The sequence below is a fragment of the Microcoleus sp. K1-B1 genome, assembly GCF_036704705.1.
Taxonomy (GTDB): Bacteria; Cyanobacteriota; Cyanobacteriia; order Cyanobacteriales; family Microcoleaceae; genus Microcoleus.
Genome location: NZ_JAUBSH010000044.1, coordinates 1 through 57,671, shown reverse-complemented (window position 1 = coordinate 57,671; position 57,671 = coordinate 1). Strand labels below are relative to the sequence as shown.

General features: G+C 46.1%; 51 protein-coding genes and 1 pseudogene (1 of these 52 running past the window's edge). 24 read left to right on the top strand and 28 right to left on the bottom strand.

Annotated features, from left to right (window positions below; all coding sequences use genetic code 11):
- Positions 1–91, top strand: part of the annotated coding region (locus QUA83_RS17380) for a hypothetical protein (RefSeq protein ID WP_333294678.1) (this coding region is incomplete at its 5' end). Its footprint begins 208 nt before the window's first position; 91 of its 299 annotated nt are in view.
- A 282-nt stretch (positions 92–373) separates the two neighbouring features.
- On the opposite strand, the gene QUA83_RS17375 is transcribed toward QUA83_RS17380, so the two are convergent.
- Both QUA83_RS17375 and QUA83_RS17370 read right to left on the bottom strand, forming a co-directional pair.
- Positions 374–2,356, bottom strand: a complete 1,983-nt coding sequence (locus QUA83_RS17375; protein WP_333294676.1) for a calcium-binding protein — start codon at positions 2,354–2,356, stop codon at positions 374–376.
- Between the two features lie 463 nt (positions 2,357–2,819).
- Positions 2,820–3,953 (bottom strand): cob(I)yrinic acid a,c-diamide adenosyltransferase, encoded by a 1,134-nt coding sequence (locus QUA83_RS17370; RefSeq protein WP_333223467.1) that lies wholly within the window; start codon positions 3,951–3,953, stop codon positions 2,820–2,822.
- A 227-nt stretch (positions 3,954–4,180) separates the two neighbouring features.
- On the opposite strand from QUA83_RS17370, the gene fraC reads away from it, so the two are divergent.
- The 5 genes from fraC (at position 4,181) to larE (ending at position 8,581) form a co-directional block, all read left to right on the top strand.
- On the top strand, positions 4,181–4,699 hold the full coding sequence (gene fraC / locus QUA83_RS17365; RefSeq protein ID WP_333294672.1) for a filament integrity protein FraC: 519 nt from the start codon (positions 4,181–4,183) through the stop codon (positions 4,697–4,699).
- 5 nt (positions 4,700–4,704) lie between these two features.
- Entirely contained in the window at positions 4,705–5,703 is a 999-nt protein-coding gene (locus QUA83_RS17360; RefSeq protein WP_333227342.1) for a DUF5357 family protein, read from the top strand.
- 199 nt (positions 5,704–5,902) lie between these two features.
- On the top strand, positions 5,903–6,676 hold the full coding sequence (locus QUA83_RS17355) for an ABC transporter permease (protein ID WP_333294670.1): 774 nt from the start codon (positions 5,903–5,905) through the stop codon (positions 6,674–6,676).
- Between the two features lie 162 nt (positions 6,677–6,838).
- On the top strand, positions 6,839–7,618 hold the full coding sequence (locus tag QUA83_RS17350; protein WP_333294668.1) for a Uma2 family endonuclease: 780 nt from the start codon (positions 6,839–6,841) through the stop codon (positions 7,616–7,618).
- 135 nt (positions 7,619–7,753) lie between these two features.
- The gene (gene larE / locus QUA83_RS17345; protein WP_333294667.1) at positions 7,754–8,581 is read left to right on the top strand and encodes an ATP-dependent sacrificial sulfur transferase LarE; all 828 of its coding nucleotides are present in this window, start codon (positions 7,754–7,756) and stop codon (positions 8,579–8,581) included.
- Between the two features lie 465 nt (positions 8,582–9,046).
- On the opposite strand, the gene QUA83_RS17340 is transcribed toward larE, so the two are convergent.
- Positions 9,047–10,684 (bottom strand): ATP-binding protein, encoded by a 1,638-nt coding sequence (locus tag QUA83_RS17340; protein ID WP_333294664.1) that lies wholly within the window; start codon positions 10,682–10,684, stop codon positions 9,047–9,049.
- A 191-nt stretch (positions 10,685–10,875) separates the two neighbouring features.
- Positions 10,876–12,738 carry a polysaccharide biosynthesis/export family protein gene (locus tag QUA83_RS17335; protein WP_333294662.1) on the bottom strand — a complete coding sequence of 621 codons (1,863 nt, stop codon included), beginning with the start codon at positions 12,736–12,738 and terminating at the stop codon, positions 10,876–10,878.
- 333 nt (positions 12,739–13,071) lie between these two features.
- Here QUA83_RS17335 and QUA83_RS17330 point away from each other — a divergent pair, with 333 nt between their 5' ends.
- A complete protein-coding gene (locus QUA83_RS17330) occupies positions 13,072–13,767 on the top strand; it encodes a class I SAM-dependent methyltransferase (RefSeq protein ID WP_333247637.1) in 696 nt (231 codons plus the stop codon).
- A 16-nt stretch (positions 13,768–13,783) separates the two neighbouring features.
- On the opposite strand, the gene QUA83_RS17325 is transcribed toward QUA83_RS17330, so the two are convergent.
- The 3 genes from QUA83_RS17325 to QUA83_RS17315 are packed head-to-tail and all read right to left on the bottom strand — an operon-like array spanning position 13,784 to position 14,808.
- Positions 13,784–14,137: a DUF4864 domain-containing protein gene (locus QUA83_RS17325; protein ID WP_333294661.1), complete on the bottom strand. Its 354-nt coding sequence runs from the start codon at positions 14,135–14,137 to the stop codon at positions 13,784–13,786.
- Between the two features lie 38 nt (positions 14,138–14,175).
- Positions 14,176–14,544, bottom strand: a complete 369-nt coding sequence (locus QUA83_RS17320; protein WP_333294659.1) for a hypothetical protein — start codon at positions 14,542–14,544, stop codon at positions 14,176–14,178.
- A 39-nt stretch (positions 14,545–14,583) separates the two neighbouring features.
- Positions 14,584–14,808, bottom strand: a complete 225-nt coding sequence (locus QUA83_RS17315) for a BrnT family toxin (RefSeq protein ID WP_333294658.1) — start codon at positions 14,806–14,808, stop codon at positions 14,584–14,586.
- Positions 14,809–14,871: 63 nt separating this feature from the next.
- Here QUA83_RS17315 and QUA83_RS17310 point away from each other — a divergent pair, with 63 nt between their 5' ends.
- The 4 genes and pseudogenes from QUA83_RS17310 to QUA83_RS17295 all read left to right on the top strand — a co-directional run.
- The gene (locus QUA83_RS17310) at positions 14,872–15,510 is read left to right on the top strand and encodes a histidine phosphatase family protein (RefSeq protein WP_333294655.1); all 639 of its coding nucleotides are present in this window, start codon (positions 14,872–14,874) and stop codon (positions 15,508–15,510) included.
- 145 nt (positions 15,511–15,655) lie between these two features.
- Positions 15,656–16,423, top strand: coding sequence for a YebC/PmpR family DNA-binding transcriptional regulator (locus QUA83_RS17305; RefSeq protein ID WP_333294653.1), 768 nt, complete (start codon positions 15,656–15,658; stop codon positions 16,421–16,423).
- A gap of 127 nt (positions 16,424–16,550) precedes the next feature.
- A complete protein-coding gene (locus QUA83_RS17300; protein ID WP_333294652.1) occupies positions 16,551–18,152 on the top strand; it encodes a hypothetical protein in 1,602 nt (533 codons plus the stop codon).
- Positions 18,153–18,392: 240 nt separating this feature from the next.
- Positions 18,393–18,587: pseudogene (locus tag QUA83_RS17295) on the top strand (YebC/PmpR family DNA-binding transcriptional regulator); the annotation flags it as partial.
- 9 nt (positions 18,588–18,596) lie between these two features.
- Here the strand turns inward: QUA83_RS17295 and QUA83_RS17290 are convergent.
- The 8 genes from QUA83_RS17290 to QUA83_RS17255 form a co-directional block, all read right to left on the bottom strand.
- On the bottom strand, positions 18,597–19,199 hold the full coding sequence (locus tag QUA83_RS17290; RefSeq protein WP_333294650.1) for a Uma2 family endonuclease: 603 nt from the start codon (positions 19,197–19,199) through the stop codon (positions 18,597–18,599).
- A gap of 281 nt (positions 19,200–19,480) precedes the next feature.
- Complete coding sequence (locus QUA83_RS17285; protein ID WP_333294649.1) at positions 19,481–21,355, bottom strand: adenylate/guanylate cyclase domain-containing protein; 1,875 nt, start codon at positions 21,353–21,355, stop codon at positions 19,481–19,483.
- A gap of 159 nt (positions 21,356–21,514) precedes the next feature.
- Positions 21,515–24,823, bottom strand: coding sequence for a PAS domain S-box protein (locus QUA83_RS17280; protein ID WP_333294647.1), 3,309 nt, complete (start codon positions 24,821–24,823; stop codon positions 21,515–21,517).
- 377 nt (positions 24,824–25,200) lie between these two features.
- Complete coding sequence (locus tag QUA83_RS17275) at positions 25,201–28,320, bottom strand: AAA family ATPase (RefSeq protein WP_333294646.1); 3,120 nt, start codon at positions 28,318–28,320, stop codon at positions 25,201–25,203.
- A gap of 64 nt (positions 28,321–28,384) precedes the next feature.
- Positions 28,385–28,726, bottom strand: a complete 342-nt coding sequence (locus QUA83_RS17270) for a type II toxin-antitoxin system PemK/MazF family toxin (protein ID WP_190657517.1) — start codon at positions 28,724–28,726, stop codon at positions 28,385–28,387.
- Positions 28,719–28,994, bottom strand: a complete 276-nt coding sequence (locus QUA83_RS17265; protein ID WP_333294645.1) for a hypothetical protein — start codon at positions 28,992–28,994, stop codon at positions 28,719–28,721. The genes QUA83_RS17270 and QUA83_RS17265 overlap by 8 nt, the downstream gene beginning before the upstream one ends.
- Before the next feature lie 104 nt (positions 28,995–29,098).
- Positions 29,099–29,284, bottom strand: coding sequence for a hypothetical protein (locus QUA83_RS17260; RefSeq protein WP_333294643.1), 186 nt, complete (start codon positions 29,282–29,284; stop codon positions 29,099–29,101).
- Between the two features lie 63 nt (positions 29,285–29,347).
- Positions 29,348–30,535 carry a transposase gene (locus QUA83_RS17255; protein WP_333294642.1) on the bottom strand — a complete coding sequence of 396 codons (1,188 nt, stop codon included), beginning with the start codon at positions 30,533–30,535 and terminating at the stop codon, positions 29,348–29,350.
- A 54-nt stretch (positions 30,536–30,589) separates the two neighbouring features.
- Here QUA83_RS17255 and QUA83_RS17250 point away from each other — a divergent pair, with 54 nt between their 5' ends.
- Positions 30,590–30,736 carry a plasmid mobilization protein gene (locus tag QUA83_RS17250; protein ID WP_333294640.1) on the top strand — a complete coding sequence of 49 codons (147 nt, stop codon included), beginning with the start codon at positions 30,590–30,592 and terminating at the stop codon, positions 30,734–30,736.
- A 250-nt stretch (positions 30,737–30,986) separates the two neighbouring features.
- Here the strand turns inward: QUA83_RS17250 and QUA83_RS17245 are convergent, their stop codons facing one another.
- From QUA83_RS17245 to QUA83_RS17235, 3 genes are all read right to left on the bottom strand, one after another.
- Positions 30,987–31,250 carry a hypothetical protein gene (locus QUA83_RS17245; protein WP_333294638.1) on the bottom strand — a complete coding sequence of 88 codons (264 nt, stop codon included), beginning with the start codon at positions 31,248–31,250 and terminating at the stop codon, positions 30,987–30,989.
- Positions 31,251–31,572: 322 nt separating this feature from the next.
- The gene (locus QUA83_RS17240) at positions 31,573–32,682 is read right to left on the bottom strand and encodes a hypothetical protein (protein WP_333294637.1); all 1,110 of its coding nucleotides are present in this window, start codon (positions 32,680–32,682) and stop codon (positions 31,573–31,575) included.
- A gap of 231 nt (positions 32,683–32,913) precedes the next feature.
- The gene (locus QUA83_RS17235; protein ID WP_333294636.1) at positions 32,914–33,192 is read right to left on the bottom strand and encodes a hypothetical protein; all 279 of its coding nucleotides are present in this window, start codon (positions 33,190–33,192) and stop codon (positions 32,914–32,916) included.
- 148 nt (positions 33,193–33,340) lie between these two features.
- Here QUA83_RS17235 and QUA83_RS17230 point away from each other — a divergent pair, with 148 nt between their 5' ends.
- The gene (locus QUA83_RS17230) at positions 33,341–33,880 is read left to right on the top strand and encodes a cyclic nucleotide-binding domain-containing protein (RefSeq protein ID WP_333294635.1); all 540 of its coding nucleotides are present in this window, start codon (positions 33,341–33,343) and stop codon (positions 33,878–33,880) included.
- A complete protein-coding gene (locus QUA83_RS17225) occupies positions 33,850–33,984 on the top strand; it encodes a hypothetical protein (protein WP_333294633.1) in 135 nt (44 codons plus the stop codon). The genes QUA83_RS17230 and QUA83_RS17225 overlap by 31 nt, the downstream gene beginning before the upstream one ends.
- On the opposite strand, the gene QUA83_RS17220 is transcribed toward QUA83_RS17225, so the two are convergent.
- From QUA83_RS17220 to QUA83_RS17210, 3 genes are all read right to left on the bottom strand, one after another.
- Positions 33,981–34,394, bottom strand: coding sequence for a hypothetical protein (locus QUA83_RS17220; protein WP_333294632.1), 414 nt, complete (start codon positions 34,392–34,394; stop codon positions 33,981–33,983). The two genes, QUA83_RS17225 and QUA83_RS17220, sit on opposite strands and share 4 nt — an antisense overlap.
- 215 nt (positions 34,395–34,609) lie before the next feature.
- On the bottom strand, positions 34,610–35,470 hold the full coding sequence (locus QUA83_RS17215) for an FAD-binding domain-containing protein (RefSeq protein WP_333294631.1): 861 nt from the start codon (positions 35,468–35,470) through the stop codon (positions 34,610–34,612).
- Positions 35,471–35,488: 18 nt separating this feature from the next.
- The gene (locus tag QUA83_RS17210; RefSeq protein ID WP_333294629.1) at positions 35,489–35,656 is read right to left on the bottom strand and encodes a hypothetical protein; all 168 of its coding nucleotides are present in this window, start codon (positions 35,654–35,656) and stop codon (positions 35,489–35,491) included.
- Positions 35,657–35,791: 135 nt separating this feature from the next.
- Here QUA83_RS17210 and ribD point away from each other — a divergent pair, with 135 nt between their 5' ends.
- Together ribD and QUA83_RS17200 are read left to right on the top strand one after the other, a co-directional pair.
- Positions 35,792–36,967 (top strand): bifunctional diaminohydroxyphosphoribosylaminopyrimidine deaminase/5-amino-6-(5-phosphoribosylamino)uracil reductase RibD, encoded by a 1,176-nt coding sequence (gene ribD, locus QUA83_RS17205; protein WP_333294628.1) that lies wholly within the window; start codon positions 35,792–35,794, stop codon positions 36,965–36,967.
- A 52-nt stretch (positions 36,968–37,019) separates the two neighbouring features.
- Positions 37,020–37,631: a hypothetical protein gene (locus QUA83_RS17200; RefSeq protein WP_333294627.1), complete on the top strand. Its 612-nt coding sequence runs from the start codon at positions 37,020–37,022 to the stop codon at positions 37,629–37,631.
- Between the two features lie 280 nt (positions 37,632–37,911).
- On the opposite strand, the gene QUA83_RS17195 is transcribed toward QUA83_RS17200, so the two are convergent.
- Entirely contained in the window at positions 37,912–38,826 is a 915-nt protein-coding gene (locus QUA83_RS17195; protein WP_333294625.1) for a PPC domain-containing protein, read from the bottom strand.
- A 93-nt stretch (positions 38,827–38,919) separates the two neighbouring features.
- Between QUA83_RS17195 and QUA83_RS17190 the strand changes: the two genes are divergently transcribed.
- The 6 genes from QUA83_RS17190 to QUA83_RS17165 all read left to right on the top strand — a co-directional run bounded on the left by QUA83_RS17190 (position 38,920) and on the right by QUA83_RS17165 (position 46,936).
- A complete protein-coding gene (locus tag QUA83_RS17190; protein ID WP_333294624.1) occupies positions 38,920–40,647 on the top strand; it encodes an NAD(P)/FAD-dependent oxidoreductase in 1,728 nt (575 codons plus the stop codon).
- Positions 40,648–41,270: 623 nt separating this feature from the next.
- Entirely contained in the window at positions 41,271–42,980 is a 1,710-nt protein-coding gene (locus QUA83_RS17185) for an ABC transporter ATP-binding protein/permease (RefSeq protein WP_333294622.1), read from the top strand.
- A gap of 525 nt (positions 42,981–43,505) precedes the next feature.
- Entirely contained in the window at positions 43,506–43,988 is a 483-nt protein-coding gene (locus QUA83_RS17180) for an FxLYD domain-containing protein (protein WP_333294620.1), read from the top strand.
- A 314-nt stretch (positions 43,989–44,302) separates the two neighbouring features.
- Entirely contained in the window at positions 44,303–46,030 is a 1,728-nt protein-coding gene (locus tag QUA83_RS17175; RefSeq protein WP_333294619.1) for an ABC transporter ATP-binding protein, read from the top strand.
- A 169-nt stretch (positions 46,031–46,199) separates the two neighbouring features.
- Positions 46,200–46,616 (top strand): XisH family protein, encoded by a 417-nt coding sequence (locus QUA83_RS17170; RefSeq protein WP_242717021.1) that lies wholly within the window; start codon positions 46,200–46,202, stop codon positions 46,614–46,616.
- Positions 46,604–46,936, top strand: coding sequence for a XisI protein (locus QUA83_RS17165; RefSeq protein ID WP_333294617.1), 333 nt, complete (start codon positions 46,604–46,606; stop codon positions 46,934–46,936). Before QUA83_RS17170 ends, QUA83_RS17165 begins: the two co-directional genes overlap by 13 nt.
- 28 nt (positions 46,937–46,964) lie before the next feature.
- On the opposite strand, the gene QUA83_RS17160 is transcribed toward QUA83_RS17165, so the two are convergent.
- The gene (locus QUA83_RS17160; RefSeq protein ID WP_333294616.1) at positions 46,965–47,183 is read right to left on the bottom strand and encodes a hypothetical protein; all 219 of its coding nucleotides are present in this window, start codon (positions 47,181–47,183) and stop codon (positions 46,965–46,967) included.
- Between the two features lie 19 nt (positions 47,184–47,202).
- On the bottom strand, positions 47,203–51,696 hold the full coding sequence (locus tag QUA83_RS17155) for a WD40 domain-containing protein (protein WP_333294614.1): 4,494 nt from the start codon (positions 51,694–51,696) through the stop codon (positions 47,203–47,205).
- A gap of 376 nt (positions 51,697–52,072) precedes the next feature.
- Between QUA83_RS17155 and QUA83_RS17150 the strand changes: the two genes are divergently transcribed.
- Positions 52,073–52,429 (top strand): hypothetical protein, encoded by a 357-nt coding sequence (locus QUA83_RS17150; protein ID WP_190740317.1) that lies wholly within the window; start codon positions 52,073–52,075, stop codon positions 52,427–52,429.
- 74 nt (positions 52,430–52,503) lie between these two features.
- Here QUA83_RS17150 and QUA83_RS17145 read toward each other — a convergent pair whose 3' ends face one another.
- The 4 genes from QUA83_RS17145 to QUA83_RS17130 all read right to left on the bottom strand — a co-directional run bounded on the left by QUA83_RS17145 (position 52,504) and on the right by QUA83_RS17130 (position 56,801).
- Positions 52,504–53,487 carry a YegS/Rv2252/BmrU family lipid kinase gene (locus tag QUA83_RS17145; RefSeq protein ID WP_333294613.1) on the bottom strand — a complete coding sequence of 328 codons (984 nt, stop codon included), beginning with the start codon at positions 53,485–53,487 and terminating at the stop codon, positions 52,504–52,506.
- A 388-nt stretch (positions 53,488–53,875) separates the two neighbouring features.
- On the bottom strand, positions 53,876–54,652 hold the full coding sequence (locus tag QUA83_RS17140) for a DUF3891 family protein (RefSeq protein WP_333294611.1): 777 nt from the start codon (positions 54,650–54,652) through the stop codon (positions 53,876–53,878).
- A gap of 103 nt (positions 54,653–54,755) precedes the next feature.
- A complete protein-coding gene (locus QUA83_RS17135; protein ID WP_333294610.1) occupies positions 54,756–56,354 on the bottom strand; it encodes a metallophosphoesterase in 1,599 nt (532 codons plus the stop codon).
- Positions 56,355–56,633: 279 nt separating this feature from the next.
- The gene (locus QUA83_RS17130) at positions 56,634–56,801 is read right to left on the bottom strand and encodes a hypothetical protein (protein ID WP_333294609.1); all 168 of its coding nucleotides are present in this window, start codon (positions 56,799–56,801) and stop codon (positions 56,634–56,636) included.
- 313 nt (positions 56,802–57,114) lie between these two features.
- Here QUA83_RS17130 and QUA83_RS17125 point away from each other — a divergent pair.
- Positions 57,115–57,671 (top strand): ISAs1 family transposase (locus tag QUA83_RS17125; RefSeq protein ID WP_445301786.1); only part of this gene is annotated, 557 nt, incomplete at its 3' end.

Here is a 57,671-nt window from a genome sequence, read left to right as displayed (position 1 = left end):
TCATATCAAATCTATTAGCATCAGAATTATTCCTATCTCTCTTCTCGACATCTGCGTGAATTCGCGTCAATCCCTTGTCCGGGGCGGTTAATACATTCTCTTTTTTTCACCGCAGATGAGGGCAGATAAACACAGATTAACGCAGATGAATTAGATCAATTCCGGTTGCACCATCCGTGATTGTTGACTGTTGACTGGATTTTACTATTCCGATGCTACCGGAATTGATATCAATCTAAAATCTAACATTGCCCCATGCTCATGCCAATAAAAAAGCTAGGGATGGATATCCCCAGCTCGAAACATAGCACAATTAGTTTTGAGAGTTGGTAGGGCGATGTTTCAGAATCCACCCCACCCACTTTTACCCAAATTAAATCAGGGTAATGTCAGTAAGCGTAATGCCCGGTCTGCCATTCAGAATTGCCAGCGTAACGCCTGGGTTAGAACCCGAAATACCGTCAGGGTCAAATCCTAGTCGTCCGTCTGCATTTTGATAAAAGACGAACGGCTCTGACGCGCCCGCCCCGGCTGGACCAAAAGTGCCATCGTAAGACCCACTCTCAAGCACCAAGAACGCCTTCGATGAAAGTTGATTCGTATTATCCCGTACCCTCAAGTTGGGGAAGCCGTTGGAGCCATTGATTTGGAAGATAAACTTGTCTTGACCGCTCGTAAAATCGCCGATTTGGTCTGGGTTAGTACCCAATGTGCCGTCAGCGCCGATGGTGACACCCTCGCCGAAGTTGTTGTAGTAGAAGCTGTCATTACCCGATCCGCCAATCAGGGTGTCAGCACCAGGGCCGCCGCCGAGAGAGTCGTTACCGTCGCCGCCGATCAAATAGTCGCGACCAAAGCCGCCCAGCAAGGTGTCGTTCCCGCCACCGGCATTTAAAGTATCGTCCCCGGCGAGGGAGTCGGTAGCATTGGATGAGTCGCCGAACAGGATGTCATCCCCGGTACCAGTAGTGACCACATCAGTGCCGTTGCCACCAATAATGAAGTTGCTACCTAAGTTATCAGTAATGACGTTTGGCGCTGTAAGACCGGTAAAGCTGACGCCGCTAGCGTAGGAGATGAAGTCGTTACCCGCAACGTTGCCAATCACGCGATCGCGCGCGGTGCCAAAGATGATGGTGTCACTTCCCTCGCCACCATTCATGAGGTTGGTGACGGTGAAGTTGCTGCCAGTAGTAGGAGTGGTGTAGCCAATTAACAGATCGTTGCCCAGCGCTCCTTCGAGAGTAATCAAAGCAGTACCAGTACCAGCAAAAATGGCCCTGGTAGCATCGATAGTATCGTTGCCATCTCCACCGGCTGCGTTAGTAAAGGTACCGCTCAGGCTGTCGTTGCCTTCGCCGCCGATCATTGTATCAGTCACAAAAGCTGCAACGATCGTGTCATTGCCAGTGCCGCCGTCGAGTAAGCTCTTACCGCCTGAACTCAACACTCCGGGTATCGTAGCCGTAGACGATGTAATGAAGTCATTGCCGGCACCTCCAAGAGCGGTATCCTGAGAGGCATAAACAGTTATGGTGTCGTTGTCGTCACCGCCGTCTAAGAAGTTTTTGCCGCTGTTAGCATCGCCGCCGTAACCCCCAGATAGAATATCGTTCCCCGCACCGCCAAGCAAGGTGGTTCTCTCAACGCCGACAGCGATGTTGACCGAGGAGCCAAAAAATGAGACGGTTTGGGTAGTGTTGGTAATGAATAAGATGTCGTCGTCTAGATCGCCGGACAGGTAGCTGCTGCTGGCCACACCTATTAGGGTGTCCTTTTCTTTACCGCCGAACAGAGTATCTTTTTGATTGATACCTACAACGTAGTCGTCGCCCAAGTCGCCCCGCAAGAAGTTGCTACCTGCATTGCCACCGGCGCTTGCGCCGACGGGAAGACCGAGGTTGTTGCCGCCGCCGGCGATGAAGAAGCCGAGGGAGTCATTGTCCTTGCCGCCGTAGAGCGAGTCTCTTCCGAGGCCGCCTCCGAGCATCGTATCGGTGCCCTCATTACCAAACATGAGGTTGCCATCTACTGTACCTTGGAGCAAGTCTTCTCCGGCACCGCCGTACAGGGTCGTATTCCGGCTTTGAGCGATTACGGTGTCACTGCCTGCATCGCCAAACATCAAAGCCCGCTCGCGCTGGGCTACTAAGGAATCTTCGTCCTCGCCGCCGTACAGAGTATCGTTGGGGCCGACGGAAGTCAGAGTATCGTTATCGCCTTGGCCAAATATTAAACTGCCGCCGAGGGTAGAAGTTGTAATTAAATCCGCCCCAGCTCCAGCGAAGATTGTATCCGGGCCCAGTCCCGGAGTGTTTAAATTAGTTTGATCGGAATTGTCAGTTAACGTTGTCATAAAGCTTCACTCCTCTACTTGTTGGTCATCGCTGGTGCGACTACAGACACTGCCTAGAACACCGAATGTTTGGATTCCGCTGTAGTTTAACCTGTTTGCCAGCCGCAAGTCTAGCCTACTGGCGTTAACCCTGTCTAGACTTTCTCCCTCGCGGATTTTTTGCTTGTAAGCTTTTATATTCAATGTCTTCACCCTTTAATAATCCTGGTGCACTGTCTCAGGTGCTCACGCTCTACAAGACGCGGCTCATATTCTTAATGTTCCATTCTGGATTGGCGGTCGGGGATCGCGTCCGGGGGAGGAAATTAAAGATTAAAAAAGGCTGATCTGGGTGATCCCGAAGACAAGGGAAATTGGGAGATTTGTTACTTGGTAACAAGGCTTTGTGGCAATTTCCGGTTTTCCAGGCAGGGCCGTCATTTAATAATTCTGACCCGGATTGAACCGAGTACCGCTCCGGGCTTTAAAAGTCTACGCCCCGCTTTAGTTCTACGCCCCGATCGCCGTAGTGTTTGTGACAGTATACCTCGGAGTGTACGCTTGCCAAGTCAAAGTAAGCGTGGGGTTTGTGGCAGCGCCCGGTGATAATAATTTCTGTATCCCGCGGCTTGCGTAGCAGGGCTTCGACGATCGGCTCTACCGGCAGCAGTTCTAAGTCTACTGTGGGATTGAGTTCGTCGAGAATAATCGTTTTATACCAGCCGCTGGCGATCGCACATTTGGCGATTTCCCAGCCGCGTTCTGCTTCTATGCAGTCTAGCTCTTGCTGTTGCCCCCGCCAAACTATAGCATCTCGGCCGCACCGCTGGTGATCTACTAGCTGTGGGTAGCTTTGCCGCAAAGCTGCGATCGCCGCATCTTCTGTATAACCGCTGCCACCTTTGAGCCATTGCACAATTAACACCCGGTGAGATTGGTCTTGACTGATACCCCTACCTATTGCCTGCAAAGCTTTGCCCAAAGCGCTCGTAGACTTGCCTTTGCCCGCTCCAGTGTATATTTCGATACCGGAAATATGATGCTCTGCGGCTGCTGGGTGATAGTGGGGCTTCATTTCTGAGTGTAAGTCGGCAATCTCCAGCAAAGCTTCGGGGGCCGCTCGGCCTGTGGCGATGACTTCTAAATATTCTGGTTTGTTTTTGAGGGTTTGGACTACTTCGTCAACTGGCAGCAAACCCAAGTCCAATACGGGGTTTAGTTCGTCTAGTACCACGACGGAATAGAGCTCGCTGGCGATCGCTCCTTTGGCGATATCCCAGCCTCGCTGAGCTTCTGCGCGATCGAAGCGGGTGATTGCTTCGGCCCCAAAATATTCGGCTCTGCCGGTTCGCACTTGGTCGATCAAGTGCGGAAATGCCCGTTGCAAGGCTTCTATTGCTCCGTCTTCGTCGTAGGAGCGGCCGGGGCCTTTGAGAAAGCGCAGCAACAAGACTCGTGTGGGCGAGTCAGAATTGATACCCAGCCCGATCGACCGCAACACTACTCCCAAAGCTGCCTGAGACTTGCCTTTACCAGCGCCGTCGTAGACGTGAATCTGACCCGCGGCGCGTTCCGAGCGGGATGAGGCTGTCCGAATACCAATGCCATTCCTTACCATAATCAGCAGTTGTTTGAGTCTGTAGCGGGGTGGGTATTCGATCGCGCGCCTTGAATGTTTAATTTTTCCATTCTTTTGGCGGATCTCAACAGATTATACGATAACTTATAACCCCCAATCTTTTAAGCAGCGATCTAACGCAATCAGGTGCTCAAACCTCCGGTTAAGATTATTCCGTTTGTGCTGTACAATTAAAATTTAACACGGACTGATATACCTAAAGGCTTATGATTGCGAGTGTTTTCCCATTTCGGACTGTTTTGGTGCAAATTTTAATTATGTTTTTGGCGATCGCGATCGAATCGTGGTTTTTGCAAAAACTACTTAAACTCGGCCCCAAAACCAGCATTGAATATACAGCCATCCTCAATTTATCTTGCACTTGCGTAGGCTGGTTAGTTTTCTTCGGCATTGAAAGCGTTCTTACCAAAGAATTGCGGGAACAGCTTATCGGTTATATTTTATTAGGACGTGGGGATAATGTTTACGCTCCAATAACTATGATAGCACTCTCAGTATTAGCAGTAACGTTTGTAGCTAAATGGCAGGGATTAGAATTCATAGACAACATGGTTTCCGGCAATAAAAAAGCTGCCAAACCTCAGTTTTTAGGACCACCAACCCTCACCCGCCGTCCTCCCAAAAAAACTTTTCAAGTAACTACCCAGTTTGGGGGAATTTTAATCGCCCACACTGTTAGCAATCTCGTTATTTTAACCGTGTTGTTTTTGCAAAGCGTCTATTGAAATTTATGATGAAGCAATTTTTTGATGTCACTCAGCAACTCACTAAGCTGACGAACAACATTTGGGAAACCAATAAAAAAATCCAAAAGGCGATGATTCCGCCTAAAGTTGTTCACTGGAAGACTCCTTTACTGCTCAGCATATTTTTAGCTTTGCTGACAGTGGCGGCAGTCACTGACTGGCGGACGAGAACTCTGCTTTTTGATATGAGCTGGTTATTATTTACACTTTCAATGGGTTTGCTGACAAGCCAGCAACCTTTTGTCATTAAAGGAGTAAGTCTGAGTCCGTGGGTGACAAGCATCTTAATTGGCTTGTGGTTACTGATAAGATTGCCGTCGGATAGGAAGGAAATAGCATGGATATCCGGCCCACTTATAGCAGTAGTAGTTCTGGCGACAATAGAGATTTGGAATAGCGAGTCAAAACGGGAAGGTATCAGGTCGTTGGTGCGCCCTCAGTTTTTGATGATTACTCTAGTTCACCTGCTGTTTTCCTGTTGGTTTGCTTTTCACTTTTTAATTCAAGGTTGGATACAACAGTATCCGAGTGTTTTATCTCAGGATTTAAGGCAAAGCGATTATGTGGTGACATTTCAACGGCCAACTATTAATCGCTCCCGAGGAGTTGTCATCCTCAATGCAATGGAGGGATACCTGCGAAATGAAGCCCGCACAAAACCGTGGGCGCAAGTAGAGCAAATGTTAATAGATATTGACAACGAGCGATTTTTTCTGCGAAATCAAGCGTTAAAAACAACTGGGGTAGTCGCAGAAGATGCGAGGTGGGATGTCAAAACTTCGATCGTCCAAGGAGAGTCTCGCTATCAGTTAGAGATGCAGGCAACTTGGCTGGGATTGGTTTTTAGACCGGAAATATATTCGTTTACCAAATCTTGCGAGGTGTTCGAGATAGCCAATAGGGCGACTGTAACCTGCGATGCCATCAAACGCTCTCAACCCGGACAGAAAAAAGATGGAACGGCGAGGGACAGTCAAGTTTGATTCTGTCTGTGTTAACTAATTGCGATGGGTATAGCGGGAAAGTGGGAGAGTCTGAAAGTGGGAGAGTCTGAGAGTCTGAGATGGAAAAAATCCTCTTTCTTCTTCCCTCTTCCTTCTTCCCTCTTCCTTCTTCCTTCTTCCTTCTTCCCTCTTCCTTACACTAAAGTATGGCGAAAGTTTTCAGCGGGTTAATAACTAGATGAATTTGAGAAGAATCTTGACAGTCGCGACCAATGTATTTTGGGAAGTAATTCGCGATCGCATCCTTTACTTAATTATTATTTTTGCTCTGTTGATGGGCGCCTCGGTCCGGTTGATACCGGAATTGGCGGCGACAACCGAAAAGAAAATTATTTTAGATGTCGGTTTGGCTGCTATGAGCCTCCTCGGTCTAATTGCCACAGTCTTTGTGGCTACCGGACTGGTCAACAAAGAAATAGAAAAGCGCACTGTTTACCTGTTAGTTGCCAAGCCGATAAGTCGGGCTGAGTTAATTGTGGGCAAGCACTTAGGGCTGTCGGCGGTACTGGGGGTGCTTGTAGCGGCAATGACTGTTATCTATCTAGCTATTCTGAGTTTGAGCCGCATTCCTTTCCCTTTGGAAAGCATTTTAATCGCTTCGCTGTTTATATGGTTTGAGCTGTGTCTGATGGCTGGTGTCGGGATTTTATTTGGGGTTTTTAGCAGTTCGCTGCTGGCAACTTTACTGACATTTGGCGTTTATTTAATGGGACATTCGACGCGGGATTTAGTGGCTTTGGGTAAGTTAACTAAAAATCCTGGCCTTGAACAATTGATGATGGGACTTTATCTGGTTTTGCCGGATTTAGCCAGATTTAATTTGAGAAACGATGCTGTTTACGGACAAGTTCCTTACTTGGCAGGTTTGATTACAGATGCTGGCTACGGTTTGCTGTATGTGGTGCTGCTGTTGTCAATTGCGATCGCCATATTTTCCCGTAGGGAATTTTAAAGCGCCCATTCCCCACTTTCAGGGTAATTGTTTGTAGTGAGGACTAAAGTCCTCCCTACAAACCAATTTTATTATCGACTTAGCGCGCTAAGATATAGACAAGGTTATCGATCGCCAATCTCGACTAAAACTCAAACTTTTATTGGTAAAATAAGGTGACTTATGACTACTATAATTCACAAACCGATATCGCAGCTCAAGATTACTTGGCCACTGCTACCCGATGATTTCATCCTACCAGACGACCCTGTAGACGATATAGACCATCCCTTGCTAGCTAACGGTTTGCGCCAGTCTGTAGTGGATTCCCCGGAACTAATGCAAGACGCACTAATAGTTTCTAATTTTGCTTTGTGCGCTGCTGTGGACGATCGCACTATTTGCAAAGCCCCAGACGGGATTTACGTGCAGCCAGTGCAACCTTGGCCTCACAACTATCCCCGCCGTAGTTACACGCCTCATACCGAAGGAACAGTGCCTTTTGTAGTGATAGAATTTCTATCAGCTAGTTACGGCGATGAATACTCTGTCGAACACACAGAAGAAATCGGTAAGTGTTTTTTTTACGAACAAGTAATCAAAGTTCCTCGCTATGTCATTTTTCGACCGCATACAGGCAGAATAGAAGTTTATGCCCTAGAATCCGAGCGTTATGACAGTCAAAATCCTGATGAAAACGGTCGTTATTTAATACCTGGATTAAATCTATTTTTGGGAGTGTGGCAGGGAACTCGCGAAGGTAGAACAGGATATTGGCTGCGCTGGTGGACGGCGGGCGGAGAACTGCTTTTGTGGCCGGAAGAAAGGGCAGAAAATGAACGCCAGCGAGCCGATCGCCAACAGCAAGACAAAGAGTTAGCAGAGACGCTGCTGGAACAGGAAAGACAGCGCAATCAAGAGCTTTTGGCTCGATTGGCAGCCCTCGGTATCGCTCCCGAATAGCATTAGAATTCCGATGGAAGTCGGAAGAAAGAAGAGGTTCGAGGGAAAAAGGGAACCAGATCGAAATATGCTTTCTTCATCCTTCTTTCGTTAGTTTACTTTCTTACTTATATGTTGGTAAAACAAGGTTAAATTATGTTAATAGAAAAACTCGAAGGATTAAAAAATATTTTCGCACAAATGGAACGGGCTTTGATTGCCTACTCCGGCGGAATTGACAGCACTTTGGTAGCAAAAATCGCTTTTGATGTATTGGGCGATCGCGCTTTGGCAGTGACGGCTGTTTCCCCGTCTTTACTGCCAGAAGATTTAGAAGATGCGCGGATTCAAGCAGCAGAAATTGGGATTGCCCACGAGGAAGTAGAAACTCAGGAAATGGCAAATCCCAATTACACTTCTAACCCGGTTAACCGCTGCTATTTCTGCAAAAGCGAACTGCACGATACTTTGAAACCCCTAGCACTAGCAAAGGGTTATCCTTATGTGGTGGATGGGGTTAATGCTGATGATTTAAAGGATTACCGTCCCGGAATTCAGGCTGCGAAGGAACGCGGCGCGCGATCGCCTTTAGCAGAAGTAGGCATGACTAAATTGGAAGTGCGGCAGTTGGCCAAAGAATTGGCTTTGCCTTGGTGGGACAAACCGGCTCAACCTTGTTTGAGTTCGCGCTTTCCTTACGGCGAAGAAATCACCGTTGGAAAGTTGCAAAGAGTGGGGCGCGCTGAACGCTATTTGCGGCAGTTGGGACTGAAAAATTTGCGAGTGCGATCGGATGGAGACACGGCGCGCATTGAGTTACCGGCAGAGGAGATTCAGGAGTTTGTGCTAAATACGGATTTGCCTGCATTGGTGGCGGTGTTTCAGGAGTTTGGTTTTGTGTACGCGACTTTGGATTTGGAGGGGTTTCGCAGCGGCAAATTAAATCAGGTTTTGCAGCCGCAGTTGTTGCAGGCAAAAGGTTGATTAATTTTCCCGAATACAAAAAAATTCTCATGATTGATGTAGTTTGGGACATGGACAAAGGAGAACCATGTCAATCGAACCTTTACCTTTATTGATGTAGCAACTTATACCTTTCAAGGCTCGAATTGTTAGGATTACAGGACTTACGCAAAAGTAACGTATTTCTGTCGCCCAGCGAACTCAGTGAAGCAATCTCAAACTCTTGCTACACCATCATAATGCGTAAGTCGTGATTAATTATCAACTTGGAATTTTGAATACTGTGGAGGGAAACTCCCACAGCAGGTTTAGTTTTGAATTTTCAGGGGAAACCATCCGATAGATTTTTGCAAGAGTTTCATGGTTCAAGTCCATCCTTGCTAAGGTTTTAGCCCTTCCCCTTCACCTCACCGTCGCGATCGCACTTCCCAAAACCCAACTCTCCATCTCTCTGGTCAAAACCTCACTCAAGTTGAACTCAAAACCCTAAGTTGGGCGAGATTTAACTTTTCGCCATGCAGCCGTAATACGCGATGTACCTGGCACAATTTCTATAAGCTCCTTTTTTCGCAATCGATTAAAAATATTTTTCATAACTTCACCTGAATCAATTCCAACGTGTTTTCGACCAATGCGATTAGTAATTTTTTCGTGTTCTTCAAGGTAATCCATGACTAATCGCTCATACTCCGAATACATTTCATAACTTGAGATCGCATTTTCTGAATCTTCATCAATAGTTCCAACTCTACGCCAAGCTGCATTGCTTTTTGCTCTTTTAGGAACAGCTTCAATAAGTCCGTTATCTCTTAATCTGTAAAAGGCCTGCTTGATAGTTGCTTCTGAACGAATTCCAGTTTCTTTTCTAGCAATTTTATTGGTTATTTCTTTGTGCTTCTCTAAATACGACATTATTTGTGCTTCTATTGAAGCAAGAGGTTCGTGTTTAATGTATACAATTACAGAATTCTCAGTCTCTTTTATGTCAGGGGGTTGTAGTCTTAACTTAGCCATTGCCTGAAAAGCAGTATTGAGACCTTCTCCTACATCTTTATTAGGTGGATTGGGAAATTTGTTGATTATACGAACAATAGCTCCATTCCTTGCATATTGTTCTTTCAGAATATTTTTGACTGTAACGTGACCTGGCAATTTTCCTGGATTTTCAATCTCAATTCTATTGTCGAAAATACGGATGTGAGTATCACAAGCTATACTGTAATCTCTATGCAGTAAAGCATTTGTGACAATTTCATGAATAGTTTCTTCGGGATATTGGATATTTTCTAATCCTTGATTCCCAATTTTAGGTATTTTTTCAATAATTTCTATTGTTGTAGTTACAGCTTTCTGAACTTGCTTATACAAACAACCTTCGATGGTTATTGGGGAAAAATCAAGAGTGTCTCTTGTTCCTTCTGAGTCTTTTGTTTTATATCTATAAATTTTAACGCCACAATACTTGGGAAAAACAGCTTGAGGTTCATCGGCAAATAATAAAATTCCGGCAATTATTGGTTTTTCTCTTTGAATTAATTGTTGCTTTTTCAGCCATAACTCAGCTTTGGTAGTTGGAACTACAGCGTTAATAAACTCTCTCATGACTTCGGAATCTGTGATTACTTCAAGCTCTACATCAATAGTTTTTCTTTCAAATGATTCTATACCTTTGTCGAGTTTTAATCTTTCTAAATCTGCTGGATCTGTAATAGACGAAGTTCGTGCGGAACGTCTTAAATGTGGAATACCGTCCGAAGCTACCACTACTCCTCGTGATTTAAGAATAGTCACTTGCAAAACTAGACCCGGATGGCATTCAGAGCTAAGAAAGGTATATGAATAACCATCCCCAAGTGGGAAAAGTTTCTCAAAAATTTGTAAATGCCCATTTGCGGATTCTTGATCGGCAAAACCTCTCCAATATCTTGTTTTTGTATTGCCTACAATCTTCTCATCAATTCCTATGTAAAGCTCTCCACCGTCCGCATTGGCAAATCCAGAAATAAAGTTAGATAATTTTGCTGGTTTTACCTCTATCGCCTTGAAGTCGAGAAAATGACTTTCTTCCTTTTGAAGTATCTGATTTAATTGCTCTGAAGTGATTGGAACTACTTCAATTGACATATAGTTTAGTTGCTTACAGCTTAATAAGTTTTAGGATGTTTGCCGTATATTTTGGATGTGCGATATAATAGCAAATCCGGGTTTAATACCCCCTTTATTTCTTAGTCCGCGTGGACTTCGTTTGACTGTATGCAGCGGTTTCAACCGCCGATTCATAAAGAGGGTGGCTAACTTTCAACGCCCGAGTCTTATCAAGGAGTAGTTGGCTGAATTTGCTGTGGCTGCATTTGCTGCTGCTGATTATCGAGCTGAATTTGCTGCTCCTGGATCTGAATTTGCCGATTCTCAAGATCTATTTGCCGCTGTCTGTCTTCAAGCTGCAGTCTTCGGTCTTCAAGTTGCAGCAGTCTGTCTTCAGCTTGCCGCTGTCTTTCTTCACGTTGTATCTCTCTCTCTAGCAGTCTGTCTTCACGTTGCTCTTGTCTGTCTTGACGTTGTTCGCGAAGCTGTCTAATCTGATTTCGCCGTTGGAAATCTCCTCCCAAAAATAAGTTTTCAAAAGCGTTGATAGTTGCTTGAAACCCCGTAAAAATGCCACCAACAGTGTTAACCGCAGTTGCTACTCCTGTTATTGGCTGCAAGAAACTGTTGATATTGTCTCCTACCCTAGCATAGCCCGATCGCGCTACCAGAATCACATCGTCGTTGCGGAGAGTGGGGTTATTATTAGGATTCAACCCTTGAGCAAAATCCACCTCGATCGTGCGGCGAGAAACAGTACCGTTGGGGTTCAATCGCAATAGTTCTACCTTGTCTTTTTTAGCCCGCAATTGATTGAAACTGCCTGCGGTGAGCAAAGCTTGGTGCAGGGATGTACTAGGCCGCACCTGCAAAGCCCCAGGCCTAATTACTTCTCCTACAATATTGATGCTAATCGCGTTCGGAGAAAAACTGCTATTTGCGACTTGAGAAACTTCAGCTAAGTCTACAGTAGCTGCTGTCGGGATAATTACGCTATCTCCTTCTTGCAGCAAAATATCTTGAGTTGCGTCACCTTTTTGCAGCAAATCCCACAGATTTACCATGATAGTTTGTTCATTGCCACCTCTGACTCGGCGGCGGATTTGGACGCGGCGAATGTCAGCTTCTGTAGTGATACCACCAGCAATCTTCAGTGCTCTAGTTATTGTTGGTAAGCCCACAACTGCTCCTTGCTGTTGGTCGATAGATACAAAACTCAATTCAGTTTGTTGGTTGCTCGATCGCACATCCGAAGCAAATACAGTATAAGGCCCCGGCCGGTTTACTTCCCCGACAATTACCACGCCAATTGGTTTAGTAATATCAGCGGAAAAATTAGCACTAGCTCTTTGACGAACTTCTTGAGTATTCAGGGCCCTTGCTGTCGGTACAAAAATTGTATCTCCATCTCGAATGGTGACATCTTGACGCAAATTTCCTGTCTCTAAAAAATCCTGCAAATCAACAGTAGTAACTTGCTCCGGCCCGCCTCTGCGGGGACGGCGAATTTGAACATTTCGCATATCTCCTGCTGATGTCACCCCTTGTGCAAGTTGCAGCATTTCCATCAAAGTTGGGAATTTTACTCCTCCTCCTTCTCTAGTGGGATTAATCTTGTAGGAACCCGGACGAGTAACTTCACCCGCCAGACCTATATTTAGGGGGCGAGCGACGATCACAGTCACGGTAACAACGGGAACATTGATGAAGGGTTCGTATCGCTGGGTAATCACATTAGCGGCTTGTTGCAGCGTCAACCCTTGAATTGAGACGCTGCGAATGATTGGTAAATTGAGCGTCCCGTCAACTAACACTTGATATTCTCTGCTGAATTCAGGGACGCCGAAGATATCTAAAGCAATGCGATCGCCCGGGCCTAAAGTATAAGCTGCTTCTGGTGTCAGCGCACCAGAATTGCCGATCGGCGGCAAACTCGAACCCGGAGGTGGGGGCGGTACTCTCGGTTGGCTTGGGTTCCTAGCGGGCGCAGGATTTCTGATGGCAGGCAACTGAGCTCTACTGGGGAGCGAACTCAATAGCATCAGGAGTGCTGACAAACTCAGACTTGTAGCGGTTTGAATGGTATGTTTCATCTTTCTTCCCTGGTTGCAGCCTGCCATTGAACAAGAGCAATTTAGCTAGTGGATTTTAGTTTATTTTCCCTGCTGTCCAGTGTAGCCTCGCTTTGCTGCAAAATCCACAGGTGCAAGCATAAAAATTGTGCGATCGCACTTAACTATTTTGCCCCTTGTTTGTAAAGAAAGTGTAAAGCCCGCCAACTGTTTTCAGGATTAGGATCTCGTTTGAGCAAAATTTTTCATACATAACTCGCGATACAAATCAACCCGCCACAGAAAGGGGATAGGAAAAAACCGCCCTGATTTGAGGTAAAATATTAAATAATTCTCTCTGCAGGACAAAGACAAGTGTCACTAAAATTGGATAAAGTAATTCCCTGGGGACGCTGCTTGGATGAATACATAGGAATGTTTAGCTTGACCTCAAGTGACCTCAAGCTAGCAATCCTTGATTGTGCAGGCGGCCCGGCGAGTTTCAATGCCGAAATGACTCGCCAAGGTAAAAAGGTAATTTCTTGCGATCCAGTTTATCAGTTTACTGCGGTGGAAATTGGCGATCGCATCAAAGAAACATATCAAACTGTGATTGACGGTGTTAAAGCCAATTTAGACGGCTACCTGTGGAATAATTTTGAATCGCCGTACCAGCTAGGCGAAGTGCGAATGAAGGCGATGCAGGAATTTTTAGAAGATTTTCCATCAGGCTTGCAGCAAGGCCGCTACCTGAATGCTGAACTCCCTGTTTTGCCTTTCGAGAACGGTCAATTCGATTTAGCTTTGTGCAGCCATTTCTTATTTGCTTATTCTCACCTGCTTTCGGAAGAATTTCATCGGTCAGCAATTACAGAAATGTGTCGGGTTGCGAAGGAAGTCCGAGTCTTCCCTCTATTGCAGAGTTTTAGCGGGGAGGAATCCGATCACTTAAATCCGATTCTCACAGACTTGAAAAAGAGAAGTTTTAGTGTAGAAATTCAAGAGACTCCTTATGAGTTTCAAAAAGGCGGGAATAAGATGCTGCGAGTTAGCAAAAAAAACTCAGCCTAAAAGTAGGCATAACTTATTAGGCTGTTATGGAAACCAAATAACAGCCATTGATTCGCCAACTATTATCAAACTGTTTTTCCATGAGATAAATGGCTCGGATTGGGATGCCTTCCGAGTCCAGCAACAGCACTGGCTGAGCGGGAATTCCTTCTACGGTGGCGAGGTTTTCAAATAATACCGATCGCGGACGGTAGACAGCTTCATAGGCAATTTTTACCATGTGCATAAAGTTTTCGGCTGTGCGAAACTGCTGCTGAATTCCGGGACTGGCGAAGGCAAAAGCCCCAGCAGCATCGTCTTTTTGAAAGGCTTGTAGTTGCTGTTCTACGACTGAGCGAATGGTAGCGCGATCGCTATCAGTAATTTGCATAATTTTGATAATAAAGTGCTGCTATATCTGCGTCCAAATTACTGAGGGCATGGCAATTCGCGATCGGTTCCTAGACTATCTGCCCATTGCTTAACCAGATCGTGCCCAATGCCCGTCTTGTTTGTCTGGTAATCTTGTAAGGCTGCGAGACTCTGGGCGATCGTTTGTTCTTCAATGAGGGTTTGAGACTCATTTGCTGTGTCAATTTCTCCAGTAATTCTAATCAAAAACCGCAGAGCTTCATTCACTGCTTCAGAATCTGGAAACATCTCTGCAACATCCGGTTTTAAACGAATATTTACACCACCAAAGGTCTTTCGTCCAGATCCTACCCTTCTTACAGGCAACTTCCTAAAATCATATTCCGACCGCAGCTCATCGTCCATCTCTGTTTCATCCTTCATCATAAACTTCTCGCTCCACTCGTGTTACTTTTCGGGCGCTAATCAAACGCGAATAAAATCTGCTCTTTCTGTATACGACACTATCAATAAATTACCTTGCTGGGATTCTCCAACAATAGTATAGCGCTCTTCTTCATCAGAGTGTTCCGGATCATCGTAGAAATCGACGTAGAGGGGCTCGTCAAAAACCGTTCTGGCTTCCTCAAATGAGATCCCATGCTTGGACAAATTTACCGCAGCCTTGTTTTCATCCCACTCGAATTTCATAAAGATCCTAAATCAGCATCTTTGATATAATATTACACCTAGAAGCAAAACTCAAACCAACTCATGCCACAAACAGTCTGGATCGCACGACACGGAAACCGCATCGACTTCGTTAACCCCGACTGGTTTCTCACCGCAGAACACCGCTACGATCCCCACCTTTCCGAAGACGGTCACGTTCAAGCTAAACAACTCGCAAATCGCCTCAAAGGTGAAGGAATTTCTCATATTTTTGCTTCCCCTTTTCTGCGAACTGTCCAAACAGCAAATCACGCGGCAGAAGCTCTCGATTTGTCAATTAAACTAGAGTGGGGACTGTGCGAATGGCTAAATCCTGAATGGATGACAGAAATGCCGGAAACTGAGTCCGTCGAAGCTTTGTGCAAGCGTTTTCCCAGGATTGATGCTTCCTACAAAGGCGGTATTGCTAATTATCCCGAAACCGTGGAAGCTTGTTTCAAAAGGGCGGGGGAAACTGCTAAACGCCTCGCGGCAGAGTTTCCCGAAGATATGTTATTAGTAGGTCACGGTGCGTCGGTTTTAGGAACTGCGATCGGGCTGGCTGGCGGTGCTGAAACGGAAATTAACGCTTCTTTGTGCTGTTTGGTGAAAGTGGTGCGGGGTGAGGGAGAATGGTCGATCGCACTTAATGGCGATACTTCTCACCTGACTGACTCTGAAGCCGTTATCCGGTTTAATTAAAGTTGAAATTGGTGCGAAAAATCCCATTCTATGCTATGTGTGTAACGTGCGCCGAGGTGCACCTTACGTTAATCTGATTTGTCAGAATCTGGGTGTTATTGTTTAATCTCGATCGCACATTTTAAATCGAAAATCTTAAATAGGTATGGCAGGACACAGTAAGTGGGCGAATATTAAACGCCAAAAAGCTAGAGTTGATGCCGTTAAAGGCAAGGTTTTTGCTAGGATATCTCGCGAAATTATTGTCGCGGCCCGCAGCGGAGTTCCCGATCCCGCTGGCAATTTTCAACTGCGGACGGCTATTGAAAAAGCTAAGGCGGCGAGTATTCCTAATGAAAACATAGAAAGGGCGATCGCCAAAGGTGCTGGCTTGGCGGGGGGGAGTTCGGATTTAGAAGCTATTCGCTACGAAGGTTACGGCGTTGGCGGGGTTGCTATTCTGATTGAAGCGCTGACAGACAACCGCAACCGCACAGCGGCTGACTTGCGAGAAGCTTTTACTAAAAATGGCGGCAACCTGGGCGAAACTGGTTGTGTGGGCTGGATGTTTGACAACAAAGGAGTTTGTACGGTACGCGGGCCGATTGATGAGGAACAATTGTTTGAAGCGTCGCTAGAGGCGGCTGCGGAATCTTATGATTTGATATTAATTGATGAGGATACTGAAGGTGCAGAGGTATTTACAAGTGTGGCTAATTTGGAACAACTGGCTGATGTTTTGAAACAAAAAAGTTTTGCAGTTTTGCAGTCGGAAACTCGCTGGATTCCCAGCAATACAGTGGAAATAGACACTCCTGAAAAAGCTCGATCGCTCCTTAAGTTAATGGACGCACTGGAAGATTTGGATGACGTGCAAAGCGTGACAGCTAATTTTGAAATGACAGATGAATTGATGTCTGTGAGTATGGTTTAATGCTTTAAAGATGAGGGATCGGGAGCGTCCTGCTGCTGGCACTGCAAAAAAAGACGAAAACTCGCTAGCGGGACATCGCGTTACACTATTACCAGGAAACGAATCCCCATCTGTAGGCGAGTGGGGAGTGTCAATCCAACGCATTGCTGAAAAAGCTGCATTGAAAAACTCAACCCACAGTAAAGCCATGCTAGATAACAACGAAAGCAAAAGAGACAGCACCCACTCAGAAGAAGTTCTGTCAGCAACCGAAGTATCAGAAACCAAGGATCGATCCGAATCAAATGTGCAGGCTGGATCAGGGGGTAAATCCAATTGGTTCGGTTCCGTTTTCGGAGCCGTCTCTGCAACGGCGAGTGCGGTAGGGAATGCGGTAGGCAATGCCGGAAATGCAATTGTTAATACCGCGAGTGCGGTAGGCAATGCAGCAGGCAGTGCTGGAGATGCGATTGTTGTTAATACCGCGAGTGCGGTAGGCAATGCCGGAAGTGCGATTGTTAATACCGCGAGTGCGGTGGGGAATGCAGCAGGCAGTGCAGGAGGTGCGATTGTTGTTAATACCGCGAGTGCGGTAGGCAATGCCGGAAGTGCGATTGTTAATACCGCGAGTGCGGTAGGTAATGCGGTAGGGAATGCCGGAAGTGCGATTGTTAATACGGCTAGTGCGGTGGGGAATGCAGCAAGCAGTGCTGGAGGTGAGATTGTTGTTAATACCGCGAGTGCGGTAGGGAATGCGGTAGGGAATGCCGGAAGTGCAGCACTCCAATTTCCCAATTTTTTTGGTTCAGCCCTCGGTTCGATTTCTCAGAGTCCTATCCTAAAAAAACTGACTGAAAATTTCAAAATCGACTGGTTAGTTAATGCGATCAATAAAGTTGATGTTGTGACTGCCGAGGCGCAAGTTCGAGAGTTGCAGCGCCAATATCCTCACGAGAAACCTCAAGAAATCGCACATCGCTTAATGGTGGAAAAAGCCTTGCTAGCTGCAGGAAGTGGCTTGGTTAGCAGTTTAGTTCCGGGCGCAGCTTTGGCATTGGCTGGCATGGATTTAGCGGCAATGACGGTGTTATCCGCCGAGTTGGTTTATCAAATAGCTGCCGCCTATGGAAAGGATTTGCAATCGAGCGATCGCCAAAAAGAAGTTGTCGCTATTTTCGGTTTATCCTTGGGGAGCAATTTAGCGATCGAAGCTGGAGTTACGCTTGTCAGCAATATTCCCTTGGCGGGTGCGGTAATTAATGCTAGCGCCAGTGCGACAATGATTTACGCGCTGGGATACGGTGCTTGTCGGTTTTATGAAGCCGATATCGATTCCTCGAAAATCGAAACCAAGCTCGAAGATTTACAAGAGGTATTGCAAGCGGAAAGTGAGCAATATTTAGAGACAGCGATCGCACAAGAAACGGTGATGGATTGGATTTTGGTGTATGTCGTCTATACCACCCAAAAATTCACCCGATGGGATGAGTTATTACCCCAATTACAAGCGGCAAATTTAAATCCCAAGTCTTTAGCTGAGATTGAAGCTGTGAAAAATAAGTCTAAATTGCCTCCCAAGTTGGATATTTTACTCGCACAACTCGAACTCGACTTTGCCGAACCACTTTTAAAGCGATGCACTGAGATGATCGAGGCTGACGGTGAAATTAATGAACAAGAGGGGAAAATTTTGCTGACAATTCAACGGGCTGTTTTGAGCAAAAGAAAGCAAGCTCAAAAGCAAGCGTAGCCAACTTCGATCGAGGATGGGGTATCGGAAGCCACTGAAGCACAAACTGAAGTCTAAGCTAGATCGCAAACTACTCGGTGCCTTCACGCCCGGAAATGTCAAATCCAATACTCAAACTGGCTCAAGCGAATGGGGTAAAACTCTGGGACGATAACAGTTAATTGATTTAGTGATTCGAGCTAAAAAACAAGGTATCTATGAACCAATAATCCCAGTCTATAAAATAGCGGGGAGTATCATTTGAAAAAAAAAACTTTTGCTGTTGTGCAGTCGGAAAATCGCTGGATTCCGAGCAATACAGTGGAAATAGACACTCCTGAAAAAGCTCGATCGCTCCTTAAGTTAATGGATGCACTGGAAGATTTAGATGACGTGCAAAGTGTGACGGCGAATTTTGAAATGACAGATGAATTGATGTCTTTGAGTATGGTGTAACGCTCTAAATCACCAGATTTTTGCCATCCGCAAGACAAATCCCGGTAACTCTGGATCTGCGCTGACTGTTTCAGGATTATCCAAGATTTCAGGTTCGCGATTGGGACGGTAGATGTAGACTTTTCTGTTTTTGCGATCGATCAAAAAGCCGAGGGATACACCGTTCTCAATATATTCTTGCATCTTGTTTTGCAATCCCTTGAGAGTGTCACTAGCAGACCGCAATTCAATCACAAAGTCAGGACAAATCGGTGCGAATGACGCTTTTTGTTCTTCAGTTAAGGCATTCCAGCGCTCTCGTTTAATCCATGAGGCATCGGGGGATCTGGTTGCTCCATTCGGCAAGGTAAAGCCTGCACTGGAGTCAAACGCTTCACCTGTGCCATCTTGTTCTGCCCAGTTCGCAAGTTGCTGAGCAATTTTAATGTTGCGGTTCCCTGTATCTGAAAAGGCTGGTGACATAATGATAACTTCCCCACTGGCAGTACGCTCAATTCTCAAATCGCGATTAACTATACAGAATTCATAGAACTGTTCAACAGTCATCGATTGGATCGCAGGGAAATTGACCGTCAGTGGGACGCTTTCGGTTTGAATTAGGAGCGTCGTCATGGTTTTTCCTCATTTGGTGCAGGCGTGACAGAATGCCTTGAGCTTATCATATCTTAGCTTGGCGATTGAAAGTCTTAGTCGATCGCGGACTCGGAGGCTTGTATCCGTTTTTGGGCTGAGTTAATCGATTTTAGATTTTAGATTTTAGATTTTAGAATTGAAGCATTGACCCCACGGATAAATTTGGGGGGCAAGTTTCATCGGATACAGGTTTTTTATTTCTGGGTCCTGAGTCTGCTTTCGGAATGAATCCGGGGGCTTGTATCCTCGATGCTTGATTGTCAATAATCTTTTTTCCCAGTCAGTAAATAAGTAACCATATATCCCTTGCCCTTAACTTGAATAGCGCCGCGCTTCTGAAAAGTATATTTATCTTTTAATATCTCGTAGGTTTCGGCGGTGACTTGAATGCAGCCGGTAATCCCGTGGGATTCCATGCGCGAAGCAATATTTACTGTGTCGCCCCAGAGGTCGTAAATAAACTTTTTTAAGCCGATGACGCCGGCAACGACAGGGCCACTGCTAATCCCGATCCGAATGCTGAAAGGTTCCGAATGTTCTAAACTGAGGAGCCTAATTTCGTGCAACATATCGATCGCCATGTTCGCAACCGCCTCCGCGTGATCCTCTCTAGCCGTAGGCAAACCGCCGACAACCATGTAAGCATCACCAATAGTTTTAATTTTCTCCAAACCGTGGCGATCGGCCAAGTGGTCAAAAGCCGAAAAAATATCGTTGAGCACTTCCACCACCGCCGTCGCTGAAATTCTCGACGAAAGCTCTGTAAACCCCACAATGTCGGCAAACATCACAGTTACTTCCGCAAAACTTTCGGCGATATTGTGTTCATTGTCCTTCAAACGCAGGGCGATCGCTGCGGGCAAAACGTTCAGCAGCAGTTGCTCGGATTTAGCTTGTTCGAGTTCCAACTGTAGGTAAGCAGCCTGCAACTGTTCGGCTTGGCGAATTCTTTCTCCGGCTAGCTTTTCGATTTGGGCGGTGCGACTCAAAGATGTCAGCATATATGTCACCGGAATCAGAGTCCAGAGCATCCCCATCGTCAGAGTTCCCCAAGAGCGCCAGTGCTTGCGAAGCCTGCGAATTTCCGGTGTTGCCGACACGTACATAGACCACTGGCGGCCACTAATTTTCAGCCGCCTTCTGCAAGCTGTATAGTTCGGGCCTGGATTGTCAAGAATCGGGCAGTTTTGCATCAGGGATCGGTCAGCAGGGGCTAATGCTGGAAGCACTTGTTGGCTCGCGGATTGGAACTGCACCGCAAATTGCTGAATTTGGCGCTCAGCAGGGAGATTTTTGAGAACCGGGTTTGCCCTTTGCGGTAACAGTGGCGCTGCTTCTTGCTTGTCTGGAGCCTCGCTAACGAGATAAATATTGAGGTATTCGGTATTGCGTCCTTTTAAAGAGGTTTGGAAAATATCTTTGCCTCGAAATACGCCCAGAACAAATCCTTGTAGCAGTTGGCGACGGGATTCCAGGGTAGTCGGGTTACTGCTGTTTTCGTAAATCGGAACTATGGCCAAAAGACCCTGTTCCGGCGAAGTGCCCTGAGTTAAGCCGATGTAGTTGGTGACAATCATTTCTCCTGTATCGCGCCCTCGATGGAGCGCGGCGCGGATTTCTGGGTGGGAGGCGAGGTCAAAGCCTAATACTGTCTCGTTTCCGGCTGGTGGTTCGACGTAGAAAGCCGGGAAGTATTCGGAACGCTGGAGGGCCTTGCGGAGTTCTCCTCGCGGCCCGCGCTCTGTAATCTCGAAGCTGGGATCTGTTTCGGTTCTAGCTTTGGTTTCGTAGTTGCGCCGCTCGTCCTGGGGGACGCGGGGGGCCCAAGCCAGGAGTTGCAGGCTGGGGTGGACGGATAGGGGACGGGCGACAAACCGGGCAAAAGAGGAACGCTCGACGGCGCTGAAGGCTTTCATGTAGTCGCTGAGGGCCAGAACAGTATCTAAGTCGGAGTTTAGCTGGCGTTCGATGCCGATCGAAATATCGTCAATGCGGCGGTGCATTTCGTAGTCGCGGCGCTTGTCTTCCCAGTCCCAAACCAAGGCGAATGTCAAAACCGACAGTCCGACACCCAAAGCCAGCGTCAACCCGGCTGGAATGTAGCGAGACCAGGATAAAGGTAGTTTTTTCAGCATATTTGCCTAGCGAATAAGGGCAGCAGATTAGCACACCGCTGAGTGCGATTTGTTCCGGCCTCTGAGTGCGGTTAATTCAAAACCCTGATAACTCAAGCACCGACGGCAATTGGGATTTAAAAGTTAGATATTTAAACTTTTTGATTAATGGACGATCGCTCAGCAGGGGATTTCAATCCAGAATTCCGCTCCCTGTCCGGGCGCTGAGATGCACCGCAGGCTTCCCTTATGTTTTTCTACCACAATCTGATGGCTGATGGATAATCCTAAGCCGGTTCCAGCCCCTACGGGCTTGGTGGTGAAGAACGGGTCAAATAGCCGCTTGCGAACCTCTTCGCTCATTCCCGGGCCACTGTCGGCGATGCAAATTACAATGCGATCGCAATCACTGAGCTGGGTTTTACTGTGGCTTTTCAACCCAGCTTTTTTCATGAGGGTGCGAATCACGATCGTCCGAGGTTCCGGTTGGTTTTCTAGAGCGTCGATCGCATTGCTGATAATATTTAGAAATACCTGGTTCAACTGACCAGCACAACAGTAAATCTTGGATATTTTTCCGTATTCTTTGATAATTTCAATCCCGCTTTTTATACTTGCCTGATGAAATCTGTGCTGCAAAATCAACAGTGTACTGTCAATTCCTTCATGAACGTCTACCAACTTCATTTCCGATTCATCCAGTCGCGAAAAGTTCCGCAGCGACAACACAATATTACTAATTCTTTCTACTCCTACTCTCATGGAATTTAGCATTTTTGGCAAGTCTTCCTTCAGAAAATCTAACTCTAAGTCCTTAACTTTTTCCGCAATCTGAGGGACTGGGGACGGATAGCATTCCTGGTAGAGACTTAACAGTTCAATTAAATCGTGAAAATAATTGTAAGTATGAGCAATATTGCCGTTAATAAAAGTGGCGGGATTGTTGATTTCGTGGGCAATACCAGCCACCATCTGACCGAGACTCGACATTTTTTCGGATTGAACTAATTGGATTTGAGCGTTTTGTAGTTTTTCGTAGGCTTCTTGCAATTGGGCAGCTTGTTTTCTTAATTGAGATTCGGAAGCTTGGAGTGCGGCGGCGGAAATTTTGCGATTAGTTATATTTTCAATCATCCCTAAGTTGTAAATAGGTTGTCCTTCACCGTCTCGAATCAAAGTAGCTGTCACGTTTACCCAAACAATTTTACCTGTAGCGGTAATCTGGCGGAGTTCGATTTGATAGTGAGTAATTTCTCCCCGATCAAGAGAATCAGCAACTTGGACATTTTTGGGATAATCGTCGGGATGCCCAAGTTCAATAAATGTTTTGTCGAGCAATTCTGCTGCGGTATATCCCAGCATTTCACAGTAAGTTTTATTGACTCTCACTAACTTGTTATCATCTAAATTAGCTAAGTAGATAGCGATGGGTGCATCTTCAAAAATTGTGCGAAACAGTTCCTCGCTGGCCCGGACTTTAGCTGTTAGGGAAAGCCTATCAGTGATGTCTTCAAACGTAGACAAAATGCCGACAACATTGCCGGAATTGTCGTGTAAAGGTATTTTATTTGTATCCAGACAGCACTGGGTGCCGTCGGCTTGCATTTTGGATTCTATGATGTGATATTCTGGGGTGTTGGTTGCCATAATCCGGCGGTCGCAGGCTCGAAAAAATTCTGTTTCTTCCGGCTTCCAGGGCATATCGAAGTCGGTGAGACCGGCGATTTCACTGGGGTGATTGAAACCTGCGACTTTGGCAAAGTTTTTGTTGCCTCCCAAGTAAACTAAATCTCGATCTTTCCAGGCGATTAACTGAGGGATGTTATTGATTACCAACCACAGCATTTTTTGGGATGTTTCCAAGGCTTCCGTGCGTTCTAGGACGCGCTTTTCAAGTTCTTGATTGGCTTGTTGCAGGGCGATTTTTGACTCGCTGAGGGCGATTTCTGCTAGCTTGCGATCGCTGATGTCGATTGTCACTCCCTCCCACAGTATATCGCCCCCAGGCTGCATTTCGGGGCGGGCGATGCCGCGAATCCATTTCAGTTTTCCAGATCCGGTTATGATCCGTCCTTCATATATCCAAGGTTTGAGATTTTCACCGGAAATTGCGATAGATTCTAACAGATTTTTTAGGTCTTCTGGATGCACCGTTGACCACATTAAATCAGACTTTTCTTGAACTTTTTCTGGATCTAATTCGTAGAGTTCCCAACAGCCTGAACTGAGATAAATGAATTCATCGGAACCGTCTGGATGCCGCAAGTATTGATAAATCATTCCCGGCAGATTGGCGGCCATTTTTTGGAATCTGGCTTCGCTTTGCCGCAGTGCTGATTCTGCAAGTTTGCGATCGCTAATATCAATCAACACGCCGTCCCAAATAATGTTATCTTTTTCGCCCTGTTCAGGGCGGGAAGCCCCACTAATCCACTTAATCCGATCGCCCGGAAAAACAAATCTGCCTTCCCACCGCCAAGGTTCTAAAGTTTTAGCTGAGATACCAACAGATTCATGGAAGCTTGGCGCATCGTCTGGATGAATCATTTCGATCGCGGGAATAGCTGAGTTTTGGAGTACATCTGGTTCTAATTCCCAGAGCTCGCGGCAGCCGGAACTGACGTAGGGGAATGACACAGTGCCGTCTGCTGCTAACTGAAATTGATAAATCATTCCCGGAACGTTGGCGGCTAGTTTTTGAAACCTCGCTTCGCTTTGCCGTAGTGCTGTTTCTGCTTCTACGCGATCGGTAATATCGTAAAATGCCGATAAAATTGCGGCTTCGCCATTAAAATTAATCGCTCGCATCGACATTTTTACCCAAAAAAAACTGCCATTTGCTTTCTTGAGGCAGATTTCTTCGCGGTCGCTAAAGCCATTTTGTTTGACTAATTCTAGCAATTGAATGTGGTCGTTGATATTGGCATAGATTTCAATTTTTTTTCCAAAAATTAGTGCTTCGTTCCTCAAGCCTAAAGTTTCACCCAGAGCAGGGTTTGCATATAAAATAACGCTGTCTTCTAGGCGCGTAATTAACAGGGGAACGGGAGTTGTACTGGCGATAACGCGCAATCTTTCTTCGCTTTCTTCCCTGGCAGTTTCGGCTGCTACTCTTTTACTAATATCATTCTGAACTCCGATAAAATGAGTTAATTTTCCCTCATTGTCTAGGATGGGGGAAACCATTAATTCGTTCCAAAAAGGAGTTTTGTCTTTGCGATAATTTTTGAGAACTACCTGAATTTCCGTTCCCGCTTCCAAGCTGCGGCGGAGTTTATTTAATTCTGCCTGATCGGTATCGGGGCCCTGCAAAAACCGGCAGTTGCGTCCAATAACTTCTTCGGCACTGTAACCGGTCAGTTTCTCAAAAGCAGGATTGCAGTAGATAATAGGTATGTCAGGCTTGCGAGCATCCGCGATGAGGATGCTGTTGCTCGACGCTGCGATCGCCCGCTCTAGGAGAGACAGGTTGAAAGAGTCTGTTGTCATCTGTAGCAATATTCACGCTCCTGCGGAGCGGACAGAAGAATAAAAAATTATACACACCTTAAGCTATTCTTATTCTATAATCTTATTTTTAATTTAGCTTTGTGAACAAAGTCAGCAGCCCAAAAAAGTCGGCGATGGAGACGACTAATACCATTTTAGATGTTAGATTTTGGATTGGCAATGACTGATTCCATCATGGTTTGGATGATGGGTCTACAGTTGCCTTCTTTTGGAAAATTAGTATCACCGAAGGCATTAGGCACTTATCCCGAAAACAGAAGGTAAAAATACCGAATGCCAAAAGAAAATAGAAGGTGAAAATACTGATATTTTTAACTTTTTTTCTTATCCTCCTTTTATCCGGTTCATCAACCCTTTTAAATTGACAAGCTAATGCAAGAACCCTGACCAGTTTTGCTGACTTCAATCCTGGCTTGAAAAGCTTCTTTCAGGTGAGGCATATGGGTAACGGTGAGGATGCAGGCGAAGTCGGAGGCGATCGCATTAATTGCAGCAATCAGCCGATCGCACCCTTCAGCATCCTGAGTCCCAAATCCCTCATCAATAATCAACATTTGTAAAGCCGTGCCCGCCCGCTGAGACAGCAGTCTCGCCAGCGCCAGCCGAATCGCAAAATTAATCCGAAAAGCTTCACCGCCAGAGTAAGTTTCGTAGGCGCGAGTACCGCGAGCATCAGCAATTAAAATGTCTAAAGTGTCAATCAATTTAGTGGCTTTTTTAGAAGCAGAAGCCCGCTGAGTAATAAATTGAACGTGCAATTGATTGGCGCTCAATCTCGACAATATTTGATTAGTTTCAGCTTCGAGTTGAGGCAAAACATTTTCAATCATTAAAGCTTGAATGCCATTTTTACCAAAAGCTTGACCCAACTCTTGATAAACTCGCTGTTGGCGTTTGGCAACTTGCATTTGCTCTTTTTGAGCTACTAGCTGAACTTGCAAATTTTCCAGATTTTGCTGCTGCTGCTGAAGGCGTCCGAGACTTCCCAAATGTTGGTCTAACTGCTGGCGGCGGCGACTGATTTGCTGTTCGATCGCACTTATGCGCGCTGTGGGATCGGGATGTTCTTGCAATTGCTGGTTCATCGCGGAAGTTTGAGCGCTGACAGCTTGCAAATCTCGATCGCGCACTGCGATGGAATTTGCTATTTCATTAACCCGCTGCTGCACTTGCGGGTACTGCACAGTTGCCGATCGCAATTTTTCGGCGCGGGCAATCCAAAACTGCGATCGGCGCATTTCGCTGCGGACGTGTTCGTGCTGTTCCAAATTATAGCCAATTTCCGCAATGTATCTATCTAAAGACACAATTTGCTGCTGTATTTCCGAGCTGTTTTTTTGCTGTTCTAACTGTTGCTGTACTGTAGCTAATTGAGTTTGCAAATCCGGGCGACGGGCATTAATTTTATTCAGTTTATGCTGAGCATCTTTGATTTGAGCTTGCTTAATTTCCGCCCACCGCAAGCGCTTTTCATCGCTGCGCGCGAGGGAATGGCTGCGATCGCTGTAATTGAGCTGTTGCAGTTGCTGTTCGATTTGCTGGAGTTCGCCCAAATCATCGGCTGCATACTCGCCGGTGCGTAGCAACCGCTCTATTTCTGCCGCGTCTTGACGCATACTTTGCAGGCGATTTTCATCTTGGCTAAGGCTATCTAATTGTGCTTGTAAATGGCTGCGGCGTTCCCGCAATTCTTGGTAGGGCGCTAATTCCTCTTCTAGTTCGCGGTATTCATGTCTGAGAACTTGAATTTCGCGCTCAGAGACGGCCAACTGTTCGCGAACAACCCACAGTTGGTTCCAGATTTCCTGCTGTTGGGTGTGGTGTTTTGTAACTACCAAATTCCAGTAGTGTTCGTCTAAAGGTCGATCGCACAAAGGACAATTGCCAAAATTTGTATCTCGCACCATTAAATGCGAATTCGATGGCTCGTTTTCGGCAAAATTCGAGGCTTTACCTTCGCCTGCGGTTTTTTCTCCTTCATGTTTCCGCAGCAGTTGCAGTTTTTGGTCGATCTCGGCGAGTCTGGTTTGATAGTCGCGGCTTTTGGCTTGCAGGTTTCCTAGAAAGTCGTGCCTTTCTTGACCTTTTTCGCGGACTCGCTGCTGATAAACTCGCTTGTTTTCCAACTGCAAAATTTGATTGGCGATGGCCGAGATTTCCTGCTGTAATTGCGGCTGTCGCTGCTGCTGCTGAACTTGCACCTGTCGGTTGATTTCGTCTAAGCGGGCGGTTAAACCGGCGCGGGCGCGATCGAGCTTTTGTTGCTTTTGCTGCTGCTGTTGTAGCAGCGGCGAAACTTGCAGTTGCAGTTGCTCTAGTTCGTTGAGGCGCGATCGAACTGCTTGCAACTGTGCGAGTCCTTTGTCAACCTCCGGCTGCTGTTTGAGAATTTCCAGAACATCTTTTTCATCCTGTTCTAAAACCTCTAATTGAGCTTGCAACTGCTGAATTTTGCTTTGCAAAAAGCTCAGTTCTTGCCGCTGCTGTTCTTGCAGTTGTTGGCGCTGATTTTGGGCTTGTTGGTTAGCCTTGAATTTGCCAGCCAGACTTTCTTCTGTCGCTTGCAAGCTGTGGAAATACGCGATGCCTGCTGTTATTTCATTTTCTTGCCCTAGGAGGGCTTGTAGCTCATTGTGCTGCTGTTTGGCTGCGCTGAGTTCTTGCTGCAAGCGGCGGCATTCTTGAGTGATATTGTAGTGCTGTTGCTGGTGGCCGGCGAGGAGTTTTTGCCAAGTTTGGCGGTTGTGGTGCTGAAGTTGCAGTTGCTGTAACTCGTTTGTGTCGGCTTGCTGCTGCTGCTGAAGCAAATCGGTTGCTTGCTGCAATTGAGTTTGTTCGGAGGCGAGAGCCTCTTTTTGTTGGAGTTGCTCTTGTACGGTTAGCAAACTCTGTTTGAGCACTTCGACTTGAGCTTTAAATTGTTTGGACGTATCTTTGGCTTGGTCGGATAAAGTGTCGTAGGAGTCGAGCTTGAGCAGGTTGGCTAAAACTTGTTTGCGTTCGATCGGCTTTTTGAGCATAAATTCATCAGCTCGCCCCTGCCGCAAATATGCCGAATTGATGAAAGTATCGTAATCTAGTTTGATGTGTTCGAGGATTTTTTGCTGAGTTGTTCTCAGACCTTTGTCTGTGAGCGTGCGAAAATTAAGTTTTTCCTCACTCTCGGCAGAATTCAAGCTGACTTGAAATTCCAAACTTCCCGATTGTCCGCGTCGGCGGTTGCGAATCACCCGGTAGATTTGGCCGCCGGTGGAGAAAGTGAAATCAACGCGCACATCTGTTTCGCCGATATGGATGATATCGTCTTCCGTATCGCTGCGACAACAGCCCCAAAGTGCCCAGGATATGGCTTCTAAGAGGGAGGATTTGCCAGCACCGTTAGGCCCGCAAATGCAAGCGGTGTGCAAGCCGCGAAAGTCTAAAGCAGCATCTCGATAGCTGAGAAAATTTTTGAGTGTAAGTTGTATAGGAATCATTTAGGCCGCCGCGCCGTACAATCTATTTATAAATAACACTATTTGTACGCTGTTGCCTAGTTATTCAATCTAGATCCAGAACAATTGTCAGTGCTTCTGCAATTTCTTCCATAATTGTCTCGGACAAGGTTCCGAGTTGTCGGACAAATCTTTGTTGGGAGACGGAACGGACTTGAAAAGTATCGGCGGCGGAGAGTTTCGCTAAGCCATTTTCGCCGCTGGGTTCTAGTCGAACCATCCAATTTCTCTCGGTGTATCGCTCTTTCCAGTCAGTGATAGGAACAATAACTTCAAGCAGCAAAATTCCCACCGTTTCATCGCTGACAATTACTACCGGACGAGTTTTGCCGATTTCGGCGCCCACAGTAGGTTCAAGCGCAACCAGCCAAATTTCACCTCTACGCATTAGTTTTTATCCCTGCGTTAAGGTATTCTTCCTCGGATTCAAAATAGGGTTCGCTCTCAGCCGACCACAAATCATGTAAAGCACCTCCCGGCATATAATCTTGGACTGCTGCTTCTGCTGCGGCTCTGAGTCTCCGCTTTCTCTCGGCTTTGCGCTGGGCTTTTTCTTCTATTTCTTCGCGCATCATCCGCGAAGCTGTTTCGATGATTTCTAGCCGTTCTTCTGTTGTCAGATTTTTGAGTGCTGCTAAGATTTCTGTTTTGGTCACGGTTTTTTCGGGTGGTTGGTGAGAAAGTGCGATCGATATGGGAGCATCCCCATACTCGGCTACAAACGAGATTTGTGCTGTTTTTACTGTACGGGCTTGCGACCTTACGGGTAGTTGTTGGGATTTTCAACTATCAAACCCTCACTTGTTGCTGCATTCAGCTCCCCGTCAGCAGATACAAAAGTCATCGCAGGCAAACTGTTAGCTGTGCAAAGGTTATTTATGCCACAGCCTGTTGCTAGCTGCACAGCATCATAGCCTCGCAATCCGTAGGTTTCAGCTAATGCCATTGCAGAGTTAATAATGCTTTCGGTGAATTCTACAACCTGATACTCAGATTGTAGTTGACATACTCACCGCTCTAAAGAGACGGTGATTCTTGACACTTCACTGACTGACGCTACCGAAGTAGTCTTACTCTGTCTCTGCGTCCGTTTGGAGTCGTGGCAATGCCCTATCCCGACTTTGTTTATATTCTTGGCGGCGTTCTCGTCTCGATCGTGTTCTGTTCCACAATTCAAGCATTTAACCGTCCGAACCTTTAGATCGAGTTTTCCCCACCTATAGCCACACTCAAAACACACTTGGCTGGTAGGTTCCCATCGGCTTATAACATGAAAATCTCTTCCTAATTTTTCCGATTTTCCTTCACACAAACTTCTAAACTGTCTCCAACCTTGCAAGCCGATCGCTCTTGACAGTTTGCGGTTTTTAACCATACCTGAGACGTTTAAATCTTCTAAGACGATAGTTTGGTTTTCACTAAGGACTTTAGTTGATAGCTTGTGCAGAAAGTCTTGACGGGTATCTGCGATCCGATTGTGTAGCTTAGCAATTTGTAGTCGAGTTTTATTTCTGCGTTTTGAGTCTTTTTGTTGCCGTGCTAGCTTCTTTTGAAGTTTGCGAACTTTCTTGTCTAACCTTGAATAATCAGGACTTTCTACGTGGTCGCCATTGCTCATCACAGCAAAAGTCTTAATACCCAAATCAATCCCGATGCTTGGGTTTTTAGCTTCAACATTGACGGGTTCAATATCTACTACAAAACTTAGGAAATATCTATCTGCACATTCTTTAACTACTGTTACAGAGCTAGGTGCTGATGGCAAGTCTCTAGACCAAATTGGTTTAATATTGCCAATTTTTGCTAAATAAACCTCTTTCCCTTTAATGGAAAATCCACCAATCCTAAACCTTGCTGCCTGTCGATTAACTTTTTTTTTGAACTTCGGACTGCCTACTTTTTTCCCCTTTCTCTTCCCTTTGAGTGAGTCGAAAAAATTCTTGTAGGCCATACCTAGATCGGCGACAGACTGCTGTAATGGAATGTTAGAGACTTCGGACAGCCATTGACGCTCTAAGGTTTTCTTTGCTTGGGTAATGACTAACTTTTGCAACTCATTACTACTTGGCAACTTCTCAGATTGCTTGCAAATAGCTAGCGCATCATTCCAGACTACCCGACAGCAGCCAAACAACTGAGCTAAACTCTGTTGCTGTTGATTAGTTGGGTAAAATCTGTACTGATATCTAGCTTTCATTTGCTTACCTCCTTTATCTATTATACTAGATGTATTGCCATTTGACCGGACAACATGAAAACAAAAAGAATTGATATTCGGATGACTGAGTATGAATTTAGACAGTTAGACTCGGAGGCAGAACGCAGAGGAATGACTCGATCGGAATTGATTAGAAGCATAGTTGCTAGGCTGCCAGAGCCAAATATAAAGCCGTCCTAAAAGGACGGGGCTTGTACCCAAGTTTTCGGTCACTCCTGAACTGATTGCACGCTGCTGTAGCATCTGTCGCATTGATACTTCTGCCGCGCGACCTTCTGGTAATTGCAGCAACAATTTCAACACTTGTAATAGCAGCAATCAATATATCGTTGTTAAGTGCAGGATCGCACAAACTTAAAACTCATGCCGAACCTATTTCATTAATGTAGCGTTTGACCAGCGCACTGCTATCTACAAAATAAATTGTCCTCTAGCGGCGTTCCTCAATAATTGTCTCAGAAACAGGCTTGCCCTCTACCTGAATTAGTCGCCGTTCTGTTTGCTGACTCCCAGAAGAATGCTTGATTTTTTTTACTAAACCAGAAGTTAACAGCGCTTGGTGCAATTTTGTCCGTTGAGCAGTTTGTTCTTTCTGGGCCAGATATATCCCTATAGCGCGCTCTAGTTGCTGTAGTTCTAGCAGTTCCAGAGTGTCAAGCTGATCGAGGATTTTGTTGAAGATTCCCTGCGGCATAGGATTCTACTTTTTACGCTTGGCTAGTCTGTCTATTATACAACTATCAAACTTGCACACTGTCACGAATATTCCGGCTTTTTGGACTTAGATTGATGGCTGAAACGACCTATTATCCTTCATCTATCGGGATTGTGCGTCCCGGACGAGTAAAGTAACCCGGTTTCTACGAAGATTTCAAACCCTACATTACCGGTCTGTGCTTATGGCGAACCCTACATCATCGCATAGGCAGATTTTCCATCATCAAAAAGGGTTGACTGTATTCCTACAGCCAACCCCGCGCTTATTTATTTGTCCTGCCTTTGCTCAAACAGCAACACTACCGGGCAATATTCGGGAACGTATAGCCGACACCGACTAACAATCCCACTTCAGCTCCGTCTACAAAACCAATATTCAGTCCCGCTGTTGCTGTAAAATTTCTAGACAGCGGCACATCTACACCTCCCGAAATCAGGAAGCCAAAATTACCGTCATCGCCGGTAGAAATTAGCACGCCAGCACCTGCATAAGGAGCAGCAGTAATCACAAAATCATCGCTGACTTCGACGGTCTCTTGAGATACAAAATCGTAGGTAACAGGAACTAGAAAAGCTAAGTTGTCGCGGAACAAAACAGTCGGTCTCACCGAGAAATTGTTCGTCAAACCGATTTTGCTAATAATCGCAAATGAACCGTCGCCTAAAGCTGAATCTCCGCCAAAACCTAGATTGCCACCAATGCCGATGTAGCTGGGCCCGGAACGAGTTGCTCTGCCTGGTCGGATTTGAGTTCCTTGAGCCACTTTTTCAGTTGGTTCCGACACAGTTGCCGGTTTTTCAGCAACTTTCGGTTGGTTTGTCAAAGCTGAGGCGGAAGTGCTGACAGGATTGCTCAACAATTCTTGTGCTGTTTGGACTTCTTTTTCTTCCTTCGTTGCAGTTACTTCAAGATTATTTCTCTCGGCAACAATTGAGGTAGGTCGATCGCTCTTTTTGGCAGTCTCGACTGTTGACTCCACTTTGACACCATTGTCAGCAATTTTAGTGGTTTCTTCCGACTTTTGGGTCTCAGCAGCAATGGAGGTATTTGGCGCAGTTTCTGTCTCAGCAATTTCCGATGTTGCTGCTTCCGATTTTTCGGGTGGTGCAATAGATACTTGCAAGTTGGCTACCGGTTCAGAGGCTGCTGGTTCTGCCGCTTCTGTTAGTTCGCTCCAACTGATCGAATCAATTTTTTTATTACTAGCCGTTGTTTCTGCGTCTGGTTTAACTGCTGAAGTTGCCGCAGGCTCAGAAGTTTGGTCAATATTTTGAGCTGCGATTGTTGCAGTTGTAGCGACATCGGGCAAGTTGCCAGTTTCAGCTTTCGCTGACATGGTACTGCAACAAACAGCTAAAGCTGCAAGATTTATTAACGCAAAAGTAGACTTGGAAAATAGACTATTCATAGCAACTCCTCAATGAAGGGTGTGTTAAAAGTGTAAGTGTTTGAGGGATAACGTCGAGAGCTTTGGGAAAAAAAGACACAAATATGAGTTGTGTTGTTCCTAGATTGCCATTTGACCGTTGAATAGTCAACTCTCAAGCTGATTAGATTCAAGAACGGACGGTGGGTTTAGAGGCTAATTTTAATTTACAGATCGATCGGCTAAAAATCAATCCTAGGGATGATTTCACCCTTAATCCTCTTTAATTGAGGGGTCGATCGCGCGTTTCGCTTGCATTCTACAATACTGTACTTGGGGGCGCTGCACTCGCAGCCACGCCGGAAAAATCCGGTTTTTGAGGGCGCACCAGCTCGAAACCAAGAGACAACAAGCTTTCAAAACAGTTTTGGCAGCCCCGCCGTCCACAGCAAGTGCAGTTAATACAACGCGATCGGCTGCTGCACAGTCCATGACAATTAATGTAGAATAATACCACCGATCCGAGAAATATTTGTGGGTCGATCGTGTCAAAATTACTGAATTTTATGAAAATTGTGTAAAATTTAGTGTTCTATTTGTAAAGTTTAGCCTTCGCTTTCGCTCAGGGTCTGACCATCTCACAACAGCACGCAACTAAACAAGTAAAAAAATACAAATTATCTCATCTCAACCTGACTTTATGAGCAAAGTTCTAGTCATATTAGGCGAATTGAGCGATCGCGACATCGATTGGATGCTCGCCAACGGCACCCGCACCCAAGTCCTCCCCGGCACAACCCTGATCACTGAAGGTAAGCCCTTAGACGCCCTGTACATAGTTCTGGAGGGAACTTTGAGCGTTGCTGTATCATCTTTGGGCGACAAAGAAATTGGAAAAATTATTTCCGGCGAAGTGTTAGGCGAAATGTCTTTTGTAGACGGGAGGCTTCCTTCTGCTAGCGTCACGGCAATTGAAGAGTGTCTCATCCTGTCAATTCCCCGGCGGCTGCTAACTGAAAAACTTGAGCAAGACGTGCTTTTTTCCCTGCGGTTTTATCGGGCGATTACCAAATTTCTGTCGTCGAGACTGCGGGGTACAGTCAAACGCTTCGGCGATGATAGTGATGGTTTAATCTATCAAGAACCCGACGACGAGGGCGCTATCTCGGAAAATGTCGAAAATCCAGATTTGGCTGAATCCAGATTTCAATGGCTGTTGGAGCGTTTGAAGGGGAGTTGAAGGAAGAAGGAAGAAGGAAGAGGGAAGAAGGAAGAAGGAAGAGGGAAGAGGGAAGAAGAGAAAAGAACACCTCTTTTCAATTTCCAATTTCCAATTACAATTAGAAAACATATTTTTCAGCGACGCGCCAATAGCGGGAAAAACGCTTCAAATCAATGTAACCATCGTAGCGGACAAAGGCTTCCGGTGGCAAAACTTCTACTGGGTGCGATCGCTTAATTTCCCGGCAAATATCCTGAAAGCGAGGACTGGGACTTTCCGCAGTCACCACTTGATTAGCGCCGGATTCGAGCGCAAAAGCGATAACTTCTGCAGCCACATCACCCCGCCGAATAACTACCGGCAAATCGAGCAAACATTCGTAAATAAAAACCATTCGTTTGAGACTCAACTGCCATTCATCAATCAGCGCATCATCCCAAACCCAGATTGCAGGTGCCTCTGGGTGCGCTTGAAAAGCGGGGCCTTCAGGACTCAAACAGTCGCCGTGCAGCCAAATAATCGGATTGTTCATAAATTAGTAATTGGGAATGGGGCATTGGGAATGGGGCATCGGGCATTGGGCATTGGGGCATTGGGCATTGGGCATTGGGAACTTGTACGATCGCGTAGCCGAAGTATGAGGAATTGGGAATTGCTAGTTGCGAACCAATAACCAATAACCAATAACTAATAACTAATAACTAATAACCAATGCCCCATTCCCCATTCCCCATGCCCAATAACTTTTTAATTTCTGCGATCTTTTTGAGGGCGGTTCCAACTTTTAGAACCGCCGCTGCGATCGACCTTTTCTCCATTAGGAAACAACTTCCCTTCCAAATATTCGTAAGTTCCCTCAAAATCGCATTGCCCATACAGAGGACAATCGCGACAATAAACCGCCTTAGTGTAACGCTCCAAATTTTCCCGATTAAAAAAATAAGGTTTGTGACTAAAAGTGCTTGCTACCCACTGCCAAGAAAGATTATTGCTCGCCGGATCTCCATCTAGCAAGTGTTGCAAAAACCAGCGAGCTCCGGCTTGCCAGCGCACGCGGCGCCAGTGTACGAGATAAGCTGCAGTCCACATCCGCTGGTGATTGTGCAAATAACCAGTTTCTCGCAACTCGCGGCTAAAACTGTCGATGCAAACCAAACCAGTGGTGCCCTCCACGACATCCTCCGGCAGAGTTTCGCTGTAATCTTTAGCAGTGTAACCAGTTTTGTAGGGTTCCCGGTCTTGCCAAATCCCGTTGCCGAATTCGGCGTACAGTCGCTGCCAATAATCCCGCCAACCCAACTCATTGACAAGTTTCACAGCATCTTCGGGATGCCGCACCTTCTCCAGCACGGCATCCCGGACTTCGGCAAGACTTAAAACGCCGTAGCGCAAATAGGGCGACAAGCGCGTTACCGCACCGTTGAGGAAATTGCGGGTTGAGGCGTACTTGCCGGGGTCAATTTGTTGCAGGGCTGTCTCGGCTGCTTTCCGCCCGCCTGGGGTTGGGGGTACGCTGCTGTCCCGCCGGGCGGCTTCGGGGAACTGTTCGCGCACGTAGGCAATTAATTCGTCGCGGCTGGCAAATTCCCGCTCCATGTCCTGACTCATTGTTTTCTCAAGCACCTGCTATTGTTTCTTAATGTTAAAGCTATTCGATCGGGCCTGCGGGGTCGATCGCCCTAAATTGCCCTTCGCTCCTGGTAACTCACATCTTGCACCATTGTCAGCCACAGGCAAGATGCCTGTTCCACAAGAAAATTTATCTTTTGTGGAACAGGCATCTTGCCTGTTCATAAAAGGCTAATTGAGCATGGTGCAATATCTCAGTGGTAACGTACAGTTTGCCCCAGCAACAATTGATCGTCGGTTCGCAGCCAAAATAAGCATCAAAGTCAGTACACTCAGGGATAGATATCATACCAAAATCTCATGGAAACTTTTCCGGCGCACGCTAAAGCGATCGCCAGCTTAGCTAACGGACAGCAGCAAGGTACAAAACAACTGGAAAACAGCGAAGTTCAAGAGTTCGATCGAGCCATGATGCGCCACTGCATAGAATTGGCTCGCCGCGCTTTGGGCAAAACCGCACCCAACCCCCTTGTCGGTTCTGTAATTGTCCGAGACGGCAAGATTGTCGGCGAAGGGTTTCATCCCGGTGCCGGTCAACCTCACGCCGAAGTTTTTGCGCTCCGGGAAGCGGGGGAACTCGCCGAAGGAGCGACTGTATACGTGAACCTGGAACCCTGCAACCACTACGGCAGGACTCCCCCTTGTTCCGAAGCTTTAGTTAAGGCCAAGGTAGCAAAAGTAGTGGCTGGCATGGTCGATCCGAATCCCTTGGTAGCTGGAACTGGGCTAGCCCGGTTGCGAGAGGCTGGCATTGAAGTGGTGGCGGGAGTGGAAGGGGAAGCTTGCCAGAAACTCAACGAGGCTTTTGTGCACCGGATTTTGTACCGCCGGCCTTTTGGAATTTTGAAATATGCAATGACTTTGGACGGTAAAATTGCTACCAGTAGCGGCCACAGCGCTTGGGTGACAGGCGAGGAGGCTCGCAGCGAGGTACATCGGGTGCGCGTCGGCTGCGATGCTGTGATTGTTGGGGGAAATACGGTGCGTCTGGACAATCCCCTACTGACGAGTCACCAGCCTGATAGGAATAATCCGCTGCGGGTGGTGATGAGTCGCACTTTGGATTTGCCGAAGTCGGCTTGGTTGTGGGAAACCTCTGTGGCGGCTACTTTGGTGCTGACTGAGCCTGGGGTTAACCCGGAATTTCAGGAATTTTTGATCGCCAAAGGGGTGGAAGTTGTGGAGCTCTCGCCGCTGACACCGACTAATGTTATGGCTTATTTGTACGATCGATCTTTTCTTTCTGTACTCTGGGAGTGCGGTGGCACTTTGGCGGCTCAGGCAATTACTGAGGGTGCAGTTCAAAAAATTATGGCTTTTATTGCTCCTAAAATTGTCGGTGGCAAAGGAGCTCCAACTCCTGTAGGAGATTTGGGGTTTTCCGCGATGACTGAGGCTTTAACTTTAGAGCGGGTTTCTTGGCGCACAGTGGGTGCAGATTGTGTGGTAGAAGGCTATTTAAAAATTAAAGATTGAAAGTTAAAAGCGAGTCTTTTGAGTTTTTGATTTTTAACTTTTAACTCCTTTTATGGTTGAAATTCTGATTTGGAGTTTGATGATTGGCAGTCTCGGCTTGGAGGCTGCGCTTGTGGGTCTTTTGGTGAGCCACGAGCAATGGGATGCGGGGCAAAAATGCGATGAGGAGGAGGAAGTTTTGACTCGGTACGAATCTCAAGAAGATAATTTTAATACGCCTGAAAATTCGCGCTCCAAGGGTAATCCCAAATCTGATTCAAATTCGGTTGATTTGACGGTTTGGGAGTACAAGATTGTGCGGGCTAGCAACGATTTGTTCCGCAATCCTGCGATTTTTCACAAGCTATGCCAGGAAGAGGCGGAAGTTGGCTGGATTTTGCTCGAAAAGCTAGATGACAGGCGGGTGCGGTTCAAACGTCCGATCGCGCTGCGGGATGCCCCGATGCCTAATTTACCAATGTTTGACCCTTACCGCACTCATTACGGCCCGATCTCGAATGCGATGACTTGGGCTGCGACGATCGTGTTTATGAGTGCGATCGTGCTTCCTGCTATTTTGGGCTATGCTTTGGTGTCTACTACTCTCAGCAGAAGTCGCTCTAATTGGCCTCCGGCACCTGTTCAATCTTTGCCTTCTCCCAGCGGGCCAGCAACTAATAAGTGAAACCTCGGCAAATTGTCGATCGCCCTTTTTGCAGCCTGTTTTATAGCAAGTCTAAATCATTTGTGAACCTGATGTTTTTTACGAACCGCGAAGGCGCAAAGACCGCGAAGGAAGAGAGAATAACTGAGGAAAAGTCTGGGTTTGTTTGACTGATTTAGGCTTGCTATATATAGCGGTTCTCAAAAAAGTGAGGTATGCCCTATGCCCTATGCCCTATGCCCTATGCCCTATGCCCATGAGTACCTCATCTTTCTGAGAAAGGCTATACGTTATTTTGATTTTAAATTTGGGGCGGTATTTCTGAGGGAGCGGCTAGCAATCTCAAGTCATAATTTGTATCGCCTTGAAATTGAGAAACGCGGACGAAATAAGTCCCCGCAGGCAAAGCCCCATTACTGACAATTGTTTCTGAAACCGTCCCTAAGTTGTTAGAGGCAGCAATAATATCGTCTAATCCCACGGCGCCGTTGCCGTTCAGATCCTGAATTAATTCAACATCAACATCTGCACTCAAACCGTCAACAGTTACACTGAAAAGGCTGGGAGTATTGAGGATAAAACTGTAAATGTCGGCTGGTTCAGCATCTCCCACAAAATCGCTCGCCGTTTGAATTTCTGTGAGAATGCCCAGGCTTTTTGCTGCGATCAAATTGTCGGCGGGATCGGGGAGAGTGCTCAACAGTCCTTCTTGTTGACCGAATTGAATGTAATGGTCGATCGCACTTTTAACTGCGCCGCTATTGACTGCTGCTGCTACCAGCGGATATTTTTCTAGATAAAAGCTGGGATCGAAGAAAATGCTGGCTTTGCGGTTTTCTAATTGACCGGCTTTGAAGTAGTGTTCAAATGGGGTAAATTGATTGGTTTGGACTGCTGTCAGCACGTCTGGGTTGCTTGTTAGATAAAAATTAACATCGAAGAATGGGTTGGGGTTGCGTAGTTCAAATTGACCGAATCTGATAAAGTGATCGGCCCCTGAAAAGCCATTGAGTTTGGCTGATACCGCTACATCTGTATTGGTGTCTAAATAATAGCTGGCGTCGAACAGGGCATTCGGGTCGCGATTTTCAAATTTGCCAATTTTTCGGTAGTGATCGAAGGGACTCGATACCGTGCCCCTGGCAACTGCTACGGCGACATCTGGGTTGTTTTCGAGATAAAATTTGCTGTCGAACAGTGTTCTGAGGGTTAGCATTATTAAAAAAATCTCTCTGGACTTTATTCTGGAAAGTGCACGATCGAGAATCCAGTTTACATCAAAGTTTTGTTTTGTGAGGAGGTCTTAATTATGGCTAAATCTGCACTGATGGCAATGCTGCGCCGCGCTGCGAGTATTGCCCAGAAATCAAGGGAAACGGGCATTCCGGCTGATGAACTGCTGGGGATGCTGAGCGTGAAGCCAAGCTATCCCGTAGGGAATCGCACTCCCAATTCTCCCATATCTCGGCGCCACTTGCTGCACGGGGGTTTAGCTGCTGCGGGGGCTGCCGCTGCTGCGACTTTTACCAGGGATGGAGGGGGAGCTTTTGCTCAACAGGGCGGACGATCGCCGATTTTGGTTGTGGGTGCGGGAATTGCGGGTTTGACGGCGGCTTATCGCTTGCGCCAAGCGGGTGTGCGTGCCGATATAATCGAGGCAACGAACCGCGTGGGGGGGCGGATACGCACTATTCCCAAGGTGGCTGGAACGCTAATTCCGGCGGATTTGGGGGGAGAATTTATTGACACCGGCCACACTAATTTAATCTCGCTGGCGACGGAATTGGGTTTGCAGGCGATCGACTTAGCCCAAGTGCAGAGTGGACTGGTGAAGGATACTTTTTTCTTTCAAGGGCGCCGCTTTTCTCTTGAGCAAATCATCGCGGAATTTGCGCCGCTAGCTAGTAAAATTAATGAAGATTTGGGCGCTATCGGAGATAACATTAGCTATCTCGATTTTACGGAAGCAGCAGAAAGATTGGACAATCTTTCGATCGCTGAATATCTAGACCAAGCTGATACTAGCACGGTACTGCGACAATTGTTGCGGGTTGCTTATACGGTATTCTACGGTAGAGATGCCGAGGAACAGTCGGCGTTGAATTTGCTGTTTTTAATCGGTTCTGAAGCGGGAAGTTTTGAACTGTATGGCGACAGCGATGAGCGCTATCAAATTGACGGCGGCAACAGTCAAATTATCAACCGTTTGGCGGGTCAATTGTCTGGTTCGATCGAGGCGGGGACGGTTTTGGAAGCGATTACTCTTTTGCCGGATGGCCGCTATCGGGTAAATTTGCGATCGGGACTAAGCGCGTTCGAGCGCACTTACGAGCGAGTTTTGTTAACTTTGCCGTTTAGCACTCTGCGAGACGTTAAAATTAACGTACCTTTGCCCCAACCGAAGCGCAGGGCGATCGAGCAATTGGGTTACGGTACTAATTCTAAGTTAATTACTGGCTACCGCAGCCGCATTTGGCGGGAACCTTATCGATCGACTGCTTCTGTTTATAGCGATTTAGGATTCCAGAGTACCTGGGAAGCTACGCCTTTCGCCCCTACTCCTAACGGTTTAGTTACTAATTTTACAGGAGGAAAGCAGGGTTTGTCGATCGGTGCCGGAACTCCAGAAGACCAAGCACAAAGATTTTTGAACCAATTTGAAAGAGTTTTTCCCGGAGTGAGAAATTTGCGATCGGGCAAAGCTGTGCGAGCTTATTGGCCGGGAGAACGCTTTTCTAAAGGTTCTTATTCCTGCTATTTAGTCGGACAGTGGACGCAAATGTACGGCGTTGAAGGCGAACGAGTTGGCAATTTATATTTTGCCGGTGAACACACTTCGCTGGAAGCTCAAGGTTACATGGAAGGCGGTTGCGAAACTGGACAAAGGGCGGCTGTTGAAATTTTGCAAGACTTGGGTTTGATACCTTCTGCTGATGCTTTGAATGCTCGAACTGCGAGCAGTTTGAACAATCGCCGTCCCAGCCGGAAAATTCCCGGAGCGCGGAATCTTAGGAATAGAAAGCCGAGTATTAGATAATCTCGTAAGGTGGGCATCTAATTCTTGTGGGCCGTTGCTCCTAGCCCGTGCATCTAATTCTTGTGGGGAGTAGGGGTTGGGCTTCTAGCCCGCCCAAAAATACAATTTAGATGCCCAACAGCTTAAAGCCATTTTACTGATTTTAAATCGGAACTTACCCCCTGCGGGGGTAGTTCTGGGGACTGTATTCTTTGTCCCGTCTCGGTTTTAGCGACTTGACTGCCGACAAACCGTAGTCATGTATTTAAGATTTTCTCAATATTTAGCGCGAGAGTATTGTTCTCTGATGAATTTAAGCAAAAACCCAGCCACATAAGGGTTGTAAGAGATTGTAGTTATGTAAAAGACTTGGAGGCTCCGGGCAAGTCTCACCTCGCAATGGTTTCAGACGGAACTTACCCCGTGTGCCGAGTAAGTTCCGTTAAATCAGTAAAATTACTGATGTTTAAGATGTGTCATCTACCTTAAGGTAGAAATCCTGAAGTGATCCGAGCATCATTAGGGAAGTACCACGGGAGCATCACCCATACCAGGTGTCGCTGATGGACAAGAACGATGAGAATTGCCCCATCCGCTACAGGTAGTTTCCACCAAAGCACAATTTTTCCTACCCAGAAGAAAAGATGAATCAATTGAAGCAGTCGGTAAAGCAGTTTTGGTCGATCGCCAACCCCTACTTCTTTTCCAGAGAAAAATGGGGAGCTAGGGGGTTGTTCGCCCTCATAATGTTATTAATGCTAGGTTTCAATGCTGTGGGCATAGTCCAGAGCTATATTATGCGGGACTTGATGAATGCAGTCACGGGAAAGAATGTTTCAGACTTCTATAAGATGTGGCTGATGCTATTGGGTCTGTTTGCCATATTCACGCCCATTATGGTTTTCTTCTTCTATTCGCAAAATGTACTGCAACTCTACTGGCGAAAGTGGCTAACGAATCACTTACTGAAGAAATATTTTAGCAATCAAGGTTTCTACAAAATTAAGTTCAATGATAAGGTTGATAATCCCGATCAGCGTTTAGCTGAAGACGTTAATTTGTTTGTTAAGCAAAACATTGATATTTGGGGATTATTATTCAACCAAGTTGTCACAATAATTTCTTTTCTCGGCGTTCTCTTTACAATTGACAAGACCCTGACTTTAGTTGTATTTATACTGGCTGCTTTTAGAACTGCTTTCACTATCTTTATAGGTAAGAGGTTAAGTAGATTAAAGTTCAATCAATTACAACGAGAAGCAAATTTTCGCTATAGTTTGGTTCATCTTCGAGACCATAGTGAATCCATTGCATTTTACCGAGGTGAAGAGCGTGAATTTAGTGCAATATCACAGCGATTTAATGAAGTATTGAATAATTTTAATAACCTGATTGTCTTGCAGCGTAACCTTGGTTTCTTTACCCAAGGAACCGGGATGATATTTACAAATCTACCTATAGTTTTTTTAGCTCCTCGATTCTTTGCGGGTCAGATAGATTTTGGGCAGGTAACGCAAGCTTCTGGAGCGTTTGTGTCTATTTTAAGTGCCCTGGGCTTTATTGCCCAGAATTTTGATATGCTAACTAACTTTACCACTCAGATTAATCGTTTAGGAACATTTGATCAGGTTCTGTCCGAGCAAATGGCAGCACCTAGAGCCGGCATGGCAACGATTGATGTTGTGGAACAGCACTATCTAGCCCTCCAACGGGTTACCTTAGAGACGCCTAACTATGAGCGAATCTTAGTTAGAGATTTATCTTTCAAGGTGGGACACGGTGAAAGCGTCTTGATTGTTGGACCTTCTGGCGCTGGGAAGAGTTCGTTAATGCGAGCGATCGCAGGATTGTGGAATGCGGGTACGGGTTGCATTGTCCGTCCTAAACCGGAGGAAACGCTGTTTTTGCCCCAACGGCCTTATATGCTGCTAGGGGACTTACGCAGCCAATTGCTATATCCCAACACCAGCGCTCAAGTTACGGATGAACAACTGCACGAAGTACTCGAACAAGTCAATCTTTCCCATTTGCCAGAACGGGTAGGTGGATTTGATGTGGAATTGGAATGGGCTGATGTTTTGTCACTAGGAGAACAACAACGGTTAGCATTTGCACGCCTACTGCTGACTAAACCTCGCTACGCTATTTTGGATGAATCAACGAGTGCATTGGATGTGGCTAACGAGAGACGCCTCTATCAGTTGCTCAAAAAAACAGGAACTGCCTTTATCAGTGTCGGTCACCGTCCGACTTTGGTACAGTATCACGAGCAGGTCTTAAGGCTAGTTGGTAATACCAATTGGCATCTGATATCGGCTAAAGATTACAGCCCCGATCTCGCCGAGTTTACTTAAAAAATGCAATTGCCGAACTGCAAGTAATGGTCTTTACCGTACCCGCGTCAAAATTCCAGGCGTGCGATCAGGTAGAACAGAGTAACTTTTGACCGTACCCGTCTATCACTTCCCTTTTAGGAGTTTTTCAATAGCGTCGCGTGTTGCCATAGCATTGACATCACTTGACAGCAGTTTATGCAGACTCCAACGCACAGTATACTGATAGCGATCGCCCTGTTTGAAAAGATGTAGTAGAGAAAGCAGTTATAGTTCTGCGTAATTTTCTTTAGCATCGCCATTGTTATACACTTCAATACTCCGGACAGTTTGTGGAACGATACTATAAGCTTACGCGGGGCAAGGATCATAAAAAAGTCGAATTAAATGTAAGTCAGGGGTGGAGCTGACTTACATTTAATTATCCACAGGGGCTGCGAAGTCAGCCGAGAATAAGCCATTGGGTCATATAAAAACAGTCCGGAATATTGCTAAAATTTAGCTGCATTATATTGTACAATTTATTTCATAAAAAGCAGAAAAAATATGATTTGTTTACCTTTAACAGTAGCTTTATCAAGTTTGCTAATTTCGCCGCTCTCGGCTCGCCATTTGCTGGCAGACTCTACAAATACAATGGCTCAAAACTCATCAGTTGACGAACCGTTTTGCTACATGAAAACCCCCGACGGCAAAACAGTAGACTTGGGAAAGTTGTGCGAGAAACAGCCAGCTTCGGGAACTTCTCAAACTTGCATTCCGGGTTCCAACATCGCTGGGAAAGTGTCAATTGCCGCGACTAATTATGACGGCAAGTTTTTCAGCGGTCAAGTGCTTAATCAAGGCTGCAAAACAATCAAGAATGTTAAAGTCAATTATGAAGTTTTGGACGAGTCAGGCAATTTAATTGACAACGGATTTATCTTCGCTCAACCAGTTACTCTTGCACCCGGACAGTCAGCCGCCTTTCGCGGCGAAGTTGTGGCGGGGGCTCAGGTACTAGCGACTCATGCCGACGGTCAAGAATGATTTTAGATTTTAGATTTTAGATTGAAGAATGGGACAATTAACCCCACGGATGAATCCGGGGGCTTTGTATCCCGAATGCTTTCGGTGAAGAATGATTGTTGAGATTTGTCCGATCGCTGTTATCATATTCTGGCTCCGATATCTCTATGACTTAGGCAATGAGTGACGCAGAGATCCCCTAAATCCCCCTTAAGAAGGGGGACTTTGAATAATAATAATCTTGTCCCCCCCTTATTAAGGGGGGTTAGGGGGGATCGAAGTTTGAATATTCTTGCAGAGATTCCCAAAAACAGAATTTGCGAGGGCAAAATATCTTGAAAACTCGATCGACATACTGGCAAATCTTACCCTACCTCCGTCCCCAAAAACAAACCATCGGTAAAGCATTAGCTTGTACCGTAGTATTTACCATATTTTGGCCAATTATAGCGTGGCTAGTTGGCGAAACAGCCAAATTTATAGGTAAAGGAGATTTACAAGGGTTCGCTCAAATTGCTGCACTCAGCGCCATTATCTTTCTAATTCGCGGTACAGCCCAGTACGGTCAAGATACGCTGATGGCAAAAGCAGCTTTGACTATTGCTTTAGAAATTCGCAAAAAAGTCTACTCCCATCTTCAAACTCTCAATATCGGCTACTTTGAAACCGCCAAAACCGGAGACTTATCCTACCGCCTCACTGAAGATATTGACCGCATTGGCGAAGTCGTAAATAAATTTTTTCATCAGTTTATTCCTTGTGTTTTGCAGCTAATTGCCGTCCTGGGATATATGATTTATCTCAACTGGCAATTAACCTTGGGTGCATTAATTATTGCACCGCTGATGGCTATTTTAATTGGTTGGTTTGGCGAGAGACTGCTAAGTTACTCGCGGCAAAGTCAAAATCGCATCTCTGATTTATCCGCTTTGCTGACAGAAGTATTCAGCGGCATTCGTTTAATCAAAGCATTTGTTGCTGAAGACTACGAAATTGCCCGCTTTGCAGAAGAAGCAGAACAAAACCGCCGCGCTAAGTATTTGTCAGAAAGAGTAAAAGCACTTCAGTTTGTTGTAGTTGGCTTTCTGGAAGCGATGAGCGTGATTTTGCTCTTTTTCCTGGGAGGTTGGCAAATTTCTCAAGGAAATCTCACTGGTACTCAATTTATCAGTTATATCGCAGGGGTGGCACTTTTAATTGACCCGATCGCTATTACAACTGCTAATTACGGAGATTTTAAGCAGGGAGAAGCTTCTAGCGATCGCATTTTTGAACTATTAGCAATTCAACCAACAGTAGTCGAAAAGCTTGGGGCAACTGAACTTCCCCATGTTACAGGCAAAGTCGAATACCGCAACATTAATTTTGCCTATAACTCAGAGACACCCATTCTGCAAAACATGAGTTTGTTGGTGCTTCCCGGAGAAATGATAGCCCTTGTTGGTGCATCCGGTGCGGGTAAAACTACTTTAGTAAACTTGTTACCGAGATTTTACGATCCGCAAGCGGGACAGATTTTAATTGACGGTATTGATATTCAAGATGTCACTTTAAATACTCTGCGGCGGCAAATCGGAATTGTACCGCAGGAAACTATTCTTTTTTCGGGTACGATTGCTCAAAATATCGCTTTCGGTCAATCTTATTATGAACTGAAAGATGTGCAAAAAGCTGCGGAGATTGCTAACGCTCATCAATTTATTAGTGAGTTTCCCGACGGTTATCACACTTGGGTAGGAGAAAGGGGTGTAAATTTATCTGGGGGACAGAAACAAAGAATTGCGATCGCCCGTGCAGTTTTGCTTGATCCCAGAATATTGATTTTGGATGAAGCGACATCCGCGCTGGATTCGGAATCCGAAGGTTTAGTGCAAGAAGCGCTGGAAAGATTGATGCGCGATCGCACTGTGTTTATTATCGCTCACCGCTTGGCTACTGTGCGGAGAGCCGATCGCATTTTAGTTTTGGAAAAAGGCAGAATTGTGGAATCGGGGACGCACGAGGAGTTGCTCGAAAAGGGCGATCGCTATGCTGGCTACTACGCTCAACAGTTTAGTCAGTAGGCTACGTTAGAAACCGGGTTTTTGGCCGAATCTGCTGGCCTCAACGAAGTATTCTCGTAAAAACCGGGTTTCTGACTACTCGTGGGTCAGTGATGTTCTAGATGAATAGCGCATATACTTAAAATACAACAACTACCCAAGATATTAAACACAACGAGTCAGTACAACCATGCCTGCTAAAGATGCTTTTCACGAAGTCGTTAAAATCGCTCTCCAGAAAGATGGATGGCAGATTACTCACGATCCATACACTTTACAGGCAGGAACTCTCGAACTTTACATCGACTTGGGTGCCGAAAAGGTGGTTGCGGCAGAAAAAGACGGACAGAAAATCGCCGTTGAAATCAAAAGCTTTATTGGCCCATCCAAAATATCCCAATTTTACACAGCTTTAGGACAATTCATTAGTTATCGAGCAGCTTTACAACAACAAGAAACTGACCGCATTTTATACCTGGCAGTACCCAGTAATGTCTACGATAGTTTTTTCACAATGGGGTTTATTCAGTCTTTAGTTCAACAAAATCAAATTCATTTGATGATTTACGATATAGAGCAAGAGGCGATCGCACAATGGCAAATGTAGACCTTTATAGGCAGCACATCCAAAATCTGCTCTCCCAACACGCTAGTCTTGTTTGGGATGAGCGCATTCAGGCTCAAACTATCTTTGATGTCGAGCGCGATCATTATCAATTAGTATATGTCGGCTGGCGCAATCAGCGGCGAATTTATGGCCCGGTTTTGCACCTGGATATTATGGACAATAAAATCTGGATTCAGCAAGATGGAACCGAGGTCGGTATTGCGAACGAACTCGTAGAATTGGGAGTTCCTAAACAAGATATTATACTTGGTTTTGACCCTCCTAATCTGCGAAAATTAAGTGAATTTGCCATAGAATAAATTCGGTTTAACTGCTCCAGTAGTTTCTTTATTCTTGAAGTTCCAGGTCAATTTCTTCAACAGTTCTGGAAACATGACGGCTGCGGATTTCTGTAAGCAATTCCAACACTTTACGTCGCCCGTCTTGAGGCTTTTCTGGTAGAATCACAAAAACTTCAACCTCTTCGCCCACAGATCCAGGCGGCACTTGAATTTCCAGTTTATTTCCTGCAAGAACTTTGGTTGTAATCCGTATTGCTGACTGCATACTTCCTCCTTTGGGATGATTAATTTTCCACAGCCCCTAAAGCTTTGAGCGTGACTTTTTCAACTTCCGTTAAACCCGTAACTCCTGTAATATTCATGTTTTCATAAGGTCTGTCACTTTTCAGTATTTTGAGGCACTCGCCCGTCTCAATCTCCCACATCATAATTGTGCCATCCCGACTACAAGCAGCAATAATTTGATCCTCTGAATTGAAGGCAACATAGTTAATTCTACTGGTATGACCTTGTAAAATTTTGAGACATTCACCTGTACGAATATCCCATAGTCTTACCGTTAGATCGACACTTCCACTAGCAACTATTTCACCAGAATAACTAAAGGCAACTGAACTTATCCAATCAGTATGCCCGTGAAAAATATTGAGGCATTCACCGCTGTTGATATCCCATAGTCTTACTGTTTGATCCACACTTCCACTAGCAACTAATTCACCGTTCTGGCTAAAGGCGATCGCGCGTGCCGAACCGGTATGCCCCTGCAAGATTTGGAGGCATCCACCAGTATGGATATCCCACAGCCTCACCGTTCCGTCATAACCTGTACCGGCAAATATTTCGCCCAAAGGACTGAAGGCAACCGAGTATAATGAAGTGTTATGCCCTTGCCAGGTTTTGAGGCACTCACCACTGCGGATATCCCACAGCCTCACCGTTTGGTCATAACTACCACTGGCAAGTATTTCACCCGAAGGATTAAAGGCGATCGAGCGTACTTCCTTTCCACACTCTGGCAAAGTATGGAGGCATTCACCACTGCTAAGATCCCACAGCCTCAGCGTTTGGTCATAACTTCCGCTAGCAAGTATTTCACCGTTTGGATGGAAGGCAATTAAATGTACCCGATCGAGATGTCCCTGCAAGATTTGCAGGCATTCACCAGTGTTGACATCCCACAGCCTGACTGTTTTTTCGTCATCGCCGCTGGCAAGAATTTCACCGTTTGGACTAAAGGCTACTGACCTTACTTGAGTGCTATGCCCTTGCAACGTATTCAAGCATTCACCGCTGTTAATAGCCCACAGCCTCAGCGTTTGGTCATAACTACCGCTAACAAGTATTTCACCCGCAGGATGGAAAGCCACTGACCCTACTTGATTACAATGTCCTTGCAAAGTATTCAAGCATTCACCAGTGCGAATATCCCACAGTTTCGCTGTTTGATCGAAACTTCCACTTGCGAGTATTTCGCCCGAAGGACTCAAGGCGATAGACCGTACTTGATCGAAATGTCCCTCCAAAGTTTTGAGACATTCACCGCTACCGATATTCCACAGCCTCACTGTCTTGTCGGCGCTGCCACTAGCAAGTATTTCACCAGCAGGATGGAAAGCAACTGAAAACACGTTTTTAGTATGACCTTGCAAAGTTTTGAGACATTCACCGCTACCGATATTCCACAACCTCACTGTTTTGTCGGCGCTTCCACTGGCAAGTATGTCACCAGCAGGATGGAAAGCAACTGAAAATACAACTTTAGTATGGTCTAGCAAAATTTTGAGGCATTCACCCGTGCGGATATCCCATAACCTTATCGTGCGATCGAAACTCCCACTAGCAAGTATATTTCCATCAGGATTGAAGGTGACAGACATTACTGATTCCGTATGTCCCTGCCAAACTTTTAAACATTCACCAGTCTGGACATCCCATAACTTGATTATTTTGTCATAACTCGCGCTAGCGAGTATCTCGCCGTCAGGACTGAAGGCGACAGACTCCACCACGTTTGTATGTCCTTTACAAGTCAATATTTCTCTGCCAGTGCTAGCTTCCCACAAGCGAACTACGCCATCACTATCACCTGTAGCTAACAGTTTCCCATCAGGACTAAATATTACTGACCGAACCCTTCCGAAGATTTTAGTAAAAGCAGAATTAGCCAAATTAGCTTCCGCAAAGTTGACGCGACGCAGCGCCGCATTTGTCAAATCAGCACCTAAAATAACCGCACGAGAAAGGTCTTTTGTTTCTAACGCAGTGCGATCGATTTTCACCAACAGCGTCGCCGCATTCCCTCCCACATAACCTACCTCACTTTCTGTTTTTCCCCGCGTTGCTTCCAGAATTTCCAATAATTTCTCCGTAGCTGCCCCTACATCGAGGCAGGGCCGGCACGAGGACACCGCCCCTACCATTGGCAACAACAAATCCATGACTGCTTTCGTCAGAGGCGCTTGTCCGAAACTCTGAAGAAGTTGATCTAAATCTTCAGCAACAAATCCCTTCAAAGGTGCGATTAGTTCACCATTATTTCTCTTCTGGGCCTGAAGCCGACAATAATTAGACCAGGTGTACGATCGCGGTTCTGCATCAGGGTTGACACAAGACTGTTCAGGCGCAACTAATTCGGTAAAATCGGCCGCCAAAACTCCCAATTCTGCTGCAAATTTATAAGCGACAAAAAACTCTAATAACGAACGATGCGCCGGAGTATAATCGCCATCTGCATTGCGGATTAGCATCGTTTGACCCATCATGTCATAATGCCAGTGGTCTAAGTCTTTTTCCTCTTGCACGACGGAACCAAACAAGCTGCGAATGCGATCGGGAAAACCGCGATAATTGATACTCATTTGGTTGGTAGACAGCATTTCCCAAGACAGTTCGCACAAAAAGTAAAGCTTATCTGCTACAGAAGTAAAAGTACGTTCTGCTTTGATATCTCTCTCTATCTTCCGCCGCACCGCATAGAGATAAATCCGTGACATATCGACTGGTTTTCCAGCTTCAATATCGGGCAAGGCTTCCAAAATTAACTCGGTCATCACCGGGCGACGCGCTAAATCCAATAACTGCGGGTTTCCCATCACTTTTTCTACTGTCGCCGCTTCTGTTTGAAATGACAGCGCTAGCCCAATTTGCTCGTCGTTAAATTTCTCTAATTCTAAGACTTCAAATTGGGGAGTTTCGCCTGTTAAAATAGTTGTTGATGCTTGCAGTTCTGCATTGAACAATGCCCGTCCTTCCTTGCCTTCAGGAAAGTGTTCGGTACGGCAAGTGAGGATGACTTTTGCGCCGGGAACGACGGCTTTTGCTAATTCCCAGAAGTTGTTGATGGTTTCTTGCCGATCGCACTTGGCGGCCATTTCATCAAAACCATCGAAAATCAGCAGAAATTTACCCATGCGATTGAGTTGTTCAAAAGCCGAATAACCCGCCAGAGGTATCTCGTGTTTCCGAAAGAAAAACTCGGAAAATAGCGACTCGACACTAACTGCTTTGGCGTAATCTCGCAAAGGAATTACTAACGGCAAACGCGGACGTTCTAAGCCGCGCTTTTGAGCATCTCGGTAGCGTTGCAGTGCCATCCAAGCATAGTGCATCGCAAACCAAGTTTTCCCGGTTCCAAATTCTCCTAAAACTGAAATATGTTCTTTTACTGGGTCATTCAACCACAGGTCAATATAACCTTCAATCCAGCCATCTCGCCCGTCATAATGACTCACGCCTATCTTGCGGTGAGTATCGGGGTCAATTTCTTCTTTCGTACAGGCTAGCGGCACATATTTGGTATCAATTTCTCTGCTAGTAATTTCTGTTTCTAGCCAATCCAGATAAGCGGTAAAATCGGCATCTTGGTCGAGTAATTCATCGAAGGTATAGCAAGCTAAATTACGATTTTCATCTTTTTCTACCTCATCCCGCGCGGCGCGACTGATGCGGCGGGCGGTGACTAACCATCCTTCATCGGTGCGCTGTTTTTCTACCGACTCGCGCAAGGCTGAGATATCCCTGAGTCCCGCTTCTCCGGCTATTCCGCGCACTAAAATGCGATCGTACCGATTGCGTCTGACAGGAACATTGATAATCCATTCAAAATAGTTATCTTCCGAGATTTGATAGGTTTCAAACTTATAACTTAATGTTTCAAACCACCCGCGAACTTGTTGTGATAAAATAAAAGCTTGAGACTTTTGAATATTAATTGATGCTGCGGCGGGAAGTGCGGGATAATCTTCAGATTCCAGTCGTGCAAATTCGGTGCGAATTCCTTCGATAGTGGGGAGGCGTTCGATGCGATCCATTACCATTGATAGGCGTTTTTGCAAAGAGGCGATCGCATTTCCCATCATCACATCTCCCAGCGTCCGCGTCCGCTTTGCTACTTCCATAAACACGGCCGCAAATGCCATGAATTCCCGTCTGGGGTCAATGCCTAAATCTCGAATTTCTTTGCCTAAAGCACTCTCATTCAGATATTCATCGCCTGCTTTAATTAAAATGGCGGGGCTATCGGACTCGAAGGCTTTGCGAAATGCTGATTCAATCTCTTTTTGGCGAAACAGTTCTAAAATCTGCTTGGGTTTGCCAGCGCCGTATTCTACTAAAGTATAAACATAAACTCCGCTAAAATCTGCGGGCGGAGCATCGGGGTCGAGGTTAAATCTTTTTAATAATTTGATGACAGTTTCGTTTCGCTGAAACTTGTCTTTGATGGTGCCCAAGGGAATTGCCGTCAGGAGGCTGATAACTAAGTCGAGACTAATTAGCATGATTTAGGCTTTCCTGTTTTTCCGTGAAAGTAATGCTCAAATCTAGAATCGGTAGGCTGTGTCCCTGAAATGCGCTGCGGGCGATCGCAAACTGCTCTAATTTTATGTTAACAGGATTTACGCGCTCCGACCAAAGAAACCGGGTTTTTACCGAATCTGCTGGTAGGAGCGCGTCTTTTCGTAAAAAACCCGGTTTCTGACCCACCGTTGGCAAGTTATATCCAGTTAATTAACTTAGCATTTTTTAGGAGATATGACAACTATAAAACACCGAAAAAACCGACATACCTTGTAGTAATTATAGCTATAATTTAGTTGTCATCTCCCAGTTTTAAAAGTTAAAATATAGATAACTAACAAATAAAAGTTGCTATCTATGAAAATACAATCTTCTGTCTTAGTCCACCTGGGATTTGGCAAATATGTACGATCAGATCGAGTAACAGCAGTAATACCAATTGAAGAAGAACGGGGGCCTGGACGGCGCACTTTCGTGCACGTAGACGGCGAAGCAGACCCGATCGTTGCTTCGCGCGCGGAAGATACAATTGTTCGCGATTTGGTGCAGGAACCGCGCGAAATAACTCAAGCTCGGCAGCAACAAGAAATCCTCCAAGATTTGCTGGCAGATTTGAGCAATGTTAACGTCACCGTGCGCCGCATTAGCCGCGATGAAGGCGGACTCGATCTCGAACGTTTGGAGCGTCGCATTCGCCAAATTTTAGAAGCCTAAAAACAAAAGACCGCCCCTGCGGTCTCCCTCCCAGTCCCCCTCTGCTGGGACGAGAGTTTGTGTAGATGCGGTTTCTAACCGCCGAAATTGATTGTTGTAGACTTCAATGTAACTTCGATGTCTGCTAAACCCGTGAGTTTTTCCACCACTGGCTGTTCTTCAACTCGCGGTACAAAAATAGTTAAACCTCCCGGAACGCACTCAAAAGAAACCGGAGTCATGCCGATGATTTCCCCGTCTACAACCACTTTTTGAGGCGGATCGGCACTAATTGTTACTTTTTTTGCCCGCAAATAACCGATGTCGTCGCGATCCGTAGGATTACCAGTCAAAGCTGTTTGCAATAGGTGATAAGAAGCTGCGATCGCCCCAGCTTTATTCTCAGGCGCAACCAACGTCACGTCCAGCAAGCCGTCATCAAAAACAATCCCTGCCGGGCCTTGAGCTAAAATCGAAGTAGGCGGCGCTGCATTTGCTACTGTCACCGCCACAGCAGTAAGGTGGATAAATTTATCTTCGGTTTCGATTTCGGCTTCAAATCTTTCTAAATTGTTTAACTGTTTAATTCCAGACAAAATGTAAGCCAGCATTCCCCAGCGATTCTTCATTTCGCGATCGGCTAGTTCGACAGTTTCTGCCTCAAAGCCCACTCCCGCCAACAAAACCATCGGCATTTCACCGTTGCAAGTCGCCGCATCCACCACCCGCGTCAACCCTCCAAAAATAGTGGCGCAGGCGGTTTCAATTGTATTCGGAATATCTAAAGCATTAGCAAAAGCATTAGCCGTTCCCCGCGAAATAATTCCTAAAGGAATATTTGTGCCGACAATCGCCCCAGCAACTGCTGATAATGTGCCGTCGCCCCCGCAAGCAATAATTGCCTCAACTCCTCTAGCAACTGCTTCGCGGGCGATTTGATCGGCGTCTAATTCGGGGGTTGTCAGCCGAATGTCTAAGTCAATAAAAGGCTCTAAAAGTTCCTGAATTCTAGCTAAGTCTTGGTCTGGGTCGCTGTTGCCGGCGACTGGATTGAAAATTAGGCAAGCTGAACGTTTCATAGTTGGTAATCGGTAATAGGTAATGGGTAATGGCTGAACTGAAACCCTCGATTTTTTTTGTTTGTATTCAAGTTTCGATCACCATCGCATCCCCCTTAACAAGACCCATTTTGACTGTTTTTATCCCCCCTTTATTAAGGGGAGTTAAGGGGGATCAAGACTCAACTATAACGCTGATTGATATCATGTCCGATCGAGTGACCGCGATTAACAGGGCGGGTTTTTGAGATTGTCAATTATTGGCCGATATTTTTCGTGAACCCGCCCCTACCGTATTAGGGGTAATCGACCCGACATAATATGAGACATGGTTTTAAGATTAAGTTAACACAAATGCCATGCCCGCTAAACTTCGACAACAACCCTCACCTATTTTTCAAAGGTTTAATTAAGACTTGACAAAAGTCCACTCTAAGACTTCGCGCGGAGCTTTGTGCAACGCTTCCTTGATTTCCTCGTTGCTATCGAACTTGACTTGATTCAAATTGCACGCTTCCACGTTCACAGTAAACTTATCTTCTTCAAAAGGCCAAGGAGTTACAGTCACGAGTTCGTTGCTGTGCTGTACAATATCGTAGCGCTTACCGTCCGGGCCGACACTAATTTCTAAAGCTCGTTCTCCGGCGGGTAACTCGCGGCTGCAAAGAATTAATGATAGCCGATCGCACCACTGGAAAAAAGCATAAGCTGCCTTAGCATCTTCCTCAGAAATATTCAACTCTTTTTGCCATTTTTTTTGATTTTCCAGTTGTTCGTCCAAAAACTCGTCGAGTTCCTTCGACTCTCCCCGCTTTCCTTCGTTGAGATAGCTCATGTGCATAGAAATCAGCATGGCTACCCACCTACCGCGATATAGGGCATTCTGCGTCATGACTTTAATTTTCGGCAGAGAAGTTTCCGTCTGCAAGGTAAAATCAAAGGGCGCGCCCGCTTCAGTTAAAATATTTTCTTCCCACTCTTTCTCCAAATCATCGTGATGCGAAATCGCGGCGATGGTTTCGTACAAGCGAAGCGGAGATTTCGATCGCTTCCACTGTCCGCCAAGTTGGGCAGCGAGCAAAGCATGGGCGCGGTGGTAAATAATTTCCCAGCCGGTGGCGGTTAAGTTAGCAATCATTGAATTTTTCTCCTGAATTAAATTGATACAAGTATTTTGTGCAAGCATTCGGCTCTCGATCCCCTCTAGCCTTAAAAAAGGGGGAACCGGAACCGATCAAAGTCCACCTTTTTAAGGCTAGAGGGGATCGAGACTTGCAGAAAAACGAAAGTTAAATCACAAAAGGTTCGATCGAGATCTCCTGCCATTTCCCCTCAAATCGTTCGACAACCAAAGGTCGGATGCGGAACTTTGGGGGACACCCATCGAGAACATCAATCCGCAAACACGAATAAGGACGGCGCTTGTGGGAACCTTGACCGCTGCGGCCGACAAATAGCAAAGACTCCGCTACCCGCCGGCTGGCTGTTTCGGAACCAGACTGCCGCGCCAACCGATAAGCTTCAGGACTCAATACTTCCTCCAACATCGGCCCTTCCGGGCGCTGGCGGCGGAGACTGTGGCCGCTTCCCCCGCAGACAAGCCAATTAATCCCAGAGTCGCCGTGTCCGGTATCCCCAGTCCGCAGGTATTCCAAACAGTGAGCGTGCCCAGTCAGCACCAAATCTACTAGCGGACGACCCCGCGCCACTTCCCCAACTGCATCGGCAACCGCGTCGAGTACCTCGCGCAATCGCAACCGAACCGCCAAAGTTTGAGCTTGATTCCACTTTGTCGCCTCCGTCACGTAGGGGGGATGGTGCAGGTAAATTACCCGCCCCCGCACTTCGGAATCAGCCCAAGACGCAATCAGTCTTTTTTTCAGCCATTCGAGCTGTTCAAAGTCTGTAGCTGTTTTTTCGGGGGACAGTTGTTTGTCAATATCCATCAGGATTTCGTCAACTTGCTCTAATTTGGCGGTCAAGTCGTCTAGCTGTTCGTCTTCCTCGGGAATTTCGGGGTTGAGCCGATCGCACATTTCGAGCATTGCCAATTTTTCTTGTTCCAACTTCTGGCGATCGAGTTCCAAATTCTGGCGGCGAATGTCGCCCTGTTTGGTTTTCGGGATCGGCAATGGTTCGTTGAAGGTGTTGGAGTCGAGGGCGAAGAAGTCGATGCCGCCGCTGCGGAAGGTGTAGTAGCGGTTGGGTAAGCGGGTAAAGCGTCCGGGTTGGTAGCGGATGCAGCGGCCTGTGCTGGTGCTGGCGGTGTAGTGGGCGTCTAGGTGGCGATCGAGTTCTCCCGGCATTTTGTGAGCTTTGAGGTAGTCGAGAAAGGCTTTGGCGTAGGTGTTTCCGCGATCGGAACCGTGCCAGCCGACATCGAGATCCAACTTGGAACCCAACAGCCGGCGCAACGGCAAAGCTGTCGCCGACAGAATGCCGTAGACTATCGGCAAGTCGTAATAGTCGTGGTTTCCCGGTACGGGCAAAAACGGAAAGTTAAACACCATGCGATCGTAGGCAATCCGAGAGGGATGCTCGCCGCCGACTATAAATTCTCGGTAGGGGCGAATAAAGTTTTGCAAGTAATATTCGCTGGAACCGACGAGATAAACGACATCGCCCGTGTGGAGGACGAAACGGCAAGTTTCGCGCTCGGAGAGCATCTGTTCGGCAATCTGCCGCTGGGGATTGTAGCCGCGGTGATTGCCCGTGCCGCTGTCGCCTACGACTAAAAACGAAAACTCTGGAGAGTCGGTGGTTTGAGTTTCTAAAACCATCCGAGTTTGGTCGATTCCCCGATGGACGATCGACTGTTCTTGCCACCGCACCCGCTCGTTCATTTTGCGGATTTTAACTTTTATTTGCGGGTCGGAAACGAATTTCAATTCACCTCTTCTCCAAAATTGCTGAGTTCCTAGTTAATAGTGTAGCGATCGGGCGAGTTTTTACATCTCTCTAAAAGCTGAAAATCAAGGCGCGGGTACTCAGAAACCTGGTTTTTTAGGAGAATACAGCGTTACAACTGACATCCTGCACCAGTTCCAATAACCGCCGGGGGTTGAAATCCCCGTCTGACAGCAAAAGTCGGTTAAAACCGACTGAAAAGCTGATAGGAAAAGGCTTTTAGTCCTATGCAAGAGGACTTTCGCTATGAGACAGGGGTTTCAACCCCTGGCGGTTATTGGAACTGGTGCAGGATGTGAGTTACCACCGACAGCAACGGCAAAAAATCCGGTTTCTTTGGTTTTGATGCGATCGCCCCGTCTCTCAACTAAAATAAGATTTTGTACGAGGCGCTGCTGTTTGTTGTTGCCGAGGACGAGGGCATCCATTAAGGACGTGGGAAGATAACACTAACAATGCTAGGCAACTACAGCGAACTCTAAATACGAGAGAGTATTTTTCGCAATTTGCGGTTTGATTAGATTGAGAGTTGGAGCAGGGTAAGCTCATCTAATTTGGTATAAATTGTACTTGACAAAACAAACAAAATACACAGGTAGCCCGCTCGTCATTAACGGTTCTATAATGCCTCAAAAGCTAAGTCATCAAGGTAAGGAAAAGTTTATGGGCATGAGTAAAGGATTCGCTCCTTCCAAGCCAACGGCAAAATCCCAAGAGTTCAACAAGCCAAAACCCATCTCTATGGAAGATTTACAAGCTGGCTTTTCAAATTATTTTGATGACGTACCAGATCCAAGAGTGGAGCGAACCAAACACCACTTACTCAAAGATATTCTCGTCATTGCCTTATTAGCTGTGATAGCCGGAGCGGATGGGTGGGAAGACATGGAAAATTATGGAATCAGTAAGTTTACCTGGTTACAAAAGTTTTTAAAGTTACCCAATGGCATCCCAAGTGACGATACATTCCGTCGGGTCTTTGAAAAGCTAGAGCCAAAAATTTTAGAGCAAAAATTAGCTCAGTGGATGAAACAATTAATCGGGTCAGTTGCTCAAGAAGTGATCCCGATTGATGGCAAAAGTCTGAGAGGGTCTTATGACCGACAAAAAGGGGTAAAAAACTTACATTTAGTGACGGCATGGGCGAGTGAACATCGGTTAGTTTTGGGACAAGTCAAAGTTGAAGACCATTCAAATGAAATCACAGCGCTCCCGGCATTGTTGGAATTAATTGACATCACCGGAGCCATTATTACGATTGATGCGATGGGGACACAAACCGAGATTGTTCGGTTGAT

Excerpts from the sequence above, each read along its gene's own strand:
- QUA83_RS17375 (WP_333294676.1), bottom strand. The coding sequence starts at position 2,356 with ATGACAACGTTAACTGACAATTCCGATCAAACTAATTTAAACACTCCG.
- QUA83_RS17370 (WP_333223467.1), bottom strand. The coding sequence starts at position 3,953 with ATGGTAAGGAATGGCATTGGTATTCGGACAGCCTCATCCCGCTCGGAA.
- fraC (WP_333294672.1), top strand. The coding sequence starts at position 4,181 with ATGATTGCGAGTGTTTTCCCATTTCGGACTGTTTTGGTGCAAATTTTA.
- QUA83_RS17360 (WP_333227342.1), top strand. The coding sequence starts at position 4,705 with ATGATGAAGCAATTTTTTGATGTCACTCAGCAACTCACTAAGCTGACG.
- QUA83_RS17355 (WP_333294670.1), top strand. The coding sequence starts at position 5,903 with ATGAATTTGAGAAGAATCTTGACAGTCGCGACCAATGTATTTTGGGAA.
- QUA83_RS17350 (WP_333294668.1), top strand. The coding sequence starts at position 6,839 with ATGACTACTATAATTCACAAACCGATATCGCAGCTCAAGATTACTTGG.
- larE (WP_333294667.1), top strand. The coding sequence starts at position 7,754 with ATGTTAATAGAAAAACTCGAAGGATTAAAAAATATTTTCGCACAAATG.
- QUA83_RS17340 (WP_333294664.1), bottom strand. The coding sequence starts at position 10,684 with ATGTCAATTGAAGTAGTTCCAATCACTTCAGAGCAATTAAATCAGATA.
- QUA83_RS17335 (WP_333294662.1), bottom strand. The coding sequence starts at position 12,738 with ATGAAACATACCATTCAAACCGCTACAAGTCTGAGTTTGTCAGCACTC.
- QUA83_RS17325 (WP_333294661.1), bottom strand. The coding sequence starts at position 14,137 with ATGCAAATTACTGATAGCGATCGCGCTACCATTCGCTCAGTCGTAGAA.
- QUA83_RS17320 (WP_333294659.1), bottom strand. The coding sequence starts at position 14,544 with ATGATGAAGGATGAAACAGAGATGGACGATGAGCTGCGGTCGGAATAT.
- QUA83_RS17315 (WP_333294658.1), bottom strand. The coding sequence starts at position 14,808 with ATGAAATTCGAGTGGGATGAAAACAAGGCTGCGGTAAATTTGTCCAAG.
- QUA83_RS17310 (WP_333294655.1), top strand. The coding sequence starts at position 14,872 with ATGCCACAAACAGTCTGGATCGCACGACACGGAAACCGCATCGACTTC.
- QUA83_RS17305 (WP_333294653.1), top strand. The coding sequence starts at position 15,656 with ATGGCAGGACACAGTAAGTGGGCGAATATTAAACGCCAAAAAGCTAGA.
- QUA83_RS17290 (WP_333294650.1), bottom strand. The coding sequence starts at position 19,199 with ATGACGACGCTCCTAATTCAAACCGAAAGCGTCCCACTGACGGTCAAT.
- QUA83_RS17285 (WP_333294649.1), bottom strand. The coding sequence starts at position 21,355 with ATGCTGAAAAAACTACCTTTATCCTGGTCTCGCTACATTCCAGCCGGG.
- QUA83_RS17280 (WP_333294647.1), bottom strand. The coding sequence starts at position 24,823 with ATGACAACAGACTCTTTCAACCTGTCTCTCCTAGAGCGGGCGATCGCA.
- QUA83_RS17275 (WP_333294646.1), bottom strand. The coding sequence starts at position 28,320 with ATGATTCCTATACAACTTACACTCAAAAATTTTCTCAGCTATCGAGAT.
- QUA83_RS17270 (WP_190657517.1), bottom strand. The coding sequence starts at position 28,726 with ATGCGTAGAGGTGAAATTTGGCTGGTTGCGCTTGAACCTACTGTGGGC.
- QUA83_RS17260 (WP_333294643.1), bottom strand. The coding sequence starts at position 29,284 with ATGGCATTAGCTGAAACCTACGGATTGCGAGGCTATGATGCTGTGCAG.
- QUA83_RS17255 (WP_333294642.1), bottom strand. The coding sequence starts at position 30,535 with ATGAAAGCTAGATATCAGTACAGATTTTACCCAACTAATCAACAGCAA.
- QUA83_RS17250 (WP_333294640.1), top strand. The coding sequence starts at position 30,590 with ATGAAAACAAAAAGAATTGATATTCGGATGACTGAGTATGAATTTAGA.
- QUA83_RS17245 (WP_333294638.1), bottom strand. The coding sequence starts at position 31,250 with ATGCCGCAGGGAATCTTCAACAAAATCCTCGATCAGCTTGACACTCTG.
- QUA83_RS17240 (WP_333294637.1), bottom strand. The coding sequence starts at position 32,682 with ATGAATAGTCTATTTTCCAAGTCTACTTTTGCGTTAATAAATCTTGCA.
- QUA83_RS17230 (WP_333294635.1), top strand. The coding sequence starts at position 33,341 with ATGAGCAAAGTTCTAGTCATATTAGGCGAATTGAGCGATCGCGACATC.
- QUA83_RS17225 (WP_333294633.1), top strand. The coding sequence starts at position 33,850 with ATGGCTGTTGGAGCGTTTGAAGGGGAGTTGAAGGAAGAAGGAAGAAGG.
- QUA83_RS17220 (WP_333294632.1), bottom strand. The coding sequence starts at position 34,394 with ATGAACAATCCGATTATTTGGCTGCACGGCGACTGTTTGAGTCCTGAA.
- QUA83_RS17215 (WP_333294631.1), bottom strand. The coding sequence starts at position 35,470 with ATGAGTCAGGACATGGAGCGGGAATTTGCCAGCCGCGACGAATTAATT.
- QUA83_RS17210 (WP_333294629.1), bottom strand. The coding sequence starts at position 35,656 with ATGAACAGGCAAGATGCCTGTTCCACAAAAGATAAATTTTCTTGTGGA.
- ribD (WP_333294628.1), top strand. The coding sequence starts at position 35,792 with ATGGAAACTTTTCCGGCGCACGCTAAAGCGATCGCCAGCTTAGCTAAC.
- QUA83_RS17200 (WP_333294627.1), top strand. The coding sequence starts at position 37,020 with ATGGTTGAAATTCTGATTTGGAGTTTGATGATTGGCAGTCTCGGCTTG.
- QUA83_RS17195 (WP_333294625.1), bottom strand. The coding sequence starts at position 38,826 with ATGCTAACCCTCAGAACACTGTTCGACAGCAAATTTTATCTCGAAAAC.
- QUA83_RS17190 (WP_333294624.1), top strand. The coding sequence starts at position 38,920 with ATGGCTAAATCTGCACTGATGGCAATGCTGCGCCGCGCTGCGAGTATT.
- QUA83_RS17185 (WP_333294622.1), top strand. The coding sequence starts at position 41,271 with ATGAATCAATTGAAGCAGTCGGTAAAGCAGTTTTGGTCGATCGCCAAC.
- QUA83_RS17180 (WP_333294620.1), top strand. The coding sequence starts at position 43,506 with ATGATTTGTTTACCTTTAACAGTAGCTTTATCAAGTTTGCTAATTTCG.
- QUA83_RS17170 (WP_242717021.1), top strand. The coding sequence starts at position 46,200 with ATGCCTGCTAAAGATGCTTTTCACGAAGTCGTTAAAATCGCTCTCCAG.
- QUA83_RS17165 (WP_333294617.1), top strand. The coding sequence starts at position 46,604 with ATGGCAAATGTAGACCTTTATAGGCAGCACATCCAAAATCTGCTCTCC.
- QUA83_RS17160 (WP_333294616.1), bottom strand. The coding sequence starts at position 47,183 with ATGCAGTCAGCAATACGGATTACAACCAAAGTTCTTGCAGGAAATAAA.
- QUA83_RS17155 (WP_333294614.1), bottom strand. The coding sequence starts at position 51,696 with ATGCTAATTAGTCTCGACTTAGTTATCAGCCTCCTGACGGCAATTCCC.
- QUA83_RS17150 (WP_190740317.1), top strand. The coding sequence starts at position 52,073 with ATGAAAATACAATCTTCTGTCTTAGTCCACCTGGGATTTGGCAAATAT.
- QUA83_RS17145 (WP_333294613.1), bottom strand. The coding sequence starts at position 53,487 with ATGAAACGTTCAGCTTGCCTAATTTTCAATCCAGTCGCCGGCAACAGC.
- QUA83_RS17140 (WP_333294611.1), bottom strand. The coding sequence starts at position 54,652 with ATGCTTGCACAAAATACTTGTATCAATTTAATTCAGGAGAAAAATTCA.
- QUA83_RS17130 (WP_333294609.1), bottom strand. The coding sequence starts at position 56,801 with ATGGATGCCCTCGTCCTCGGCAACAACAAACAGCAGCGCCTCGTACAA.